Annotated in this window: 55 protein-coding genes and 2 pseudogenes (2 of these 57 only partly in view); 38 read left to right on the forward strand and 19 right to left on the reverse strand. The window is 63.7% G+C overall.

Annotated elements, in window-relative coordinates; genetic code table 11:
- Window positions 1-42, forward strand: the end of a protein-coding gene (locus tag L0V05_RS18000) for a BCD family MFS transporter (protein WP_234872864.1). It extends 1,257 nt beyond the left edge of the window; the window shows 42 of its 1,299 coding nt (coding positions 1,258-1,299); the start codon falls outside the window, past its left edge; its stop codon occupies window positions 40-42.
- Between the two features lies 1 nt (window position 43).
- Window positions 44-1,225: a geranylgeranyl diphosphate reductase gene (locus tag L0V05_RS18005; protein ID WP_234872865.1), complete on the forward strand. Its 1,182-nt coding sequence runs from the start codon at window positions 44-46 to the stop codon at window positions 1,223-1,225.
- A gap of 45 nt (window positions 1,226-1,270) precedes the next feature.
- On the opposite strand, the gene L0V05_RS18010 is transcribed toward L0V05_RS18005, so the two are convergent.
- Window positions 1,271-1,981 (reverse strand): GntR family transcriptional regulator, encoded by a 711-nt coding sequence (locus L0V05_RS18010; protein WP_234872866.1) that lies wholly within the window; start codon window positions 1,979-1,981, stop codon window positions 1,271-1,273.
- A gap of 174 nt (window positions 1,982-2,155) precedes the next feature.
- Between L0V05_RS18010 and L0V05_RS18015 the strand changes: the two genes are divergently transcribed.
- From L0V05_RS18015 to L0V05_RS18040, 6 genes are all read left to right on the forward strand, one after another.
- The gene (locus tag L0V05_RS18015) at window positions 2,156-3,343 is read left to right on the forward strand and encodes an ABC transporter substrate-binding protein (RefSeq protein WP_234872867.1); all 1,188 of its coding nucleotides are present in this window, start codon (window positions 2,156-2,158) and stop codon (window positions 3,341-3,343) included.
- 92 nt (window positions 3,344-3,435) lie between these two features.
- Window positions 3,436-4,305 carry a branched-chain amino acid ABC transporter permease gene (locus L0V05_RS18020; protein WP_234872868.1) on the forward strand — a complete coding sequence of 290 codons (870 nt, stop codon included), beginning with the start codon at window positions 3,436-3,438 and terminating at the stop codon, window positions 4,303-4,305.
- Between the two features lie 55 nt (window positions 4,306-4,360).
- Complete coding sequence (locus L0V05_RS18025) at window positions 4,361-5,332, forward strand: branched-chain amino acid ABC transporter permease (protein ID WP_234872869.1); 972 nt, start codon at window positions 4,361-4,363, stop codon at window positions 5,330-5,332.
- Entirely contained in the window at window positions 5,329-6,114 is a 786-nt protein-coding gene (locus L0V05_RS18030) for an ABC transporter ATP-binding protein (RefSeq protein ID WP_234872870.1), read from the forward strand. The genes L0V05_RS18025 and L0V05_RS18030 overlap by 4 nt, the downstream gene beginning before the upstream one ends.
- A 3-nt stretch (window positions 6,115-6,117) precedes the next feature.
- A complete protein-coding gene (locus L0V05_RS18035; RefSeq protein WP_432759347.1) occupies window positions 6,118-6,870 on the forward strand; it encodes an ABC transporter ATP-binding protein in 753 nt (250 codons plus the stop codon).
- A gap of 1 nt (window position 6,871) precedes the next feature.
- Window positions 6,872-7,582: an aspartate/glutamate racemase family protein gene (locus L0V05_RS18040; RefSeq protein ID WP_234872871.1), complete on the forward strand. Its 711-nt coding sequence runs from the start codon at window positions 6,872-6,874 to the stop codon at window positions 7,580-7,582.
- Window positions 7,583-7,683: 101 nt separating this feature from the next.
- Here the strand turns inward: L0V05_RS18040 and bhcD are convergent, their stop codons facing one another.
- From bhcD to bhcA, 4 genes are read right to left on the reverse strand one after another with little or no spacing between them, the layout of a single operon-like run.
- On the reverse strand, window positions 7,684-8,643 hold the full coding sequence (gene bhcD, locus L0V05_RS18045) for an iminosuccinate reductase BhcD (protein WP_234872872.1): 960 nt from the start codon (window positions 8,641-8,643) through the stop codon (window positions 7,684-7,686).
- A 33-nt stretch (window positions 8,644-8,676) separates the two neighbouring features.
- Complete coding sequence (gene bhcC, locus L0V05_RS18050) at window positions 8,677-9,846, reverse strand: 3-hydroxy-D-aspartate aldolase BhcC (protein WP_234872873.1); 1,170 nt, start codon at window positions 9,844-9,846, stop codon at window positions 8,677-8,679.
- Window positions 9,847-9,849: 3 nt separating this feature from the next.
- Complete coding sequence (gene bhcB, locus L0V05_RS18055) at window positions 9,850-10,803, reverse strand: beta-hydroxyaspartate dehydratase BhcB (protein WP_234872874.1); 954 nt, start codon at window positions 10,801-10,803, stop codon at window positions 9,850-9,852.
- Window positions 10,804-10,813: 10 nt separating this feature from the next.
- Window positions 10,814-12,004, reverse strand: coding sequence for an L-aspartate--glyoxylate aminotransferase BhcA (gene bhcA, locus L0V05_RS18060; protein WP_234872875.1), 1,191 nt, complete (start codon window positions 12,002-12,004; stop codon window positions 10,814-10,816).
- Window positions 12,005-12,179: 175 nt separating this feature from the next.
- Between bhcA and bhcR the strand changes: the two genes are divergently transcribed.
- The 7 genes from bhcR (at window position 12,180) to L0V05_RS18090 (ending at window position 21,243) form a co-directional block, all read left to right on the forward strand.
- Window positions 12,180-12,995, forward strand: a complete 816-nt coding sequence (bhcR, locus tag L0V05_RS18065) for an HTH-type transcriptional regulator BhcR (protein WP_234872876.1) — start codon at window positions 12,180-12,182, stop codon at window positions 12,993-12,995.
- Window positions 12,996-13,443: 448 nt separating this feature from the next.
- Window positions 13,444-13,530: a K(+)-transporting ATPase subunit F gene (gene kdpF / locus L0V05_RS20745; protein ID WP_406565991.1), complete on the forward strand. Its 87-nt coding sequence runs from the start codon at window positions 13,444-13,446 to the stop codon at window positions 13,528-13,530.
- 10 nt (window positions 13,531-13,540) lie between these two features.
- Entirely contained in the window at window positions 13,541-15,211 is a 1,671-nt protein-coding gene (gene kdpA, locus L0V05_RS18070; RefSeq protein ID WP_234872877.1) for a potassium-transporting ATPase subunit KdpA, read from the forward strand.
- A gap of 9 nt (window positions 15,212-15,220) precedes the next feature.
- Entirely contained in the window at window positions 15,221-17,260 is a 2,040-nt protein-coding gene (kdpB, locus tag L0V05_RS18075; RefSeq protein WP_234872878.1) for a potassium-transporting ATPase subunit KdpB, read from the forward strand.
- A 10-nt stretch (window positions 17,261-17,270) separates the two neighbouring features.
- A complete protein-coding gene (gene kdpC, locus L0V05_RS18080; RefSeq protein WP_234872879.1) occupies window positions 17,271-17,855 on the forward strand; it encodes a potassium-transporting ATPase subunit KdpC in 585 nt (194 codons plus the stop codon).
- An 8-nt stretch (window positions 17,856-17,863) separates the two neighbouring features.
- Window positions 17,864-20,542, forward strand: a complete 2,679-nt coding sequence (locus L0V05_RS18085; RefSeq protein WP_234872880.1) for a sensor histidine kinase — start codon at window positions 17,864-17,866, stop codon at window positions 20,540-20,542.
- Window positions 20,539-21,243 carry a response regulator gene (locus L0V05_RS18090; protein WP_234872881.1) on the forward strand — a complete coding sequence of 235 codons (705 nt, stop codon included), beginning with the start codon at window positions 20,539-20,541 and terminating at the stop codon, window positions 21,241-21,243. The genes L0V05_RS18085 and L0V05_RS18090 overlap by 4 nt, the downstream gene beginning before the upstream one ends.
- Before the next feature lie 242 nt (window positions 21,244-21,485).
- Here L0V05_RS18090 and L0V05_RS18095 read toward each other — a convergent pair whose 3' ends face one another.
- The 3 genes from L0V05_RS18095 to L0V05_RS18105 all read right to left on the reverse strand — a co-directional run bounded on the left by L0V05_RS18095 (window position 21,486) and on the right by L0V05_RS18105 (window position 23,371).
- On the reverse strand, window positions 21,486-22,223 hold the full coding sequence (locus L0V05_RS18095) for a type 1 glutamine amidotransferase domain-containing protein (RefSeq protein ID WP_234872882.1): 738 nt from the start codon (window positions 22,221-22,223) through the stop codon (window positions 21,486-21,488).
- A gap of 128 nt (window positions 22,224-22,351) precedes the next feature.
- Window positions 22,352-22,729, reverse strand: a complete 378-nt coding sequence (locus L0V05_RS18100) for a GFA family protein (RefSeq protein WP_234872883.1) — start codon at window positions 22,727-22,729, stop codon at window positions 22,352-22,354.
- 12 nt (window positions 22,730-22,741) lie between these two features.
- Complete coding sequence (locus tag L0V05_RS18105) at window positions 22,742-23,371, reverse strand: NADPH-dependent F420 reductase (protein WP_234872884.1); 630 nt, start codon at window positions 23,369-23,371, stop codon at window positions 22,742-22,744.
- Between the two features lie 105 nt (window positions 23,372-23,476).
- Between L0V05_RS18105 and L0V05_RS18110 the strand changes: the two genes are divergently transcribed.
- Complete coding sequence (locus L0V05_RS18110) at window positions 23,477-24,379, forward strand: LysR family transcriptional regulator (protein ID WP_234872885.1); 903 nt, start codon at window positions 23,477-23,479, stop codon at window positions 24,377-24,379.
- A 77-nt stretch (window positions 24,380-24,456) separates the two neighbouring features.
- Here L0V05_RS18110 and L0V05_RS18115 read toward each other — a convergent pair whose 3' ends face one another.
- Together L0V05_RS18115 and L0V05_RS18120 are read right to left on the reverse strand one after the other, a co-directional pair.
- Window positions 24,457-26,838, reverse strand: coding sequence for a YbcC family protein (locus tag L0V05_RS18115; RefSeq protein WP_406565985.1), 2,382 nt, complete (start codon window positions 26,836-26,838; stop codon window positions 24,457-24,459).
- A gap of 33 nt (window positions 26,839-26,871) precedes the next feature.
- Window positions 26,872-28,416 carry a proton-conducting transporter transmembrane domain-containing protein gene (locus L0V05_RS18120; RefSeq protein WP_234872887.1) on the reverse strand — a complete coding sequence of 515 codons (1,545 nt, stop codon included), beginning with the start codon at window positions 28,414-28,416 and terminating at the stop codon, window positions 26,872-26,874.
- Between the two features lie 97 nt (window positions 28,417-28,513).
- Between L0V05_RS18120 and L0V05_RS18125 the strand changes: the two genes are divergently transcribed.
- A complete protein-coding gene (locus L0V05_RS18125; protein WP_234872888.1) occupies window positions 28,514-29,386 on the forward strand; it encodes a LysR family transcriptional regulator in 873 nt (290 codons plus the stop codon).
- A gap of 133 nt (window positions 29,387-29,519) precedes the next feature.
- Window positions 29,520-29,642 (forward strand): annotated as a pseudogene (locus L0V05_RS18130) (IS3 family transposase); the annotation flags it as partial.
- 238 nt (window positions 29,643-29,880) lie between these two features.
- Here L0V05_RS18130 and L0V05_RS18135 read toward each other — a convergent pair.
- Window positions 29,881-30,894: a LacI family DNA-binding transcriptional regulator gene (locus tag L0V05_RS18135; protein WP_234872889.1), complete on the reverse strand. Its 1,014-nt coding sequence runs from the start codon at window positions 30,892-30,894 to the stop codon at window positions 29,881-29,883.
- Window positions 30,895-31,072: 178 nt separating this feature from the next.
- Between L0V05_RS18135 and iolG the strand changes: the two genes are divergently transcribed.
- From iolG to L0V05_RS20585, 12 genes and pseudogenes are all read left to right on the forward strand, one after another.
- Complete coding sequence (iolG, locus tag L0V05_RS18140; RefSeq protein WP_234872890.1) at window positions 31,073-32,077, forward strand: inositol 2-dehydrogenase; 1,005 nt, start codon at window positions 31,073-31,075, stop codon at window positions 32,075-32,077.
- Between the two features lie 86 nt (window positions 32,078-32,163).
- Entirely contained in the window at window positions 32,164-33,090 is a 927-nt protein-coding gene (locus tag L0V05_RS18145; protein ID WP_234872891.1) for a sugar ABC transporter substrate-binding protein, read from the forward strand.
- A gap of 62 nt (window positions 33,091-33,152) precedes the next feature.
- Window positions 33,153-34,262 (forward strand): ABC transporter permease, encoded by a 1,110-nt coding sequence (locus tag L0V05_RS18150; protein WP_234872892.1) that lies wholly within the window; start codon window positions 33,153-33,155, stop codon window positions 34,260-34,262.
- Between the two features lies 1 nt (window position 34,263).
- A complete protein-coding gene (locus L0V05_RS18155) occupies window positions 34,264-35,043 on the forward strand; it encodes an ATP-binding cassette domain-containing protein (RefSeq protein ID WP_234872893.1) in 780 nt (259 codons plus the stop codon).
- 99 nt (window positions 35,044-35,142) lie between these two features.
- Complete coding sequence (locus L0V05_RS18160) at window positions 35,143-35,916, forward strand: TIM barrel protein (RefSeq protein WP_234872894.1); 774 nt, start codon at window positions 35,143-35,145, stop codon at window positions 35,914-35,916.
- Between the two features lie 497 nt (window positions 35,917-36,413).
- Entirely contained in the window at window positions 36,414-37,718 is a 1,305-nt protein-coding gene (locus tag L0V05_RS18165) for an MFS transporter (protein ID WP_234872895.1), read from the forward strand.
- Entirely contained in the window at window positions 37,715-38,068 is a 354-nt protein-coding gene (locus L0V05_RS18170; protein WP_234872896.1) for a DsrE/DsrF/TusD sulfur relay family protein, read from the forward strand. The genes L0V05_RS18165 and L0V05_RS18170 overlap by 4 nt, the downstream gene beginning before the upstream one ends.
- The gene (locus tag L0V05_RS18175) at window positions 38,068-38,238 is read left to right on the forward strand and encodes a hypothetical protein (RefSeq protein WP_234872897.1); all 171 of its coding nucleotides are present in this window, start codon (window positions 38,068-38,070) and stop codon (window positions 38,236-38,238) included. The genes L0V05_RS18170 and L0V05_RS18175 overlap by 1 nt, the downstream gene beginning before the upstream one ends.
- The gene (locus tag L0V05_RS20580) at window positions 38,235-38,360 is read left to right on the forward strand and encodes a hypothetical protein (protein ID WP_255683832.1); all 126 of its coding nucleotides are present in this window, start codon (window positions 38,235-38,237) and stop codon (window positions 38,358-38,360) included. The genes L0V05_RS18175 and L0V05_RS20580 overlap by 4 nt, the downstream gene beginning before the upstream one ends.
- Before the next feature lie 181 nt (window positions 38,361-38,541).
- Window positions 38,542-38,763, forward strand: a complete 222-nt coding sequence (locus tag L0V05_RS18180) for a pyridoxamine 5'-phosphate oxidase family protein (protein ID WP_234872898.1) — start codon at window positions 38,542-38,544, stop codon at window positions 38,761-38,763.
- Between the two features lie 15 nt (window positions 38,764-38,778).
- Complete coding sequence (locus tag L0V05_RS18185; RefSeq protein ID WP_234872899.1) at window positions 38,779-39,336, forward strand: nucleoside phosphorylase; 558 nt, start codon at window positions 38,779-38,781, stop codon at window positions 39,334-39,336.
- A gap of 270 nt (window positions 39,337-39,606) precedes the next feature.
- A pseudogene (locus L0V05_RS20585) lies at window positions 39,607-39,888 on the forward strand (nitroreductase family protein); the annotation flags it as partial.
- 94 nt (window positions 39,889-39,982) lie between these two features.
- On the opposite strand, the gene L0V05_RS18200 reads toward L0V05_RS20585, so the two are convergent.
- From L0V05_RS18200 to L0V05_RS18230, 7 genes are read right to left on the reverse strand one after another with little or no spacing between them, the layout of a single operon-like run.
- Window positions 39,983-40,363: a hypothetical protein gene (locus tag L0V05_RS18200; protein WP_234872900.1), complete on the reverse strand. Its 381-nt coding sequence runs from the start codon at window positions 40,361-40,363 to the stop codon at window positions 39,983-39,985.
- A gap of 15 nt (window positions 40,364-40,378) precedes the next feature.
- The gene (locus L0V05_RS18205; RefSeq protein ID WP_234872901.1) at window positions 40,379-41,071 is read right to left on the reverse strand and encodes an ABC transporter ATP-binding protein; all 693 of its coding nucleotides are present in this window, start codon (window positions 41,069-41,071) and stop codon (window positions 40,379-40,381) included.
- A gap of 3 nt (window positions 41,072-41,074) precedes the next feature.
- Window positions 41,075-42,208, reverse strand: a complete 1,134-nt coding sequence (locus tag L0V05_RS18210; RefSeq protein WP_234872902.1) for an ABC transporter permease — start codon at window positions 42,206-42,208, stop codon at window positions 41,075-41,077.
- On the reverse strand, window positions 42,205-43,350 hold the full coding sequence (locus tag L0V05_RS18215; protein ID WP_234872903.1) for an efflux RND transporter periplasmic adaptor subunit: 1,146 nt from the start codon (window positions 43,348-43,350) through the stop codon (window positions 42,205-42,207). Before L0V05_RS18215 ends, L0V05_RS18210 begins: the two co-directional genes overlap by 4 nt.
- Window positions 43,351-43,353: 3 nt before the next feature.
- Window positions 43,354-43,950 (reverse strand): TetR/AcrR family transcriptional regulator, encoded by a 597-nt coding sequence (locus tag L0V05_RS18220; RefSeq protein ID WP_234872904.1) that lies wholly within the window; start codon window positions 43,948-43,950, stop codon window positions 43,354-43,356.
- Window positions 43,951-44,003: 53 nt separating this feature from the next.
- Window positions 44,004-44,279: a DUF6522 family protein gene (locus L0V05_RS18225; protein WP_234872905.1), complete on the reverse strand. Its 276-nt coding sequence runs from the start codon at window positions 44,277-44,279 to the stop codon at window positions 44,004-44,006.
- Window positions 44,276-44,707, reverse strand: a complete 432-nt coding sequence (locus L0V05_RS18230) for an RrF2 family transcriptional regulator (protein WP_234872906.1) — start codon at window positions 44,705-44,707, stop codon at window positions 44,276-44,278. The genes L0V05_RS18225 and L0V05_RS18230 overlap by 4 nt, the downstream gene beginning before the upstream one ends.
- A 123-nt stretch (window positions 44,708-44,830) precedes the next feature.
- Between L0V05_RS18230 and L0V05_RS18235 the strand changes: the two genes are divergently transcribed.
- From L0V05_RS18235 to L0V05_RS18255, 5 genes are read left to right on the forward strand one after another with little or no spacing between them, the layout of a single operon-like run.
- The gene (locus tag L0V05_RS18235) at window positions 44,831-45,241 is read left to right on the forward strand and encodes a group III truncated hemoglobin (protein ID WP_234872907.1); all 411 of its coding nucleotides are present in this window, start codon (window positions 44,831-44,833) and stop codon (window positions 45,239-45,241) included.
- Between the two features lie 13 nt (window positions 45,242-45,254).
- Window positions 45,255-45,743 (forward strand): hemerythrin domain-containing protein, encoded by a 489-nt coding sequence (locus L0V05_RS18240; RefSeq protein ID WP_234872908.1) that lies wholly within the window; start codon window positions 45,255-45,257, stop codon window positions 45,741-45,743.
- Window positions 45,736-46,419, forward strand: a complete 684-nt coding sequence (locus tag L0V05_RS18245; protein ID WP_234872909.1) for a 5-formyltetrahydrofolate cyclo-ligase — start codon at window positions 45,736-45,738, stop codon at window positions 46,417-46,419. Before L0V05_RS18240 ends, L0V05_RS18245 begins: the two co-directional genes overlap by 8 nt.
- A complete protein-coding gene (locus tag L0V05_RS18250; RefSeq protein WP_234872910.1) occupies window positions 46,419-47,624 on the forward strand; it encodes an NnrS family protein in 1,206 nt (401 codons plus the stop codon). Before L0V05_RS18245 ends, L0V05_RS18250 begins: the two co-directional genes overlap by 1 nt.
- Window positions 47,625-47,630: 6 nt before the next feature.
- Complete coding sequence (locus L0V05_RS18255) at window positions 47,631-48,293, forward strand: NnrU family protein (RefSeq protein WP_234872911.1); 663 nt, start codon at window positions 47,631-47,633, stop codon at window positions 48,291-48,293.
- A gap of 4 nt (window positions 48,294-48,297) precedes the next feature.
- Here L0V05_RS18255 and L0V05_RS18260 read toward each other — a convergent pair whose 3' ends face one another.
- Window positions 48,298-48,996: a cyclic nucleotide-binding domain-containing protein gene (locus L0V05_RS18260; RefSeq protein WP_234872912.1), complete on the reverse strand. Its 699-nt coding sequence runs from the start codon at window positions 48,994-48,996 to the stop codon at window positions 48,298-48,300.
- A 249-nt stretch (window positions 48,997-49,245) separates the two neighbouring features.
- Here L0V05_RS18260 and L0V05_RS18265 point away from each other — a divergent pair, with 249 nt between their 5' ends.
- The 3 genes in view from L0V05_RS18265 to narH are tightly spaced (at most 15 nt apart) and all read left to right on the forward strand, a layout consistent with a single transcriptional unit that may run on beyond the window.
- Complete coding sequence (locus L0V05_RS18265) at window positions 49,246-51,963, forward strand: nitrate/nitrite transporter (protein WP_234872913.1); 2,718 nt, start codon at window positions 49,246-49,248, stop codon at window positions 51,961-51,963.
- A gap of 15 nt (window positions 51,964-51,978) precedes the next feature.
- Window positions 51,979-55,725: a nitrate reductase subunit alpha gene (locus tag L0V05_RS18270; protein WP_234872914.1), complete on the forward strand. Its 3,747-nt coding sequence runs from the start codon at window positions 51,979-51,981 to the stop codon at window positions 55,723-55,725.
- A protein-coding gene (gene narH / locus L0V05_RS18275; protein ID WP_234872915.1) for a nitrate reductase subunit beta crosses the window boundary here: on the forward strand, window positions 55,722-56,112 show its 5' end (the start). Its footprint extends 1,136 nt past the window's final position; 391 of the gene's 1,527 nt are visible here — the first part of the coding sequence; it begins with the start codon at window positions 55,722-55,724; its stop codon lies beyond the right edge, outside the window. The genes L0V05_RS18270 and narH overlap by 4 nt, the downstream gene beginning before the upstream one ends.

Below are 56,112 nucleotides of genomic sequence, written 5' to 3' on the forward strand. Positions count from 1 at the left end.
CGCCGCAAGGCAGACTTCGGAACCGCAATTCCGGGAGAATGACATGAGCTACGATGTCGTGGTTGTCGGGGGCGGGCCGTCGGGATCGACCGCCGCAAACGATCTGGCGAGTGCTGGATACAAGGTGGCGCTCCTTGATCGCGCGGGGCGCATCAAGCCTTGCGGCGGGGCCATCCCGCCGCGGCTGATCGCGGACTTCGACATCCCCGACTCGCAGTTGGTGGCCAGGATCCAGACCGCCCGCATGATCTCTCCCACCGGCCGGGCCGTCGACATCCCGATCGAGAACGGCTTCGTCGGCATGGTGGACCGCGAGACCTTCGACGAGTTCCTGCGGGAACGGGCCGCAAGTAGCGGCGCCACCCGCCTGACCGGGACATTCCTGCGGATCGAGCGGGACGCGGCTGGCACGGAGGTCGTCTATCGCGACAAGTCCGGCGGCGAAGAGACACGACTGCGGACCAAGCTGGTCATCGGTGCAGACGGTGCTCGGTCGAACGTGGCCAAAGCCGAGGTGCCGGGCGGCGACCGCATCCCCTATGTCATAGCCTATCACGAGATCATCGAGGCACCCGCGGCCAGCAACAGCTATGACCCTCATCGCTGCGACGTGATTTACGACGGGCGGATCAGCCCGGACTTCTATGGCTGGGTCTTCCCGCACGGCGCTCAGGCCAGCGTCGGCATGGGCACCGGGATCGGCGGCGTGGACCTGAAGCGGGCCACGGCCGACCTGCGAGCCTCGGCGGGCCTCAGTGGCTGCGAGACGATCAGGCGTGAAGGCGCGCCAATCCCGCTGCGACCGCTGGACAGGTGGGACAACGGCCGCGACGTGGTTCTGGCGGGCGATGCGGCTGGCGTCGTGGCTCCGTCCTCGGGCGAAGGCATCTACTACGCCATGGTCGGCGGTCGAGTTGCGGCCAAAGCCGCCACAGCGGCGCTTGCCAGCGGCAATCCCGCGAAGCTGCGTCTGGCCCGCAAGACCTTCCTCAAGGAGCACGGCACCGTCTTCAAGGTGCTCCGCTCGATGCAGGACGCCTATTACAAGTCAGACGAACGGCGGGAACGGTTCGTCAGTCTTTGCCATGACATTGACGTGCAGAAGCTGACCTTCGAAGCCTACATGAACAAGAAACTGGTCCATGCCCGTCCGCTTGCACATCTCAAGATCGGCTTCAAGAACATCACCCATCTGCTTGGCCTGGTCAGACCCGAGCACGTATGACGCTTCAAGACTGGCCTGCACCCGGATGTGAACAGTGCCAGTCCTTCACTTGCGGAAGATCGCGACCAGATCGCTGGCGGATTCGTCGGCCGCGCCAAGTTCGAGATGCTCCTGAATATGCCTGAGGTGCTTTGACATCAGGGAGCTTGCAGCGTCGCAATCGCGGGTGCGGAAGGCGTCGAAGATTTCGTCATGATCTTCGTCACGGCAATTCGATACGCCGGGACTGCCGAAGATGCCGATTATGAGCGAGGTGCGCGTCACCAGTTCCTTGACCATGCGCAAGGCCACGGCATTGTCCGCGATCTCGGCCAGTAGCACATGGAAATGCCCCGAAAGACGGATGGACTCGCGCCGCTTGTTGCTGCGGTGGGCCTCGTGTTCCAGTTGAAGGTGCCGTTCAAGCGTCTTCAGGTCGTTGTCCGTCGCCCGCTCCGCGGCCAGACGGGCGACGTTCGGCTCGATCATCAGGCGCGCTTCGAACACCTCGCGCGCCTGCTCGGCCGAGGGAGAGGCAACGAAGGCACCCCGGTTCGGCAGCAGTTCCACCACTTCCCTGCTGGCGAGGAGCAGAAGGCTTTGACGGATCCGCATCCGACCGACGCCAAAGGCCTCGCACAGCGAAGCCTCGGACAGCTTCGTTCCGGGTGGAAGGCGCTGATCGATGATCGCCTCGAAGATTCGTTCGACGATCTCTTCCTCGCCGAGTTCCTCGTCCCGAATCTCCTGTTCGGCGGCATTGCCGACGCTGCTCATGACTCGTGCCCGTTCCAAACCTGACTGCAAGATAGGCTAAGGGGAACAATTTCAACCATCAAGGGGAGCCTCGTGAACACCGATAAACATTTTTGTTGACAATTTTGTTAGCAATACCGTCAATCATTATGTCGCGGACTCGAGATCCGCAGACCAACGACAGGGAGCACTACGATGAAGAGACGCGTTTTCCTTGCGACTACGGGCCTGACCCTTGCGCTGGCCTTCGCTACGAACACGGCAGCCTGGGCCGAGAATGCCAAGCTGAAGATTGGCTTCGTTGGGGTCACCTCGGGTCCCGCCGCAGCCTGGGGTATCTCCAACCAGCGCTCGATGGAAACCCGTGCGGCGTGGCTGAACGAACTCGGCGGCGTGAAGATCGGCGACACCACCTATGACGTCGAGATCGTCGCCTTCGACGACCAGAAAGACCCCAAGCGTGCCATCGCTGGCATGGAGAAGATGGCGCAGGACGGCGTCCACTATGTCGTCGGCCCGAACGTCGATGACGGCGCCGCCGCCGTACGCCCTGTCGCCGAACAGAACGGCATCATCTATTTCCCCTACGCCTTCCCGAAGGAGCTCTATACACCGCCAGCCTCGAACGCGATCCTGGGGATGGTGGCGAACTACCAGTCGGGTCCGGCGATCTACAAATATCTCATGGACAACAAGGGTGTGAAGAAGGTGGCCTTCGTTGCCGCCAATGAATCCGACCCGTTGAGCCAGCGGGACGGCGGCGTCGAGGCCGCAAAGGCGCTAGGCCTTGAAGTCGTGTCGGACAGCGTCACCTACCAGGTCGATACGACGGACTTCACCCCGGTCCTGCTGCCGGTGATCCAGACCGCACCCGACCTGCTGGTCCTGTCGGGCGTGTCGCCGGCCAATGCGCCGCAACTGATCCGCTCGGCCCGCGAGCTGGGCTATACCGGCCTGATCTCGACTGAGACCGCGCAGGATGCCACCGTGCTGATGGAAGGCGCGGGCGAACTGGCGAATGGCTTCATCTCGGTCGGCGGAGCCTCGACCCCGGAACTGGCCAGCGACGCGATGAAGGAATTCGTCGACCGCTACACCAAGATGTTCGGCGAATACAACGACGAGTCGAACACCAAGGTCTATGCGCTCGAATACATCATCGAGACGCTGAAGGCGAACCCGGCGGCGATCGACAATGTCGAAGAGTTCAAGAAGACGATAGATACGTTCAGCGCGCCCAACCCCTTCATGGTGGGCGATGCCAAGCTCAGCTATGTCGGCACGACCTCGTTCGGCCAGAAGCGCCAGGTTTCGGTGCCGCTGGTGGTGAACGAGTTCAAGGACGGCAAGTTCGAAACGCTGTTCGTTGCACAGGTCGACTGAGGCCAAAAGACCACGCAGAGTCAGATGCAGGATCCGGGCTGTTCGACTGCCCGGCCCGGGTTCTGCTGTCTTTTCCGCAAAGGACCTCACCGATGGAACAGATCCTTGCCAACGGTCTCTACCTGGGCGCGCAGTACGCGCTCATCGCGTTGGGACTGACGCTAATCTTCTCGCTGATGAACGTGCTGAACTTCGCCCACGGCCAGATGTACGTCTTTGGCGGCTTTGTTACGTACACAGTGGTTGCCCAATTCGGCTTGCCGTTCATCGTTGGCCTGCTCGCCTCCGCGGTGACGCTCGCCGTGATGGGCGCGCTGATCGAGCGATTTCTGTTCCGACCGGTCATTCGCAAGTCGAAGCGCGACGAATCCACGATGCTGCTTGCGGCGGGGATCGCCTTCTTCCTCGATGCGGTGATCCTGCTTCTCTTCGGCGAAAAGCAGCGCGGCGTGCCGAAGATCGTCAACGGCGTATTCAACTGGGACATGCGGCTGATCATGCCTTATGACCGCATCCTGATCGCCGCCCTGGCCGTTGCCCTGATCGTCTCCTTCATCCTCTTCATGCAGTATTCGCGCACCGGCCGCGCCATGCGCGCCCTCGCGCAGGATCGGATGGCGGCACAACTCATGGGGGTCGATGTCGATCGCTATTCGATGATCGGCTTCGCCATCGGTGCGATGCTTGCGGGCCTTGTGGGCGGGCTTCTGGTCACCATCACCGGCGTCAACCTCGGCATGGGCGGACCGACCTCGGTCAAGGCCTTCCTGATGATCATGATCGGCGGGGCCGGCGTGATCTCGGGCGCGATCGCAGGTGGCTTCATCCTGGGCATGATGGAATCCGTGGGCCTGACGGTCCTCGCTGCCTACGGCGACATCACCTACCTCGTGATCTTCATCACGCTGATGATTTTCCTCGCCATCCGGCCTCAGGGCCTGATGGGCAAGCCGTGGGGTTGATCCGATGAGCGACCCCACCCTGACCTCATCCGCCCCCGTTCCCCGGACCCAAGCCATGACACAATCCAGACTTCTTGGCGTTGGCGCCTTCCTTCTGGGCGTCTTCGTTCTGGTCCCCGCCTTCATTCATCTGACGGGCCGTTGGGACTTCTACTACACGCTCACCTCGGTGGCGCTGCTGTCCGTCTCGGCCGCGGGGGTCTGGCTGACCTTCTACATTGGCCGCATCAATATCGGACAAGGGGCCTATGCCCTGCTTGGCGGCTACGTCTCTGCCATCCTGATGACGCAGGGCGGCGTGAACTTCTGGCTCACGCTGCCGCTTGCCGGTCTGTTCTGCGCCGCCGTTTCGGTGCTCATCGGCGTGCCGATCCTGCGGCTGCGGGGGGTCTACTTCGCCATGGTGACGCTTGTCCTGACCGAGGTTGCCCGACTGACCGCCCTGGCCCTGCCGATCACCAACGGGGCGAAAGGCATAACGTCGATCCCTCTGCCCGGCGAACTGTCGATCTTCGGGCTGACCCTTATCCCCGACTTCGCCACGCTGGAGAACCCGAAACTCGCCTTCTACCTGATGGCAGCGGCGCTGATGGTTCTGACCTACCTCGTCCTGTGGCGCATCGTGAATTCACGCTTGGGTCACCTGTGCCGGTCGCTTCAGCAGAACGAGGAACTTTCGGCCTCGATTGGCGTCAACACGGCGATGCTGCGGGTATTGGCCTATGCCATCTCGTCCTTCTTCGGCGGTCTTGCAGGGGCGATCTTCGTCGCGATCTCGCAGTCGATCTATCCGTCGTCCTTCGTCGTGAGCGACAGTGTCAACTTCATGCTCTACTGCTTCCTCGGCGGGCTTGGATATGTCTTCGGACCGATGCTGGGCACCCTGCTCCTCTACTTTGGATGGGACCTTCTGTCGGTCGCCAGGGAATACCAGCTGCTGATCTACTCGGGCACGATGATCGCCCTGATGCTGATCCTGCCGAATGGTGTTCTCAGCCTCTTCGACCGCAAAGGGGGCAGCAAATGACCGCGCCGATCCTTCAAATCAAGGGCGTCACCAAACGCTATGGCGGGCTGACGGCCAACAGCGACATCACCTTCGACGTCGCACCGCGCGAGATCCTGTCGGTGATCGGTCCGAATGGTGCCGGCAAGTCGACGCTGTTCAAGCAGATCGCGGGCTTCGTGACGCCGACAACGGGCGAGGTCCTGTTCAAGGGCAACCGCATCTCGGGCATGCCGCCGCACAAGGTGGCCCGCCTCGGCGTGGTGCGCACCTTTCAGGAGACGACGATCTTCAAGTCGATGACCGTGCGCGAGAACGTCATCGTCGCCCATCACCTGCGGTCGAAGGCCTCGCTTCTGGGGTTCTTCTTCGGCTCCGGGCAGGCGCGGTCGGATGAAGAGGATTTCGCCCGCTCAGCCGACGACATCATCGATTTCCTCGGCCTCCAGGCGATCCGGAACGAGATGGCGTCGAACCTGCCGCAGGGCCACCTGCGGGCGCTCGGCATGGCCATCGGACTGGCCACGCATCCCGACGTCATCCTGCTGGACGAGCCCTTCGCAGGCATGAACCATGACGAGACGATGCGGATGGTGGGGCTTGTCCGCCGCCTGCGTGACGAGCGGGGCCTGACCGTCCTGCTGGTCGAGCATGACATGCCCGCGGTGATGAAGATCTCGGACCGGATCGTCTGCATCAATTTCGGCGAGAAGATCGCCGAAGGCACCCCCGCCGAAATCCAGGCCAACCCGCGCGTCATCGAGGCCTATCTGGGCAGCGAAGACGCCGCGATCGGGATGTGAACCATGACCATGACCGCCATGAAATCCGAACCGGCCCGCAAGATGCTGAGCTTCGAGAACGTCGAACTCTATTATGACCATGTCTATGCGCTGAAGGGCGTGTCGATCGAACTGTACGAAGGCGAGACTGTGGCGCTGATCGGCGCGAACGGCGCCGGGAAATCCTCGATCCTTCGGGCGATCACCGGCCTGCGCAAGATCAAGTCCGGCTCCATCAGCTACCTTGGCGACCGGATCGATGGCCGCCCCGCGGCCGAGATCGTGAAGCGCGGCATCGCCATGGTGCCCGAGGGGCGCCGGGTCTTTCCGCTGATGAGCGTCAAGGACAACCTGCTGATGGGCGCCTTTACCCGCACGGACAAGGACGGGATCGAAAAGACGCTGGAAAGCGTGCTGGCCCGCTTTCCGCGTCTGAAGGAGCGCTTCCATCAGCAGGCGAGCACCCTGTCGGGCGGCGAGCAGCAGATGATGGTGATTGGCCGCGCCCTGATGGCCAAGCCGAAGCTTCTGCTTCTCGACGAACCCAGCCTCGGCATCGCGCCGAAGCTGGTGCAGGACATCGCCCGCGCCATCGTGGCGATCAGCCGGGATGAAGGGGTCAGCGTGCTGCTGGTGGAACAGAACAGCCGCATGGCGCTGTCGATCTCGAACCGGGCCTATGCGCTGTCCACCGGCCAGATCGTGCTGTCCGGCGTCTCGAAGGACCTGATGCACGACGAGCGGATCAAGGCCGCCTACCTGGGCGGGGAGCTCTGACATGCGCCTGCTTGTCATCAACCCTAACTCCACGGCCTCGATGACCGAGAAGATCGGCAGGGCAGCCAAGGCGGCGGCGAGCGCAAGGACCGATGTCGTGGCGATCAACCCACCCGACGGACCGGTGTCGATCGAGGGATATTACGACGAGGCGCTGAGCGTTCCGGGCTTGCTGCGGACGATCCAGACCGCCGCGCCCTTCGATGCGGTCATCATCGCCTGCTTCGATGACACGGGCCTCGATGCGGCGCGCTGCCTGACGGACAAGCCGGTGATCGGCATTGGCGAGGCCGCCTATCACTTCGCGTCCATGCTCGCGAACAAGTTCTCGGTCGTGACAACCTTGGCCAGGTCGGTGCCCGCGCTGGAGCACAACCTTCACCGCTATGGCCTGTTCGCCCGCTGTGCGCGCGTCAGGTCATCCGAGGTCGCGGTGCTGGAACTTGAGCATCCGGGGTCGGATGCGTGCCTGCGGATCAGCGCGGAAATCGGCCGCGCTGTGGCCGAGGACCGGGCCGAGGCGATCGTCCTTGGCTGCGCGGGCATGGCCGACCTGGCCGGGCAACTCTCGGCCGAGCACGGGCTGCCGGTGCTGGATGGCGTGTCCTGCGCCGTCCGCATGGCAGAGGCAATGGTGGGGCTTGGCCTGCGCACCTCGCGCCTTGGCGGCTATGCGCCGCCCCCGGTGCAGAAGCTGCGGGCGAGCGCCTGAGCGACCAGACCTCTATCCCCGCGCGCCAAGACCGGCGCGCGGTCTATTCATGCGGTTGGGCTTGCAATTGAGCTTCCGTCACGTAGCCGGCTCGCCGTGATTCAGGCGTCGATCTCTGTGCCCAGTCCAAGCCTTTTGGCATTCGCCAGCGCGATGGCAGCCACGGCGAGATCCTGAAGCGCGACACCGGTTCCGTCGAACAGCGTGATCTCCGACGCGGACTGCCGGCCGGGGCTCTCCCCGGTCAGCACCGCGCCAAGCGGGACGATATCCTCGGCTTTCAGAAGCCCGCCTGACACGGCGTGCTGCGCTTCCCCGATCGTCACCGACTGTGCCATTTCGTCGGTGAAGACCCGCGCGCGTGCCAGAAGCGCGGGCTCGACTTCCTGCTTGCCCCGCGTATCCGTGCCCATGCAGGCAAGATGCGTGCCGTCGCTGACATGCGCACTCATCAAACTGGCCTCGGGGGCCGAGGTGATGGTGATGATGACATCCGCCTCGCGCATCCGGTCGAGCGGCACGGACTCGAATGGGAGCCCCAGCTCTGCCACCGCATCGCCGAGGCGCGGCAGCATCTCGGGGTGCAGGTTCCAGGCGATGACCCGCTCGAACTGACGCACCCGTGCCGCTGCCCGAAGCTGAAAGACCGACTGATGCCCCGCGCCGACGATCCCCAGAACGCGCGCCTCCGGCCGGGCTAGCCTGTCGATGGAGATCGCCGAAGCGGCGGCAGTGCGCAACGCAGTCAAAAGGTTGCCGCCCACCATTGCAACCGGGCGGCCGGTCTCCGGATCGAACAGGAATATGCTGGACTGGTGGTTGATGAGACCGCGTGCAGCATTCCCGGGGAAGTATCCGCCCGACTTGACCCCGAGCATCCCGGCAGACAGGTCGATCCCCGACTTGAAGCCGTACTGGCGGCCTTCGCCCAGCGCCTCCCGGACGACCGGGAAGTTCCGCGCCTCGCCCCGCGCCATGGCCGCCAGGCAATTGCTGACGGCCTCGAAGGCATCGTCGGCCGTGACGAGCCGGGGGATGAGGGCCTCTTGCACGACGAGCATTTCAGAGACCCCCAATCAAGTCTTTGCGTTTCATCAGTATGCCTTGCCGCGCGCGGAGATTGGCCAGACAACCTCGACCTTGCCGCCCCGGACACCAACGTACCAGTCGTGCACGTTGCAGGTCGGGTCGCAGTGCCCCGGAACGAGCCGCAGCTTGTCATTCACCTTGAGCACGCCGGACGGATCCTCGATTACACCGTGCTCATCCGAGCACTTCAAATATTTCACGTCACTCCGACCAAAGACGACAGGCAGGCCCGAGTCCACTGACTGCGCCTTGAGGCCGGCATCGACGATGGCCTTGTCGGCTTTCGCGTGGCTCATCACCGAGGTCAGGATGAAGAGCGCGTTCTCCCACTCTCCCTCGTCGATCCGCTTGCCGTCCTTGTCACGGATGCGGCCGTAGTCGGCGTCCATGAAGGCGTAGGAGCCGCATTGCAGCTCATTGTAGACGCCCGAAGCTCCTTCGAAATAGTAACTGCCGGTCCCGGCCCCGCCGACGATGTCGCAGGTCAGGCCCACCGCCTTGAGGCCTGCCACCGCGTCCTTCACCTGCGCGACGGCCGCGTCGATCTTGGCCTTCCGGTCCTCGTAAAGCTCCATGTGCTGCATCGCACCCTGATAGGCCTGGATGCCGCTGAACTTCAGCCCCGGCGCCGCAGCGATGGCCTGCGCGATGGCCACCACTTCGGGCGTGGTCTTGACACCGCAGCGCCCTGCGCCGCAGTCGATCTCGACGAGGCATTCGATGGTCGTGCCATGGCGAACGGCAGCCGCCGAAAGATCGGCGACATTCGCGAGGTCGTCGACGCAGACGATGGTGCGCGCGCCAAGTTTCGGCAGGCGGGCCAGGCGGTCGATCTTGGCAGGGTCGCGCACCTGGTTCGACACCAGCACGTCCTTGATGCCGCCGCGCACGAAGGCTTCGGCTTCCGACACCTTCTGGCAGCAGACGCCGCAGGATCCGCCAAGCCGTTCCTGCAACAGCGCCACATCGACCGACTTGTGCATCTTGCCGTGCACGCGGTGGCGCACGCCCATCGCCTTCGCCGCCTCGCCCATCTTGCGGATGTTGCGCTCGAGCGCATCGAGGTCGAGCACGAGGCAGGGCGTCTGGATATCGGCTTCGGCCATGCCCGGCAGGGCCGGAATGTCATAGCCGACTTCGAAGCCGGACAGGTTCTTTGGCGTGGTCACGTTCATGGGTCAGCCTTTCATCCAGGGCAGCTTGTCGAGATCGACATTTCCGCCAGTTATCACCACCCCGACCCGCTTGCCGCGGAACACGTCCGGGTTCCTAAGGATCGCCGCCAGCGGCACCGCGCTGGAGGGCTCCACGATGATCTTCATGCGCTTCCACATCAGCTTCATCGCCTCGACGATCTCCTCCTCCGAGACGGTAAGGATGTCGGTGACGTGGCGTTGCACGAAGTGCCAGGTCAGGTCCTTCAGAGGAACCTTCAGCCCATCCGCGACTGTCTCTGGCGCATCGTCGGCGATGATATGGCCGGCGCGGAACGACCGCGCGGCATCGTCTGCTTGCGCGGGCTCTGCCGCATAGATCTTCACCTTCGGCGCGATGTTCGACAGCGTCAGGCAGGTACCCGACACCATGCCGCCGCCGCCAATCGGCGCGATCACTGCGTCGAGATCCGGCACCTGGCTTGCCAATTCGCGGGAGCAGGTTCCCTGTCCGGCGATGACGCGGGGATCGTTGTAGGGATGAACGAACTCCGCCCCGCTTTCCGCGACCACCTCTGCGAAGACCGCCTCGCGCGATGAGGTCGAGGGCTCGCATTCCACCACGCGACCGCCATAGCCGCGGACGGCATCCTTCTTGGCCTGCGGCGCGGTGCGCGGCATGACGACGGTGCAGGGAATGCCCCGGCGCCCCGCGGCGTAGGAGAGGCAAAGACCGTGATTTCCCGAGCTGTGGGTGGCGACCCCGCGCGCAGCATCGGCATCGCTTAGGCCGAACACTGCGTTGGATGCCCCGCGCGCCTTGAAGGCGCCGGCTTTCTGCAGGTTCTCGCATTTGAAGAACAGCTTCGCCCCTGCCATGGCGTCGATGGTCGACGAGGTCAGGACGGGCGTCTTGTGGACGTATGGTGCGATCCGGTCATGGGCCGCGAGAACATCGTCGAAAGTCGGGATGTACATCGAATGCTCCTCAGGCGGCCGTAGTCAGTTCAACGGCGGCCGTGCGGCGGAAATGCTCCTGCGCCGCCGCAACACCAGACCCCAGGCGGACCGGCCAACCGAGATCGGCCATGCACATCTCGGCGGTCGAGAGACCCGCCAAGACCATCACGTCAGTCAGCATGCCAAGATGGCCGATCCGGAAGACCTTGCCCGCCACTTCGCCCAACCCCACGCCGAAGGCCACGCCATACTTGCGTGCGGCAAGCTGGACGAGGTCGGTTCCGTTGCAGCCCTCTGGCACCACCACCGCCGTGATCGTGTCGGAATAGAGATCGGGCGAGGCCGCGCAGGGGCGCATTCCCCAGGCGGCCACTGCCTGCCGCACACCTTCCGCCAGACGCTGATGGCGGGCAAAGACCCCGTCCAGACCCTCGTCCTCCAGAATCTCGACCGATCGGGCGAGACCGGCGATCAGACCCACGGCGGGGGTATAGGGATAACCGCCTGTCGCATAGCTTTTCAGCATGTCCCGGAAATCGAAGAAGGTGCGCGGCAGGCGCGCAGTTTCCATGGCCGCAAGGGCCTTGGGCGAGACGCCAAGGATGGCCAGACCAGCGGGCAGCATGAACCCCTTCTGGCTGCCCGCTACGGCGATATCGACCCCCCATCCGGCCATCTCGAACGGCATCGACGCGATCGAGGACACGCCGTCGACGAACAGGAGGGCCGGATGCGCGGCTGCATCCATGGCGCGACGCAGTCCGGCGATGTCGGATTTCACGCCGGTCGCCGTCTCGTTATGCGTGCCGAGCACGGCCTTGATGCGATGGTCGCGGTCGGCCCTTAGCGCCGTCTCGATCGCTTTCAGAGGGGCGCCCTGGCCCCACGGCGTTTCGATCACCTCGACATTCAGCCCATGCCGCCGGCAGAGGTCGATCCATCGATGTGAAAACATGCCGAACCGCGCGGCGAGTACGGTATCGCCGGGCGAAAGAGTGTTGGCGATCGCTGCCTCCCAGCCGCCGGTACCGGTGCTTGGAATGATAATGACTTCACCCTCACCCATGCGCAGAATGCGCCGCACGCCCGCTACCGCCGGGCGGAAAAGCCGGGCAAAGGCCGGCGAACGGTGATCCAGCGTTGGCATATCGCATGCCTTGCGGATCTCCTCGGGCATGTTGGTCGGGCCGGGAATGAAGATGGGGTTCTGCGCTGACACCGCTGCCTCCGTCTGGCTACGAGACGAATAGATCACGGACAGCACTATTCGCCAATTTTTTCGAAAAGATTTTTCATTTCGTAATCCATGCGCTAAAATCTATTGAAATCAACGTGTCGGCATTTTTCATGGGGAACGGCGCGTTCTTCGGAACACCGTGAAAAGGGGTGGAACCATGGCAGATTCTCCTCGCCCCAGGGGGCGACCCAAGGCCTTCAATGACAAGACGGACCAGAACACCGTGCAGACGCTGGACCGCGCCATTGACCTGCTGGAACGTCTGGCGGCGAGCGCCGGCATGACTCTCTCGGCTTTGGCAGAGGCATCTGGGCAGCCCGTGGCAACAGTCTATCGTGCTCTTGTCACGCTGCAGTTGCATGGCATGGTCGAGGTTGAGGGACCAAACCAGCTCTGGCACATCGGCGGGGGGGCGTTCCGGGTGGGATCTGCCTTCCTTCGACGCACAAAGGTGGTGGAACGCGCTCGGCAACCGATGGAAATGCTGATGCGCGAGACCGGCGAGACGGCCAATCTTGGGGTGGAGGTTGCGGATGAGGTCCTGTTTCTGGCGCAGGTCGAGACGCATCAGGTCATCAGGGCGTTCTTCCCACCGGGCACCAAGGGACCCATGCACGTCTCGGGAATCGGCAAGGCGCTGCTTGCGTGGTACAGCCCTAGCAGGATCGAAGGGATCATCGCTCGCCAGGGCTTGCGACGTTTCACCGACCGATCTCTGTCGACGGTGGAAGCTCTGGCGGAAAGCCTGACCCTGACCCGAAGTCGCGGCTTTGCCATCGACGATCAGGAGCGTGCCGAGGGCATGCGCTGCATCGCTGCGCCGATCTTCAATGGCTTGGGCGAACCGATAGCAGCGATTTCGGTGTCGGGTCCGACCTTCCGCCTGTCCAGCTCCGACGATGACCGTATCGGACGTCTGGTGCGGATGGCCGCTGACCAGGTTACTGATGCCGTTGGTGGACGTGCGACCTGAGGCTCGAACCTGATCGCGTTTGACCTGTCGCTTAGGGCTCTCGTGCAGAGAAACAGAGCCTGCCCTGGCATCTCGCGCGCGGCATGACGGAACACTCAATGGTGGCCTTCTGGCAGAGCAAGGTAGCCTGCGAAGCCCCCAACTCTCATCGCTCGGGAAGAGCCTGATGACGGAAATTGCGGGAGGTCAGGGCTTGATCTCCTGCGGCACACTGAGAGGTCCGCTTTCGCCCGAGTGCCGACATTGGATGCAGAAGGCGGCCCGCAGATTTATGCGCCCTTTATGCCATTCCGACCAAATCCGAATGGAGATTTTATCACCATTTCGGCCATTCCGGTCGGGCATATAAGGGGGCTTTCCCATGCTTGACCTTGTCTACCTCTCGCTCGCAGCCGGGGGTTTTGCTCTGGCCGCAGCAGCGATCCGGGCCATCGAAAGGCTTTGATCCATGTTTGACCTGATCCTTGGCCTCGCCACCGCGGCGGGGTTGTTTGGCTACCTTCTCGCGGCTCTGCTGCGCCCCGACTGGTTCTGAGGAGAGCGAGATGACCGATCTTCTTGGATACATGCTCTGGTTTGCGGTGCTGATCGGCCTCGCGGTTCCTGCCGCAGTGTGGATGAACCGCGTCTACGCCGGGGTTCCTGCATTTGCGCGAACCGAAAGGACAATCCTGCGGATGGCGGGCATAGACGGCTCGCGCGGAATGGGATGGGCGGAATACGCGATCGCAGTCCTGATCCTCAACGCCGTCGGCTTCTTCCTGCTTTACGCGATCCTGCGGCTTCAAGGCGTCCTACCCCAGAACCCTGACGGCATCGTCGGAATGTCGCCGGACCTCGCCTTCAACACCGCAATCAGCTTCATCACCAACACCAACTGGCAGGCCTATTCGGGCGAGGCGCAGCTGTCCTACTTCAGCCAGATGGCCGGACTGACCGTGCAGAACTTCCTGTCCGCCGCCACGGGCATGGCGGTAGGCGTCGCCGTGATCCGCGGTTTCACCGAGCCGAAGGGTGCCACGCTTGGTAACTTCTGGACCGACATGATCCGTTCGGTCCTGTGGATCCTCTTGCCGATGTCGGTCCTGCTGGCACTGTTTCTGGCACTTCAGGGGGTTCCGCAGACTTTGCTCGGCGCCATTCAGGCCACGGGCGTCGAAGGGCAGGAGCAGATCATCGCGCGCGGCCCCGCTGCCGCCCAGATCGCCATCAAGCAGCTTGGCACCAATGGCGGCGGCTTCTTTGGCGTGAACTCGGCCCATCCGTTCGAGAACCCGACGATTGCCTCGGATCTCGCCCAGACCTGGGCGATCCTGCTGATCCCGGTCGCATTCTGCTTCCTGTTCGGGATCATGGCCAAGGACCGCCGGCAGGGCGTGGCGATCTTTGCCTCGATGGCGGTGATGTTCGTGATCGGCCTTGCCACGATCCACCTCTACGAAACCTGGGGCAACCCGCTGCTCGGCTCTGGCGCGAACATGGAAGGGAAGGAACAGCGCTTCGGCGCAATGCTGTCCTCGCTCTGGGCCGCCTCGACAACCGCGGCCTCGAACGGTTCGGTCAACGCGATGCATGACAGCTTCATGCCGCTGTCCGGCCTGGTGATGATGGTCTTCATGCAGATCGGCGAGGTGATCTTCGGCGGAGTCGGCGCAGGCCTCTACGGGATGCTTCTCTACGTCGTGCTCGCCGTCTTCCTTGCCGGGCTGATGGTCGGGCGGACACCCGAATATCTGGGCCGCAAGATCGAGGCCCGCGAGGTCACACTCGCGATGCTGGCCTTCCTGTCGATGCCGCTTGGTATCCTTGTCTTCGCGGCGCTGGCCGTGACGGTTCCTGCGGCAACGGCCGCGATCCAGGATGCCGGGCCGCATGGCCTGTCCGAGGCGCTTTACGCCTATTCCTCGGCAACCGGTAACAACGGGTCGGCGTTCGCGGGCTGGGGCGCGGCGCTGCCCTGGCACACGACGGCGATTGGCCTTGTCATGCTGCTGGGCCGTTACGCCATCATCCTTCCGATGCTGGCCATCGCGGGCAGTCTGATCCGCAAGCAGCCCGCCCCGGAAAGCGCCGGGACCTTCCCGACCCACGGACCGCTCTTCGTGACGCTGCTTGTCCTGACTGTCGTGATCCTGGGCGCCTTGACCTTCTTCCCTGTCCTTGCCCTTGGCCCCATCGCGGAAGAAACCGCGCGTTTGGCTGGCCAGACCTTCTGAGAGACGATCATGTCAAAACATCCAATCCTCCGAACTCCGGCAGGTCAGCTTCAGCGCGCCGCGATCCGCGATGCCTTCGTAAAGCTTGACCCGCGGCGGCTGAAATCAAACCCGGTCATGTTCGCAACAGCCGTGACCGCCCTGCTGACGACCGTCCTCGGCCTGCGCGACCTCGTCTCGGGAACTGGTGGCGCGGGAGCCACCCTCCATATTTCGGCTTGGCTCTGGATCGCGGTTCTCTTCGCGAACTACGCCGAGGCACTGGCGGAAGGGCGTGGCCGGGCTCGGGCCGACAGCCTGCGCGCCACCAAGGCCGATACCATGGTTCGCCTGCTCGCCGAGGCGAATACCCCACCCGAGGAAGCGACGATGGTGGCATCTTCGGGCCTTCGAGAAGGTCAGTATGTGCTCGTCACGGCGGGCGACATCATTCCGACCGATGCCGAGGTCGTCCATGGCGTGGCGTCGGTCGATGAAAGCGCGATCACCGGTGAAAGCGCGCCGGTTATACGCGAAAGCGGCGGAGACCGCAGTTCGGTCACGGGGGGGACGCGCATCGTCTCTGACAGCCTTGTGCTGCGCGTGACAGCCGAGCCAGGCAAGAGCTTCCTCGATCGCATGATCGCCCTTGTCGAAGGCGCCGAGCGGCAGAGGACACCAAATGAGATTGCGCTCAACATTCTTCTGGCAGGGCTGACGCTGATCTTCCTGTTCGTGGTCGTGACCCTCGAGCCCTTCGCCAGCTTCTCGGGAGCACAAATTCCCGTCGTCGCGCTGGCCGCGCTGTTCGTGACGCTGATCCCCACGACGATCGGGGCGCTTCTTTCAGCGATCGGTATTGCCGGCATGGATCGGCTCGTGCGGGCCAACGTGATCGCGAAGTCGGGCCGTGCTGTCGAAGCGGCGGGAGATGTCGATACGCTGCTGCTGGACAAGACGGGAACGATCACCTTCGGCAACCGTATGGCGGACGATCTTTTTCCGGCCCCCGGCGTGACACGCGAGGCGCTTGCGGTGGCGGCGGGACTGGCCTCGCTGGCCGACGAGACGCCCGAAGGTAAGTCGGTGACCGAGAAGGCGCGCGAGATCCTTGGCCGCGGGCTTCCCGAAGCACCGGGGGCCGAGGCGGTTCCCTTCACCGCCCAGACCCGCCTGTCTGGCGTGGACCTTCCAGACGGCAGGCGCCTGCGCAAGGGGGCGGTCGATGCGATCATGCGGCTGACCGGGCAAAGCCTTCCAGCGGCGCTTGCCCATTCGGTCGAGACGATTGCCCGCTCGGGTGGCACACCGCTGCTGGTGGCAGAGGATCGCGCCATCCTTGGGGTGATCCATCTGAAGGACATCATCAAGCCCGGCGTTCGCGAACGCTTCGCCGACCTGCGCGCCATGGGCATCCGCACGGTGATGATCACGGGGGACAACCCGCTGACGGCAGCGGCCATCGCGGCCGAGGCCGGGGTGGACGACTTCCTTGCCGAGGCGACGCCGGAGATGAAGCTCGACTACATCCGCAAGGCACAGGCCGGCGGACGGCTGGTGGCGATGTGCGGCGACGGGTCGAACGACGCACCTGCTCTGGCCCAGGCTGATGTCGGGGTGGCGATGAACTCGGGCACGCCAGCGGCAAAAGAGGCCGCGAACCTGATCGACCTCGACAGCGATCCGACAAAGCTGATCGAGGTGGTGATGGTGGGCAAAGGGCTGCTCATCAGCCGCGGGTCGCTTACGACCTTTTCGATCGCGAATGACGTGGCCAAGTACTTCGCCATCCTGCCCGCGATCTTCGTGACTGCCTATCCCGGCCTCTCGGTCCTGAACGTGATGCAGCTCGCTTCGCCCACTTCGGCGATCCTGTCTGCGGTGATCTTCAATGCCCTCATCATCGTGGCGCTGATCCCGCTGGCCCTGCGCGGCGTCAAATATGCCCCGAGCTCGGCGGCGGCCCTCCTGCGGCGCAACCTTCTGGTCTACGGCGCAGGCGGTCTGATCGTGCCCTTCCTCGGCATCAAGGCCGTGGACATGGCGCTGGCAGCGCTGAACCTCGCTTAAGGAGAAAATCATGTTTCTTCAGCAGTTTCGCCCCGCGCTGGTCCTGACCCTGGGATTCACCTTCCTGACCGGCCTCGCCTATCCCCTTGCCATAACCGGGTTCGCGGGACTGGCCTCACCAGAGGCGAGCGAAGGCAGCCTCATCATCTCTGGCAACGAAGTGATCGGCTCGCGACTGATTGCTCAGCCGTTCTCCGGCGCAGGGTATCTGCATCCCCGGCCGTCCGCATCTGGCTGGAATGCAGCGGGGACCTCGGCATCCAACCTGGGTCCGACCTCGGCCAAGCTGATCGCCGATGTGGCGCAACGGCGCGCGGCCTATGAGACCGAGAACGGCCAGCCCGCGCCGATCGACGCGGTTACCGGATCGGCGAGTGGCCTCGATCCCGACATTTCGCCCGAAAACGCGCTTGCGCAGGCAGAGCGCATTGCAAAGGCGCGTGGCGTAGAGGCAGGCGCGGTGCTGGACCTGATCGAGACGCATGTCGAGAGCCCGCTCCTCGGCCTTTACGGCCTGCCGCGCATCAATGTGCTTGAAACCAACCTCGCCCTTGACGCGACCTTCCCCTTGCCCACCCAATCGCCGGGCAACTGAGGAAGCCCATGCCGGAGACCGAGCTGCGCCCCGAGCCGGAGGCCCTGCTGCGTGAAGTCGCTCGCGACGGCCGCGGTCGGCTCAAGGTGTTTCTGGGCGCAGCGCCCGGCGTCGGCAAGACCTATGCCATGCTCGAAGCGGCACGAGCGCGGCGCAACGATGGGGTCGATGTCGTCGCCGCCGTGATCGAGACCCATGGAAGATTGGAGACAGATGCACTGCTGCGCGGCTTCGAGATCATGCCGCGCCGCCCAGTCTATTACCGGGACCGCATCCTGTCGGAGATGGACCTTGACGCCCTTCTTGCCCGCAAGCCCGCCCTCGCCCTGATAGACGAACTCGCCCATACGAATGCGCCGGAGAGCCGCCACGAGAAGCGCTGGCAGGATGTCGAAGAGGTGCTGGACGCCGGGATCGACGTCTATACCACGTTGAATGTCCAGCATATCGAGACGCTGAACGACACCGTCGCCCGCATCACCGGCATCCGCGTCCGTGAGACGGTTCCGGACGCCGTCCTTCAGGCGGCCGACGAGATCGAGCTGGTCGACCTGACGCCCGACGAGTTGATCGGAAGGCTCAAGGCAGGCAAGGTCTATGTCCCGGAACAGGCCGCCCGTGCGACCCAGAACTTCTTTGCAAAAGGCAACCTTACGGCGCTTCGCGAACTTGCCATGCGGGCTGCCGCTGACCGGGTCGACGCCGACCTGCGCGCCCATATGGCCGCGAATGCCATACCCGGCCCTTGGCCGGCACAGGAGCGGATCCTTGTCTGCGTGACGGAAGACCCCTCGACCCGCGACGCGATCCGCATCGCGAAGCGCGCGGCGGACCGGGCGCGGGCAGAATGGATAGTGCTGTCCGTCAGCTCCTCTCACAGCGAAACGATGACCGATGCGGCCAAGGATGCGGTGGCGGCATCCCTGCGGTTGGCACAGAGACTCGGCGCCGAGGTCGCGACGCTTTCCGCCGAGCATGACCGGGCCGAGGAAATCCTCAACTTCGCCCGCCGCCAGAATGTCCGCAGGATCGTGATAGGCCGCCCGCCTGCGCGCGCTTTCTGGCGGGCCGGAAGAAGCCTTGCCGCGACATTGCTTCGCAAGGGCGAGGCATTCGAGATTACACTGACGCCAGCATCAGACGGCACCCGCGCGGCGGGCGGGCTTCGCTGGTCAATCCTGCCTCGTAATCTTGATCTGGCCGGCTATCTGGGCGCGGTGGTAGCAGTGTCGGTCGCCGTTGGTTGCTCTTTTCTCGCCGAGCGTCTGTTTCCCGTTGCGAGCCTGTCGCTGATCTTCATGACGGCGGTCATCACGGTAGCCAGTCGCAGCGGCATGGGTCCAGCCGTACTTGCCTCACTGCTTGGCTTTCTGTGCTACGATTTCTTCTTCGTTGAACCGCGGCTGACCTTCACCATCTACGACCGCAGCGAGCTTCTCACGCTCGGCCTTTTCCTTGCCTCTTCTCTGGTCACCGGAAATCTGGCAGCGCGGCTACGTGCCCGTGGCGCGGCCCAGGGTGCGATAGCGGACCGGACTAACAAGCTCTTCAACTTCGCTGGACGGGCGGCTGCAGCGGCAGGTTTTGACGACGTGGTCTGGGCCTCGGTCAGCCATGTTGCAAGCACATTGGAGGCGGAGTCGATCCTGCTGGCGCCAGACGTAAATGGGGAACTGGTGGTGGTGGGCGGCTTCCCTCCCGAAGACCATATTGAACTGCGGGACCTGTCTGCGGCCCGCTACGCCTGGCAAACTGGCGAGCCAACGGGGCACGGTTCGGACACCTTGCCGGCAGCCCGATGGCTGTTTCTGCCAGTGTCGACCGGCAACCGGACCTTGGCCGTTCTTGGGGTCGCGTTTGCCAATGAACATCGCTTTGCAAGCTTTGACCGACGCTTGCTTGACGCCCTGATCGATCAGATCGCCCTGGCGCTGGAGCGCACCCTGCTGACGGAGGAACTCTCCCAGTCCCGCCTCGCATCGGAGACGGAACGCCTGCGCACCGCGCTGTTGTCATCGGTGAGCCATGATCTGCGAACACCATTGGTTACCATCATCGGGGCAGCCGAGAGCCTGGCCGAGACCCCCTCCCTTGGCGAAACAGCGCGTCACGACCTTGCCGTCAACATCCGCGAAGAGGGAGAGCGGCTGGATCGCTATGTCCAGAACCTGCTCGACATGACCCGACTTGGTCATGGCGCGCTGAGTCCCCGGACCATACCGATAGAGGTCGCGGATGTGATCGGGGCGGCAAGACACCGGTTACGTGGCGTGTTGCGGGATCACCCGGTCGATGTCGAAGTTCCGGAGACCTTGCCGTCGGTCCTGGCTGATCCGGTGCTTACCGAACAGGTCCTCGTCAACGTGCTCGACAACGCGGCAAAGTATGCGCCGACCGGAACGCCGGTGCGCATTTCAGCACGACAGGTCGGAAAGTCGGTAGAGTTGCGGATAGCGGATGGCGGGCGGGGCATTCCCGAAGAAGACCGCGACAAGATCTTCGAAATGTTCTATCGGGTCGAAACCGGCGACCGCCAGCGGGCAGGAACGGGTCTAGGTCTGGCCATATCGCGCGGACTGATCGAGGCACAGAGCGGTTCAATCCGGGCCGAACCGGCCTTGCCCGACGGATCGGGAACGGCGATCCTGATCCGGTTGCCACTTGCTCCACCGGAAGTACTGCCGTGACCGCCCGCATCCTGATTGTCGAGGATGAAGCTCCGATCCGCCGCTTGCTGCGCATCGCCCTCGAGGCCGAGGGGCATCTGGTGGTAGAAGCCTCAACAGCGCGGGAAGGGATTGCCGGTGCCGCCCGCGAGACTCCCTCAGCCATCATCCTCGATCTTGGTCTGCCCGATGCCGACGGCATCACCGTTCTTCAGGCTATCCGCGAATGGTCGACGGTTCCGGTGCTGGTCCTGTCGGTCCGCGCCGACGAAGCCGACAAGGTTGCCGCGCTCGACGCGGGCGCACAGGACTACGTGGTCAAGCCATTTGGCGTGAAGGAGCTGTTGGCGCGGCTTCGTGCCCTGCTCCGCGACCGGTCGGACGAAAACATGGGCAGGTCGGTCATCGAGATCGGCGAGATCCGCATGGACGCAGCGGCGCATACAGCCCATCGAGGTGATGAGGACCTGAAGCTGACTCGTCGGGAGTTCGACCTGCTCTGGATGCTGATGTCGAATGCGGGACGGCTCCTGCCGCAGAATTTGATCCTTCATACAATCTGGGGCCCGGCGCATACGGGGGATGCCCAGTATCTGCGGGTCTATATCCGCCAGCTCCGCGCCAAGATCGGAGACGATGCCAGCAACCCGAGATACATCTTTACCGAGGCTGGCGTGGGCTATCGCTTCGCTGATGCCGATACGGTTCGTGTCAGCCGCTGAGCCGGCACTTCGGCAAGGTCGTAGTCGCAAAAGCGCGCATGAAGGCAGCTTTCCAAGAACGACGCGTTCAGAGGCACCATCTCCCACCGGCCGATGATGCCTGGGGCGATCCTTCCAGATCGATCCGGGAACGGACGGCTTCCAGACTTGTTGGCAAAGCTGGCGGATACCGGAACGAACTGGCTCGGACGGCGACTGGTCAGACAAAAGGGTGCCGTTCGCAAGAAGGCCGGCGATATGGATCAGCGGCCGAGCGTCTGAACCACCAGTTCTGCCGCCGCTGCGCCCGAGAACTGCTGCTGGCCGGTGATCAGGTTGCCGTCGCGGATGGCGAAAGGCTTGAACATCCCGTTCACGACGAAGTTGGTATCGGGGATTTTCCGCGCCTCGTCCTCGATCCAGAAGGGCTGGATCTTCTTCCCGACCCAGGCATCGGCATATGCCTCTTCGGCGTTGGCAAAGCCCGTCCAGGTCTTGCCCTTGACCAGGAGATCTCCATTCGAGAGCCGCGTCTTCAGCAGGATGCAGGTGCCGTGGCAGACGATCGAAACCACCTTGCCCGCCTCGAAGGCGCGCGCGACGAAGCTGTGCAGCGCGACGTCGTCGATCATTGTGACCATGGGTGACTGGCCACCGGCGAGAAAGATTGCGTCATAGGCCGAGAGCTCGACCCCCGCTATCGACCTGGTGCCCTTCAGCAGTGCGGCGTGGGCCGCGGATTTCTTGAAACCAAGCGACAGGATGTCATGCGCGGAGTAGCCGCTTGCATCTTCGGGGTCTGAAAAGCCATCGGCCACCAGATCGCCGCCTTTGGGGCTGACGATCTCGACCTCATATCCTGCCTCGGTGAAGGTCCAGTAGGGATGGGTCAGTTCCGCCCACCAGAAGCCGATCGGCCAGCCCGTTGTGGGAGATGTGCCGGGATTGGCGGCAATCATGAGGATCTTCTTCTTGCCGTGTGTGTCAATGGATGCCGACATTCTTCATTCCTTTTATTGCAATGCTGATTTCGGATCGATGAGTCAGGCCGTTGGTGACGCCGGGCACTTCGGCGGAGCCTCTTGCCCCGGCCGGGCCTGCCAGTGCGGGATGACTGTGGCCGGATCGCTCATGTCTCGATCGCAGGCAGGTCGTACCAGTCGGGCTTCGACTGTTCCCAAAGGTTCTTGATGATCCGCCTGCCCGTCGGCCCGTCGACTAGGCCGGCCGAGATCAGCCAGCGCCCCGCTGCCGTGATTTCCTTTGTCACGCGCGACCCGCAGGTGCCGCAGAAAGCGCGGCGCGAAGCCTCCGAGGATTGGTACCAGACGAGGGCATCTTCGCCGGTGACCTGCATGTCTGAGCGCGGCGCGGCGAGGAAGGCATTGAAGTTGCCGTGCATCTTCTGACAGTCGCCGCAATGGCAGGCCAGGACCCCGGCCGCGCTGGCCGGAACAGCGATCCGTACCTTGCCGCAATGGCAGCTTGCGTGAAGCATCTCGGTCATTTGTCTCTCCTTTCACGACACCGCGGCGAAGGCCCACAGACGGCCCTTGCCGCGCAAGATCGACTGGTTGATCCAGACCATGCCGAAGGGTTCCAGAAGCCGCGATTTCGCAATGTCCCCCGCGTCGAGCGCTTCGAACCCAAGGTCCATCAAGACCCTGCCGACCGCCGCCTTGGCCGCGTTGCTGTTGCCGGCCATGAACATGACTGGGCGGTGCGACAAGTGATCGTTCCTGGCCATGATCTCGGCGCCGACCTGATTGAGGGTCTTGACCACATGCGCACCCGGCAGCCAGCCCTGAACGACCTCGCCGCCGCTCGTTGTGTGCCCGATCGTCAGGCCCAGGGCACCTTCGACCATTCCCAGCGGATTCATGCAGTCGATCACGATCTTGCCCGATAAATCCCCGAGCGCCCTGACCGCCGCCTCTGCGACGTTCCACGGCAGTGCCAGCACGACCAGGTCGGCACCGGCGGCAGCTTCGGCAGGTTCGGCGACGGTAGCGCCCGCTGCCTGGGCGAGTTCCTTAACCTCGGCTCCATGAGGGTCGCGCGCGCCAAGCGCAACCGCGTGCCCCTTGCCCTTCAGCCCCCGCGCAATGGCGCTGCCGACATTGCCCGTCCCGATGATGGCGACCCGCATGGCTTTCCCCTTGCATCGTTCCCTGGGGCAGGGATATGCGGACCATGACTGAAACCAAAACGAATATCGGTCATGTCAGATTTAAGCAAAGCACAACTCAGAAGGTTGGACCTGACCCTGCTTCTGGTGTTTCTCGGGCTGGTGCAGCACCGGAAGGCTGCGACTGTAGCGGCCGAACTTGGTCTGACGCAGTCGGCAATCAGTCAGGCCGTGAAGCGCCTGCGCGATATCTTCGAGGACGATCTGTTCCTGCGCCGGCCACATGGCATGGATCCCACCACGACGGCACTCGCCCTGGAAGCACCGTTGCGGCAGGCGGTCGAAACCCTGCGCGGAGCGCTTGGCACGGCACGTGCCTTTGATCCGACCGAGGCAGAAGGTGTGGTGCGCATTGCTGCAATCGATGCTGAACAGGCGGTGCTGATCCCACCCTTGGCAGCTCGGCTGCGTCAGACGGCACCCGGCCTGCGCCTTTCGGTCCTGCCGCTTGGTCGCACCGACGCAGTCGAGGCGCTGACAGATGGCCGCGCCGATCTGGCGCTCGGATTCATGTGGGACCTGCCCGATGCTATCCTTGGTCAGGTACTCTATCAGGAAGGCTTCCTGGTCGTCGGTCTGCCTCGGTTGTTGCGATCGGCACCGATCATCAGCATAGACGCGTATTGCGCCGCGGATCATGTGCTGGTTTCACCCGCCGGCGACTTGCGCGGCGTGGTCGATCGGCGGCTGGAGGAGATGGGCCGCAGCCGCCGCATCGTGCTTGGCCTTCCAGCCTTCCTGCCGGCGCTCGCCGCCGCAGCGGATTCCGGCGCGCTGCTGACCTTGCCATCTAGGCTCGCCCGCCGGTTTGCACCGGCCTTCGGCCTTGTTACCGCTGAACCACCGATCGCGGTGCGCAGCTTTCCAGTCTCCGTCTTTCGCCACCGCCGCAACGAACGCGACCCAAGGACAGGCTGGATGATGCACCAGTTGGTTGCAGCGATGGCGCAGCAGGCCGCAGAAACCTAGGGGCGGCGTGCCAGCGGCGGCGAAAACGCGCCCCGGCATTGCCGCCATCCTGTCAGACGCGGCCTGCTTGGGCAGGGTCATGCGGCCAAACCTGTGACCGTCCGGCCCTTCTCCCAGGTGAGGTGCCGGATGTAGCGGTCGCAGATGCGGCCATCCTTTAGTGCGAAGAGGTGCAGCCAACCGTTGTCGAACAGCTGGCGCACGCCTTCATGCTTCCGCAGGATGTCGGTCATCGCTTCGACGGGAGCTTCGACCATGACGGAAAGGCGCAGCGCCTCGTGCGCTGGGCGCTCGCCGTCGTTGATCGTCTGGAACGGCAGTCCGGGGCGCAGGCGACCGCCATTGCCTTCGACCACTCCGATTCCGCCCACGACGTTGTGGATGAGCTTGTTGCCGCCGCCAAAGACCTGCGGGGCGACGGTAGAGCCATAGTATTGCAGGCTGATCCAGCTTGCGACGACGACGGGGGCGGTCAGGATCAGTTCGAGCGTCGCAAAGCCCTTGTCCTGACTCCAGTTGTAGCTGTGCAGGAAGGCGCGGCCCTGCAGGTTGCGGCCCGCAGTCGCGCCGCGAGGCGCGGCGATGAATGCCCCGCAACCGGCAAGGCCCCATTCCGGCCGAACCTCGGCCCAGTCCACAGCTCGCTTTGCCAGATCCTCGCCCGTGGCTCCCGGCAGCCGTAGGGCGCGCTCGGCGCGGGCGATCCTGGCGGCAGCACCGAGCCAGACCTCGGCCTGGGCGAAGTCGTCGGAATGGTCCGGGGCGGACGTATCGCGGTAAAGCATGACCTTGTCCGTCACCGTGTCGTGCAGGCCCGCGACGAAGAGGGTGTCTTCGGGCAGGTTCAGACCGAGAGCAGGCAGGCCGGCACGGGTTTCGGTATCGTTCAGAAGCGCCGCAAGCAGGCGGGAGGAGACCTCGCCGGTCTGGCCACAGCAGGCACCGCACTGGTAGGCGCTTTCATGCGGATTGTTCGCGACCTGCGCACCGTGACCGATCAACAGGACCAACCGGGCGTGGCCCTCTGTCAGGCTCATCGCCCGAAGCACTGCGGCCGCCGTCTTTACCTTCTGTTCGGCGGTCAGCCCGCCCTCGAACCGCGGCAGCGGTGCGGGCGTCAGTTGCTCGCCCCCAAGACCAAGGGCATCGCGGATCAGCTTTCCGCCGTAGGTCGGCCCGGCCGCCTCTACAAAGGCGAAGGAGGATACGGCCGCCTGCCGGAACCGCCCCCAGGCGCGCTTGGCGCGAGCCTTGATGCGGATCTCGGTTTCGCGGGTGTCGTCGCCGTGGCTGGTCGAGGTGAGGGTAGGATTCAGCAGCGCGGGCAGATGCGCCTGAAGCTCGTCCGTCCCCGCCGGTCGGTGGGCGACAGGCAGGCCGAAGAAGCCGGCGAAGCCGAGGGTCTCGATCCCTTGGTCCTGATCTTCCAGCGCCCGCCGCAGCACCTCAGAGCGGACGTCGATGCAGAACGCGGCTTGCAGTTTGGCTCGACCCGTCCGCGCGGCAGGACCGGAGAGAAGCATGTCGAGCTTGCGCTGGTGTGCACGTTCGGCGGCGTCCTGCAGCACTGCGTCAAGCGCCTGGTCCGGCGAGGGCATCAAGGGTGCGGCATGGGCCGTGACGGTCTCCTGCCAAGCGGCCTGGACGTCGGGGCAATGGGCCAAGAGCGCCTCTTCCCAGACCATGCGGATCGCCAGAAGGTCTGTCAGCGTGGTGTCGGTCCTGCCGTTCAGTTCCGCCTGCCACAGCAGCCACCGCGCATGCATCGGCCAGCCGCCAAGATCGACAAGCAGCCGGTGGAAGGCGGTCTCCGACGCCTGGGCCGTGAGGCCCAGCCTCTCCGACGCCCGCAGAACGGCGCGGTCGGCGGTATCCGGCGCCTCGGCCACATGGGCGCAGAAGCCGGTCAGGCCGGCGATTTCGGGGGTCAGATCATGCGTCGCCCATTCCCGCCAGGCCGTGAAGGCGCCGTAACCGGGGCGCGGCGTCCAGAGCGCCTGGCCCCGGTCGAAATACCCGGCGGCCCAAAGGCCGAAACTGCGGCTGATAACGGCAGGCCAGTCGGTGCCGGTGGCGCGGGCAACTAGCTCGGCCACCGTCGGCAGCGCCCGAGGCTCTGGCGCAGGGTTGTGCATCCGGGCCTTGAGCCACGCGAGGTCGCGCGGCTTGACTGGCGACGACGAGGCAATCAGAGCGGCGGCAAGGTCATCGTCGGTGATCTCGCCTGCGCTTGCCTTCGCGGCCAGGTCTGCCCGCGGCTGGGTCAGCGCGACGCCCGCGACGCGTGCCAGGCGAGCGGAGGCCTGGGTCAGGTCTTCGCCCGTCTGGCCGAGGAAGGGGTTGACCGCCACGGTCGCATCCAGCGGAAAGGCCGGCGGAATGGCCCGCGCGGCTGCTTCGGCCGCCTGCAGCAATTGCGACGCAAGTGAGGGGGCAGTCTGCGTGTGCTTCATGAACATCTTGGCCTCGTGGGGTCAGAATTTCGGGTGGGTTCAGGGCTTCGCGGCCGTCCGGAAGCCGCCGATCATGCGGTCCAGGAGCGCGTTGAGGTACAGGCCATTGGCAAGATGGACGCGCAGACCGGCGGTCGAGGGGTGGTGCGCCCATAGCGGGAAGAGCGCCTGGGCGAAGGCGACGAGGCCAAAGGAGAGGACAGCAAGGACGATCAGCGCCCATTCCAGCGGACCCGCGACGGGGGCCGCGGGCAGCGACGGCCCCCAGATGGCTTGGGCCACGACCTGGAAGAAGAAGTAAGCCAGCGTGGCGAGCAGCGACGCCGCAGCCGTGCGCCGCGTCAATGCACCCGGGGCGGCATCGGCCAACCCCTGAGCGATGAGGTAAGAGACGCCGAAGATCATCATCGTCCCCAGGGCCAGCGCCTGCGGTGATTTCTCGCCCAGAGTGACCGTGAAGCCTGCCGCGACCGCGACATAGAGGACAAGCGCCAAGGCAAAGGACCGGGCTACAGCGGACAGCCCCGGCACGGCCACCGGTCCGGGTTTGCGGACGCGGTTCACCTCGCGCACCGCCCCACCCGAGGACAGGAACGCGTGTGCCTTGTAGAGCGAGTGGGCGACGATGTGCAGGAGAGCAAGTGCCCAGAGGCCCAGTCCGCACTGCAGCAGCATGAAGCCCATTTGCGCAACTGTCGACCAGGCCAGCGCCGTCTTCACCGCGCTTTGCGTCAGCATCACCAGCGCACCGAACAACGCCGTGAACCCGCCAATGATGACCAAAGCCGCCATCGCACCAGCGCTCTGCTGCAAAAGGCCAGCCAAGGTAATGAGAAGCACCCCGCCCGAGTTGATGATGCCGGCGTGAAGGAGGGCCGAGACTGGGGTTGGCGCCTCCATCACCTCGGTCAGCCAACCATGAAGCGGGAAGGCAGCGGTCTTCAGCGCGGCTGCGAGAACGAGCAGGGCGACGGCCGCTTGAGCCAATGCTGGCAGGCTCGGAGCTGCCGTCAATTCGGCGATCTCGATCGTTCCGAGGCTACGCCACAGCAAGAGAGAGGCAAGGATCAGCGCGATGTCCCCCGCGCCCCAGACGCGGATGAACTTCGTCGCCGCCCGCTGCGCCTCGGGGCGCTCGGGGTAGAAGAGCAGGAGCTGGCGCAGGATGAGCCCAGTCGCAACGAAGCCTATGGTCAGGACCGGCAGGCTGGCCGCCTGAACCAGCAGCAGAACGCAGGCAACGGCTGCGAGCGTCAGGCCGTGAAACCGCCCCTCCCGCGCCTCCCCGTCCAGGTAACGGCGGGCATAACGCACGACAACCCAACCGACGAACGCTACCAGCAGAGCGAGCGTTGCACTGATCGCGTCCAGCCGGAGTAGCCCCAGCCCCGCCAGAGACAGCGTCTTCGGGCCTGACAACCATACCTGCAAGACACTGCCGAGCCCAAGCGCGAGGGCGATCAGGCTGGCGGCCTCCGCCATGGCCGGCAGGCGCCCCGGGCGACGGCCCGAATGGAGGGCAAAGGGCAGGGCAGCGGCCAACAGCACAAGCGGTGCCAGAGAGATCATTGGCAGGGCGATCATGGCATTCTCCGGAATCAGGACCTGACCGGCGATGTAGCGCTTGCCCGACTTCCAGAAAATTACATATAATGAACATAATCGTTCGTTTCTATGGAATATGGCTCAGCTTAACCTCCATCACCTTCGCCTGTTTCGGGCAGTCGCAACCGACGGCACACTGACAGGTGCGGCACGGACGCTGAACCTTTCGCAGTCGGCACTTTCGACGCAACTCAAGGCGCTTGAGGCCTCGTTGGGTCAGGACCTGTTCGAACGTCGTGGCAGGGGCCTGGTGCTGACCGAGGCCGGCCGCATTGCCCTCGACCATGCCGAGGCGATCTTCCGGACCGCCGACGATCTTGCAGCGACCTTGCACGAAACCGGGCGGGCGCGGCGCGCGCTTAGAGTAGGGGCGCTCGCGACCCTGTCGCGCAACTTCCAGATGCAGTTCCTGCGGCCGCTGATCGGTCGGTCAGATGTCGAAGTGGTGCTTCGGTCCGGCTCGCAGGAAGAGCTTCAGCGCGGCCTCGAAGGATTGGCACTCGACGTCATCCTGACCAACGCTGCTCCGGCGCGAGATGCCTCGAGCCATTGGCTTGTCCACCGATTGGACGAACAACCGGTGAGCCTGATCGGGACGCGCGCGCGCGTGGGCTCGGTACCACCGTCTTTGCGCGAACTGCTTGCCTCGCAGCCGTTGATCGCTCCAACGCGCGAAACCGGACTGCGCGCCGCATTCGATGCGCTGGTTGCCCGACTGCAGGTGACACCGATCTATGCGGCCGAAGTAGATGACATGGCAATGATCCGGCTACTGGCACGCGCTGACGCGGGCCTTGCGATCATCCCGCCGATCGTCGTGCGCGACGAACTCTCCTCCGGAATGTTGGTAGAGGCCAGCCGGCTGGATGGAATCGGAGAAACCTTCTTCGCCGTGACAAGGGAACGGCGATTTCCGAATCCGCTGCTGGCGGATGTTTTGCCGGGCTGAGCAGCACTCCATCAACCGCGCACGCCCGATCCGTCTCTTCATGACCGCAGGCCGGGTCAGCGACTACACGGGTGCGGCGGTGAACCGCACCGGGTTTGCTGGAGGCTCCAACTCCTGAGTAGGATGGAGCATCATGAGCAAGACCACGAACAAGTTTTCCCCTGAAGCGCGTGAACGGGCGGTGCGGCGGGCCTTCGACAACGAGGCGCAGCATGGCTCGCGGTGGCAGCCGATCCTGTCGATTGGGGCTGCTTTGACGGCAATCAGCCTTTTGTGGCTTTGGACGGCGCCCTGGCGTCGCTCATCTCATTGGCACAAAGCGACAAAAGCCCGGGCGGAGCCGGGCTTGATGCGGAGGTTTTGTCGCGTTCGGCGAAAGTGGTTGCGGGGGCGCGCAACCGCCGTAAGTTACCCAGTCTTCGGTGCATTTCTTGAAGTCCGATATCGGTCCTTAGCGGACATCCAATACGAAGACGCGAAGGTCGGCTATCCGTTCAGGAAGATCCACGCTGAATGAAGCGACCCGACAGAAAGACGTCGGTCGCATCGCGGCCGCCGTTGTCCAGCACCCGAACAAGGGCGCGCGCCATTTCGGTCACGGGCTGACGATAGGTCGTCAGATCGTATGCGGGTGAGGCTGCAAGGGGCACGTCGTCAAAGCCGGTGACCGCAACATCGGCAGGGACTGAGAGGCCGAGCCGGTGGCGGAGGGCGTCGATTGCGCCAAGCGCTAGAACGTCGTTTTCGCAAACGATGACGTCAGGCCGGACCTGTGAAGGCAAATCCGAAAGGCGTGTGGTCACGGCCTCGCAGGCGAGGGCCATACTGTATTCTGGGACGTGGATCACTGACGGCGGTGGATCGCTGCCCTCCTCGGACCAGACATTTATGAACGTGTCCTTGCGCATCAGTCGCGTTGACTCGGTGTCAGGGCCTGCAAGAAACAGCGGGCGCTTGAAGCCTTTTTCCAAGAGATGCCGCGTAATCTCGGTCATGGCGGCCACGTCATCGCAGCTTATCGAAATGGTTCCGGGCGCGGTGCTCGCGCGCGCGAAGATGATGAGTTGTTTCACGCGCTTCGCACCAAGTGCAGTGCGACGGATACCTTCGTCGAACTGGGTGCCAATGACCACCGCGGCATCGACCCTGCGCTGGCTTGCGGTCAGCAGAGCCTCGGGACCATCACTCTCGCCGAGCATGTTTACGAGGAGGGTTCCGTAGCCTGCCTCGCGCAGGATGCGCGTCAGCCGTTCGAGCATAACCAGCTTGTGCGGGTTGTCGAAATCGTCAACGAGCAGGGCCACAAGGTTTGAGCGGTCCGAGGCCAAGGATGCCGCCAAAAGGTCGGGGACATAACCGAGCTCTGTCGCCGCGGCCATTACTTTTGCGCGGGCCTTGTCCGAGATCACTCCGTCCTTCTTGAAGGCGCGCGCCACCGTCCAGCGCGACACGCCTGCGAGGATGGCGACGTCATCCGCCGTCACGGTTTCAAGGGATTGCTCGGCCATGTTGCTGTCTCCTCCGGTCTGAGACCTTACCGACGAGCATCCCTGAGGCAAGCGGTTCATGACGGCCTGCACACAAAATGCACGCGCGAGCAGAAATTAGTTGCACGCGCGTGCATTCATATGGAATGAATATTCCACGGACCGAAGAATCGGAACGGCATCTACGGGAGGATCACTGATGTTGAAGGTAGGCCTGCTTGGGGCGGGGCGGATTGCTGGTGTCCATGCCACTGCCATTTCCACCAATCCTGGCTCCACCCTCGTTGCGGTGTCGGATATCAACGGGGATGCCGCCGCGAAGCTTGCCGAGCAATACGGGGCCGAGGCGCTGACGACGGATGCGATCCTGAATGATCCCGCCATCGACGCGGTTCTTATCGCCACCTCGACCGACACTCATTCCGACCTGATCGAGCGGTCCACGGCGGCGGGAAAGGCAGTCCTGTGCGAAAAGCCTGTCGATCTGAGCCTCGCCCGCGCGCAGGCCTGCCAAAAGCTGGCGGCCAAGAACGGCAAGCCAGTCATGATCGGCTTCAACCGCCGCTTCGATCCCAACTTCTCGGCCCTGAAAGCTGCCGCCGACAAGGGCGAGATCGGCAAGACCGAACTTCTGTCGATCACCTCGTTCGACCCTGCGCCGCCGCCGGTGGCCTATATCAAGGTGTCGGGCGGTCTTTTCCGCGACATGATGATCCATGATTTCGACATGGCGAATTTCATCATGGGCGCGGCCCCTATCACGGTTTCGGCAGTCGGGACCAGCATCATCGATCCGGCGATTGGCGAGGCGGGCGATGTCGATACGGCAGTCGTCACACTGACCTATGCCGATGGCCGCATCGCGGTAATCAAGAACAGCCGCCGCGCGGTTTATGGCTATGACCAGCGGGTTGAACTTCTGGGATCTGAGGGCCTTCTGCAGGCGCAGAACATGCTGGAAAACACCGTGGTGAAGTCCACGACGGAGGGCGTCACCGGCGCGAAACCCACTTACTTCTTCCTCGAACGCTACATGCCCGCCTACGCAGCGGAGTGGGCGGCCTTCGTGGCGGCGGTGAACGCAGGATCAGCCCTGCCTGTGACGCTGGATGACGGTGTGGCCGCACTGGCGATGGCCGAGGCGGCGACGCAATCGGCAAAGACAGGCAAGCCAGTCGCCCTTTCCGAAGTTCTCGGGGCCTGACCGCCCCTTTCCGTAATCCGGCACTGCCGGACCACGGGCGGCACGGAGAGGCCGCCCCCACCACCAACCTTCCAGGGAGGAAGATCATGAAGAAGCTGATCGCCGGTCTCATGACCGCAACCGCACTGACCGTCGCCGCACCGGTTTTGGCGGCTGACATCATCGTCGTCGCCCATGGCCAGGCCAACGACCCGTTCTGGTCGGTCGTCAAGAACGGCGTCGAGAAGGCTGCCAAGGATACCGGCTCGAATGTAGAGTTCCGCTCGCCCGAAACCTTCGACATGGTCGCCATGTCCCAGATGATCGACGCCGCCGTGAACCAGTCGCCTGACGGGATCGTGGTGTCGATCCCCGATCCTGATGCCCTCGGCCCGTCGATCCAGCGCGCGGTTGCGGCTGGCATCCCCGTCATCTCGATGAACTCGGGTTCGGATGTTTCGAAGTCGCTCGGCGCGCTTCTGCATGTCGGGCAGGATGAGGAATCCGCAGGCCGCGCCGCCGGCGAGAAGTTGGCCGAGATGGGTGGCAAGAAGGGCATCTGCGTCAACCAGGAAGTGGGCAACGTCGCCCTCGATCTGCGCTGCAAGGGCTTCGCGGAAGGCTTCGGTGGCGAAGTGACCGTCCTGCCGACCTCGAATGACCCGACCGAAATCGAAGCCAAGGTCCGCGCAGCGCTGGAATCCGATCCGGCTGTGGACACCGTCATGGCTCTTGGCGCGGGCACTGCGGGTGAGCCGTCCGTTGCCGCCGTTAAGGCGCTTGGCAAGTCGGACGCGATCCGCGTCGCGACCTTCGACCTGTCTGCCAGCTTCCTTGAGTCGGTCAAGGCAGGCGATGCGGCCTTCGCGATCGACCAGCAGCAGTTCCTGCAGGGCTACCTGCCGGTGGTCTTCCTGTCGCTCTATGCCGATTACGGCCTCATGCCGGGCGGCAATGTTCCCTCGGGTCCGAACCTGATCACCGCCGACAAGGCCGGTCAGGTCGTCGAACTGTCCGCTCAGGGTATCCGCTGAACGGCGGAAAAGACTGGGGGCGGCGATCATCGCCGTCCCTTCTACGACGGGGAGGAAAGACCATGACTGACACATCCGGCAGCCCGTCTGCCGACGAACGCATCAAGGCCGAACCGCTGTTTGCGCGGCTGATGAAGCGGCCCGAGCTGGGGGCGATTGCGGGACTGGTCCTCGTCACCGTGTTCTTTCTTGCCACGGCAAGCGACGCGATGTTCTCTCTCTCGGGGATCCTGAACTTCCTGAGCCCAGCCGCGCAACTTGGCATCCTGGCAATCGCGGCAGCGCTTCTGATGATTGGGGGCGAGTTTGATCTGTCGATCGGCTCCATGGTCGCATTTGCGGGGATGATCTTCGGGGCGCTGGTGGTGAACCTTGGTTTGCCGTTAATCGTGGCAGTCCCCCTAACCCTGCTCTTCGCCGCCGGGATCGGTGCGGCCAACGGGGCAATCGTCCTGCGCACTGGATTGCCCTCCTTTATCGTCACGCTGGCGGGGCTTTTCATGCTGCGCGGCCTGTCCTTGGTCGGGCTGAAATGGCTGACGGGAGGATCCACCCAATTGCGCGGTATCCGGGAAGCAGTGGGTGACGATTTTCTTGCGCCGCTCTTTTCTGGCGACGCTTTTGGCGGTCTGTTTGCCTGGCTCGCGGCTTCAGGGCTTATTGAAAGCTTCGACAACGGCGCAGCCAAGGTGCCCGGTATTCCGGTTGAAATCCTCTGGTTTATCGGACTGGCGCTCGCCGCCACTTGGGTGCTGCTCCGCACGCCTGCCGGCAACTGGATTTTCGCCGCCGGAGGTGATGCGAACGCCGCGTCCAATTCGGGCGTGCCCGTCCGCAAGGTCAAGATCGCTCTGTTCATGCTGACCGCGGCCTGCGCTGCTCTTCTGGCTATCATGCAGGTGATGGACGCGGGTTCGACCGATGCACGGCGCGGGTTCCAGAAGGAGTTCGAGGCGATCATTGCGGCGGTGATCGGGGGGTGCCTGCTGACCGGCGGATACGGGTCCGCCATTGGTGCCTTCTTCGGGTCGGTCATCTTCGGAATGGTCGTGATTGGGCTGACCTACACGGACTTTGATCAGGATTGGTTCCAGGTTTTTCTCGGTGGGATGCTGCTTCTGGCCGTGATCTTCAACAACGCCATCCGCAAGCGTGTCACGGGAGAGCGCTGAGATGTCTGAACCCATCATCCGACTCGAAAACATCGAAAAACACTTCGGCAATGTCATAGCTCTGAACGGCGTAAGCTTTGATGTTCGACCGGGCGAATGCCACTGCCTGCTCGGCGACAACGGTGCGGGGAAATCGACCTTCATCAAGACGATGTCGGGCGTCCACCGTCCCACCAGAGGAACAATCACGTTTGAAGGCCGCCCGATGTCGTTTGCCAGCCCACGCGAGGCGATGGAGGCGGGGATCGCGACCGTGTTCCAAGATCTTGCAATGATCCCGCTGATGAGCGTTGCGCGGAACTTCTTCATGGGTCGTGAACCGACGCTGGGTTGGGGACCAACCAAGCGTTTCGATGTCGAGAAGGCCAACGCAATAACGATGGCGGAGATGCGCAGGATGGGCATCAACCTGCGTGGCCCGGATCAGGCCGTCGGCACCCTATCGGGCGGCGAACGCCAGACGGTAGCCATAGCCCGCGCTGTCCATTTCGGCGCGAAGGTTCTAATACTCGACGAGCCGACATCGGCTCTGGGCGTGCGCCAGACGGCAAATGTGCTCGCCACGATCGACAAAGTGCGGTCGCAGGGTGTGGGCGTCGTCTTTATTAGCCACAATGTCCGCCATGCCCTTGCCGTCGGTGACCGCTTCACTGTTCTGAACCGTGGCAAGACGCTGGGAACCGCCAAGCGCGGCGAGATCACCTCGGAGCAGCTTCAGGATCTCATGGCCGGTGGTCAGGAACTCGCCCAGTTGGAATCCACGCTCGGCGGCACCGTCTGACGTTCTCCCTGCTGGAACTTCTCCACGGTTCTGGCCTCGGGTGGTCCGGTTTCACGCCGGACCACCCACCAATTCTTTTTCTCCTGAGGAACTGCTGCGATGACCTTCCAACTTGCCGCCTGCGCTGAAATGCTGTGGCGCGACCGCCCGATCGACTGGCGGGCGAGCCGCCTAAAAGAGATGGGTTTCGGCGTGGGCCTGTGGAACTGGCCTGCCCATGATCTGGACGCATTGGAGCGGACGGGGGCGACCTTCACGATCATGAACGGCTATCTGGAGGGGCGTCTTGCCGATGCCGAAGGCGCGAAAGCGCTGTTGCGGTCGGCGCGCGAAACTGCGGCGGTCGGCAAACGCCTTGGCGTCCACCGCCTGAACCTTCATGGAACGGGTCTGGGCGACATGGGCATTCCGATTCCGCAAATGGGGTCGCACGCACCCGGCGCAGCACAGCGCGCGCAGGACACACTCCACCGTATCTGCGATCTGGGAGAAGAGATGGGTGTGGTGTTCACGCTGGAAAACCTGAACCCCATCGACCATCCAGGCTGCCCCTTCGGATCGACCGAGGCCGTCCTGTCGCTGGTCGCCGCCGTCGACCGTCCACAACTGCGCATCAATCTCGATTTATACCACACCCAGATCGGGGAAGGTGATCTGATCCGCTGGTGCAAGGCCTGCTTGCCGTGGATCGGCGAGGTTCAGGTGGCCGATAATCCTGGCCGCTGCGAGCCGGGGACAGGCGAGATCAACTACCGTGGCGTGGCAACCGCCTTGAAAGCGATTGGATACTCGGGTCCTGTCGGCATGGAGGCCTTTGCCGCAGGCGAAGAGGACATTGCGCTGGAGGCTTTCAGGAACGCATTTTCAGTATGACAGAATGAAGCGGCCGTTCGCCAGATTTGCCCAATGGCCGCTTCCCGCCCTAACCAGACACCGTGCTACATCGCTAAGCAAACCGGATCGAGCGGGCCATGCTCGGCAAATGAAGCGCAAATCCTGCCCCCTCAACCAAAATTATGCCAATATATCATATATTTGAACGGAGCCCCTCGGAACGATTCATGCGCTCAGAAATCCCTGTCAGTGTGATTAGCCGTTCGACAAGTCATCTCCGCAGAGATTGCGTCGTCCAGCTCGCCCTAACTATTCCAAGGCGCTCCAGCCAAACAGTTAGCATTCGGAAGCCTCATTGACGCCTACGGCCCTTAGCGTTGCTGTGTCGCCCCGGATGCTGATTACCGCATTCTCCGAGGCGGCCGAACGACTAGCACGGCGGCGAACTTCCGGAGATGATGGTAAGTTAAGGGCACAGACAAACGCCATTCGCACAGGCTAGTTTCAACACGCCAACTCCAAGGGGGGCCCGGCAAATGACCGCCGCCAGCCTGCAACGCGGAATCCGCGAGAACCGCGGCCAGGTCGCCCACCAACTGATTCAAGTAATGCTGGTGGGCTTTGCCCTCGGCATGACGCGTACGGTCGTGCCGGCGCTCGCAGAAACCGAGTTCGGGCTGGCGCGCGGATCGTTCCTGCTGCTCGCGTCCTTCGTCGTGGCCTTTGGCGCGGTGAAGGCGGTGATGAACTTCGTGGCCGGGCGTTGGTCAGAGCGGATCGGGCGCAAACGGGTGCTGGCTGTGGGCTGGGTCGTGGCGCTGCCGATCCCGGTGATGATCTGGGCCGCCCCAGACTGGAACTGGATCGTCTCGGCGACCGTGCTGCTGGGTGTCAATCAAGGGCTCTGCTGGTCGATGACGCAGACCGCGAAGCTCGACATCACCAAGGCCGAGGAACGCGGGCTCACCATGGGGCTGAACGAATTCTCCGGCTATGTCGGCGTGGCGATCGCGGGCATCCTGACCGCCTATGCCGCCGAGGCCTTGGGCGCGCGGACGGGGCTTCTGGTCTTTGGTATGGCCGTGATCCTGCTGGCGCTGGTGCTGACGGTTGTCTGGGTCAAGGACACGCTGCCATGGGCGAAGGCAGAAACTGCCGCGCACAAGGCCGCGCCGCCGAAATCCCTGCCGCGTTATCCGAAGGGCTTCTCGGAACACCCGACGACCCGCGAGGTTTTCGCACTGATGAGCTGGCGCGACCGGCGGCTCTTCGCGATCTCCCAGGCCGGGCTGGTCGAGAAGTTCGTCGATGCGCTGGTCTGGGCGCTGTTCCCGGTCTTCCTTGTGACCCAAGGCGCGACCATGACCGAGGTCGGCTGGATCGTCGGCACCTACGGTTTTGTCTGGGGCGGCTCGCAGCTCTTCACCGGGCGGCTGTCGGACCATGTTGGCCGGTTCTGGCCAAACGTGCTCGGCATGTGGATCTGTGGCGCGGGCGTGGCGATGGTGGTCATGGGCACGGGCGCGCTCTGGTGGTCGGTCTCGGCCGGAGTTGCGGGCTTTGGCATGGCGCTCCTCTATCCGAACCTCTCGGCGGCGGTGGCCGACATCACCCCGCCCGCCTGGCGCGGCTCGGCCATCGGCATCTACCGTTTCTGGCGCGACCTCGGCTACGCTATCGGCGCGCTCGGCCTCGGGCTTGCGGCCAACCTGACCGGCGCTGCGGAAGCCGCCTTCTGGTTCGTCGCGATCTCCATGTTCGTCTCCGGCGGCCTGCTGTTCTGGCTGTCTGAGGAGACGCATCCGCGCCTGAACCCCGCGACTGACGGAGCAACCCCATGAAACACCTGATCCTTCTGAACGACCCGCCCTATGGCACCGAGCGCAGCTTCAACGGCTTGCGCATGGCCCACGCTCTGGCCAAGAACGACCCTGAGGCCGAGATCACCGTCTTCCTCATGGCCGACGCGGTGCTCTGCGCCAAGGCGGGGCAGAAGACGCCGGACGCCTACTACAACCTCGAACGGATGCTCCGCCGTGTCCTCACCGCTAAGGGACGTGTCTTGATGTGCGGCACCTGCATGGATGCGCGCGGCCTCGCCGAGGGCGACATCATGGAAGGCGCGACTCGCTCAACCATGGACGAACTCGCCCAGGCGACGCTCGCCGCCGACAAGGTTCTGATGTTCTGATGGCCGGGATGCTGACGCTCGCCGCCCTCGCGGACGACCCGGAACGCTTCCACCTGATCGACGTCGGCGATGCCGAAGACTACGTCGCCACCCAGGTGACGGGCGGCATACCCCGCTGGCCGAACTCGAAGACCGGGCGAGTGAAATCCCTGCCGACAAGACGTCCATGATCATCTGCGGCAAGGGTGGCGGGCGGTTGGCAGAGGGCGCGGCGATCCTGAACAGGCTCAGCCACCCGGACGCCCTCTGGCTCGAAGGCTGCACGACCGGCTGGCTCGCGAGGGACACCTGAATACCAAGAGGCCCGAGTGAAGGAGACCCAGAATGCTTCTGCAACGACCTTTGGCGGCAGCGACTGTCGCGTTTGGCCTGCAAACAGCGTTGGCGCTGACAAAGATCACCGCCTACAAGCCTTAAGCTCTCAATCCAACGGTTGAGTGTTGCCCCGTCAGACTGACCCGACAGGAAGAGCTATGCCTGATGCCACACTGCCGCTACCGCCGATCTTGTCAGAAAAAGGTCACGACGCCCCATCGGCCTTCACACCCGAAAGCCTGCTGCGCGAGGCGCGCCGTCAGAAGGGCGCGGAGGCCGTCGCGGTGCCGAAGGTCTGTTTGCTTGACCCCGACGGCGACATCGTGCGTCAACTCCGCGCAGAGGGTCGTGTGCGACGGCACGAAGGATGGGTCTGCTAACACACGGACATGTGGGTGTTCGATCTGAAGGGCCACGAGATCGGCGTCGTGGGCTGCGCTGTCGGCGCTTCCTTCGCTGTGCTCGTCGCCGAGGAGATGTTCGCCTCGGGATGCGACCTCCTGATCAGCTTCATCTCCTCGGGACAGATCACGCCGCAGGGCGCACCGCCGTATTTTATCCTGATCGACCGGGCGCTGCGCGACGAGGGCACAAGCTATCACTACCTTCCGCCCTCGGACTGGAGCACCGCGCCCGAGCATCTTCTTTCGCGGCTGGATGGCGCGTTCGAGGGCGGTCCCCGCGTACTCACCGGCGCGACGTGGACGACCGATGCACCCTTCCGCGAGACGGAGGCCGCCATCGCTGCGGCGCGATCACGAGACATTCTGGCGGTCGAGATGGAAGCGGCCGGACTCTATGCATTCGCTCGGGCCCGGGATCGGGACGTCATATGCCTCGCCCATGTGACGAACCAGATGGGTACCATCGAAGGCGACTTCGAGAAGGGCGAGGCGAACGGCACGGCCGATGCCTTGGCGGTGGTGTCGCGGATTCCCGGCAGAGTCGGCTGACCGGCTTATCCCACCCGCGCCAAGTCGATCCCGCTGAGTGCCGCAACGATCACAACGCCCCAGGGCTGCATCTTCCAAGCCATCAGCAGCACAAAGCAAGCCAAGGCCAACGTGAAATTGCTCATGTCGCCAATAGCGCTGGTGAAGACCGGCGAATATCAGCCGCCAATTCAACCAGGGCAGACCCCCATTTCGCCTTTCGTGCCGGTCCCGCGCTTTCAGCGTGCCGCATGACCCCAGGTAGTTGAACGGTTCCATGCGACAGCTGTTCAGAACCTTTGGCTGACGGCTCGGTCTGAAGGGATTGGTATGGATTGGGTCAGTATCTTTCGGTCGGGGGCGTTAAGCGATATCCTTAGCTTGCCAGAAAGCGTTGTTGCCGTGGCTTGGCTTTGCCTTGGATACGTCGAAAAGCTTTACGACCAGCCCGAATTGGCGGCGAAGGGTTGGGCAAGCCGCCTGCCGCTTGAGCAGTTGATCTATCACGACGCCTGGGGTCAGTGCGAGGGGGCACGGGACGTCACGTCAGACGTGACGCCGCCTGCTTGGTAGGATCGCGGCAGGGAGCGCCCCTGCGCCCGTCTGTCAGACGTAAAACAATGGCGTGGCCAGGCCGCATGGCACCCTGTGAAAGGATTGCCTTCTGTCATGCGCGACTGGCCTTTTCCCTTGCCGCCACGAAGCTGATCGCCACCCAGATCGCAAGGCGCAGTGCCATCGCACCCATCGTCCGCGCCTCGTATGCTGTCCCGCGCCAGACCTCCCAGAGAAACACCGCAAAGATCGCTCCTGTCGCGAGGGTGATGGCGATGGCGAGGCCGGTTGCCCAGCCGGTCCGATACCAAAGCCCCAGACCCGCGATGATGTAGGCAAACCCTGCCAGGAAGTTGAACCACAGAACGAACAGGACGACGGCCCCCATGTCGGCGCCACCAAAAAGGGCGCGGCCTCCAGAAACGATGGTCAGGAGACCGAAGACGATTGCGAAAACGGCGACGGCCGTCAGGGGCTTGCTGCGGGCGGGCATGGCCTTCTCCTTGGTTCAGCTGTCCACGAGACGACCATCGCGCAGGTGGATCAGTCGGTCGAAACGGTCGAAGATCTTTTCATCATGCGTAACAGCGATAATGCAGGCCTTCTGTTCGCTGGCGAGTTTACGCAGAAGGTCCATCACAAGCTGCGCCCGACCACTGTCCAACGCAGCCGTGGGTTCATCGGCCAGGATGATCCGGGGGCGGTTCGCCAGCGCGCGGGCAATGGCGACGCGTTGCGCTTCGCCCCCGGAAAGCAGGGCCGGCTTCACCTTGGCCCGATACCCGACTTCAAGGTAATCAAGCAATTCGCGTGCCCGTTCGCGGCCTTTTTCGGAAGGCCAGCCCGCAAGGTCCAGCACGACCGAGACGTTCTCTTCGGCGGTCAGGAAGGGCAACAGGTTGTGCGCCTGAAAGATGAAGCCGATCTTGTCCAGGCGCAGCCGTCGCAGATCGCTGCGGAGCCATTTGCCGTCGAACACCGCATCGCCATCCAGTTCGACCCGGCCCGCTGTCGGGGCAAGAATGCAGCCGATCACGTTCAGCAGCGTCGTCTTGCCCGAACCGGACGGGCCCAGCAGCGCGATGACTTCGCCGACATGCACCCGCAGATCCACGGACCGCAAGGCATCGACCCGGGTCTCGCCCTCGCCATAATGTTTGGCAACGCCCCGCACATCGACCAGAATGTCGCCCGGCACCATGAGTCAGCCCCCGAGCGCTGTGGCTGGGTCAACCTTCAGCGCCGCGCGGACGCCAAGACCCGAGGCAACAAGGCAGACTATCAGGATGATGCCGGTCAGCACCAGCGCGTTGAACGGCTCAAGCAAAACGCGGCGGGGAAAGCTGTCCTTGACCAGAAGGATCAGGGCCAGCCCGATCCCGAGGCCGGAGATGCCAAGGATCAGCGCCTGTTGCACGATCAGGCCCACGATGGTTCGATCCGGAGCGCCGATCAGCTTCAGGGTAGCGATCTGCTTCAGCTTCTCCATGGTCATCGTGTAGATGATGAGCGCAATCATCACGGCGCTGACAGACAGCAGGATCCCCAGGAACAGACCGATCTGGCGCCGCGCCCGGTCCACCACCGAGGCAAGCAGAAGCTGCTCCTGTTCACCTTGGCTGAGGGCGGAGAGGTGTTTCCATTGGCGAACCGTCGCGGTCAGAAGCGCCACATCCGCACCGGGCTCCAGCCGGGCAATAACGGCGGCCACCGTGGGGGCGCGCAGGCCGCCATCGCCCCGGGCCGCCTGCACCCGAGCAGCGGCTGGGTCCATCGTCGTCTGTAACGTCATGGTATCAGCCAAAGTCACATAGACCGCCGGATCGCCGCCCGAGTTCATCGCATCCTCGACCAATCCCACGACGGTAAAGCGGTCGCGTCCCAGCCGGATGGTCTCTCCGGGCACCAGACCGGTCTTGCGGTCTGCCACCAGTTCAAAGTGGCTTCTGCCCAGCCCCCGCCCTTCGGCAATGCGCTGCGGTCCGCCGGGACGACCGGGTTCAAAGCCGATTACATAGAGCCGCAAGGTCTTGCCGGCATGGCTGGCCTCGATCGTCTGGTAGGTGATGGCCCCGGCCTCGGCCACTCCGGGCATGCGGGCCACGGCGTCCCGGGTCGTGGCCGGGATGCTTGACGCTTCGGCAAAGGGGCCTTGTGTGCCAGCCTCGACCACCCAGACATCAGCGGCAGGGGCCTTCACGACGGCCAGGGCATCGGCGACAAGGCCGTTGTAGATGCCGATCATCGCCAGCACGACCGTCATCAGAAGCCCAAGTCCCAAACAGGTCAGGACAAAGCGGAAGAGGCCATGGCGGATATCCTTGATGGCAAGGTTCATGGCGCAGCTCCGATGCGGGCAAGCCGACCTTCATCCACGCCTTGCAGCGGGACGGCCACGACCTGCGCAGCATCGGGCAACGCGCCCGTCACTTCCACCCGGCCACGGTCGTCACGCGCACCGAATGTCAGGTCGGCGCGCGAAAGCCTCCCGTCCTCGACGATCCAGACCGTGCCGCGATACCCGTCGAAGCCGAAAATCGCCACTTCAGGCACCATCAGGGCCGTGGCGCGTGTGGCAGTCAGGATGCGCACCTCGGCTTGTTCGCCCAGAAACATTTGCGGCGGGCAATCCGAGCAGGTCAGCCAGACGCGGCGTTCCTCGTTCACCCGGTCGCTTTCCACTCCGATGCGGGCGATCGTGCCCGTGAATTCGCTGGCAGGCTGAGACCGCAGACGGATGGTGCCGGGCTGGCCAAGGGCCAGCTGACCAGCGCGTTCTTCGTCGATATAGGCCTGAATCCAGATCGTATCGGGGTCGATCAAGGTAAAGATCGGATCGCCCGCGCGAACCACGGCTCCGGTTTCGGCCAAGCGTGTCACAACCAGCGCATCAAAGGGCGCGGTCAAGCGGTGACGGTCCAGCAGCGTCTGTTCAAGTTGCAGGGCAGCGACTGCATCCTGCCCCTGAGCGCGAATGACGGCGAGTTCCGCTTCTGCAACTTTCACGTCAGCACGAGCGACGTCTTCATCTCGCTGCGCCTCCTCCGCGCGCTGAATGGATGCGGCTTCCTGTCGGGTCAACTCGGCCTGCCGGCGGTTGGCCGCCTCGCGCTGCGCCAGGATTGCCGTGGCGCGGAGGACTGCGGCTTCGGCCTTGGCCTGATTGGCAGCGTTCGCCGCCACGGCGGCTTGGGCACGGGCGAGCCGCGCTTCCTGCTCATCCTGATTCAGCGCGGCCAGCGCTTGCCCCTGTGCCACGCGGTCACCTGCATCGACCGTAAGCGACATCAGTGTTCCGCTGGACTCAAACCCCACGCGCGCCAGCACCCTCGCCTCGACGGTTCCGAGGCCGTAGATCCGAAGCGCCACATCCGTTTCGGGCTGCACGACCGCCACCGTCAACGGACGCTCGGTCAGGAACATCGCTGCTGCACCGATGCTCAGGGTCGCAACCGTCGCAAAGATCCAGATAGTTCGCATCGATCAGCCCTCTTTCGCACAAAGCAGGTGCAGCTGGACATCCAGAAGGCGAGATCCTTCGGCCTGCAGGCCAAAGTCGCGCGCGCCAAGTGACCAGCGGATCGCCAGCCCCTGCACTAGGGATGTCAGCAAGACCGCCACATCCGCTGCTGCAACGTCATCGCGCAGGGTGCGGCATTGCTGGCCCTGCGCGACTTCGCGCATAAGATGGCCATGGAAAGCGGTCAGCCGCCCGCGGAATGCTGTGCGCAGGGCCGAGTTCTCGACATTCAGTTCGCGGGAAAACAGCAGCATGGGCATCGCGGGTGTTGCTGCGATCTGGTCCAGTTGCGCCCGGATCAGCGCCCGGATCCTGTCAACCGGCAGGTCAGCCTGAGCCACAGCCGCATTCCAGGCATTGGTCAGCGTTTCGGCCACCTGGTCGGCCACGGCACTCCACATTGCAGCCTTTGTTGGAAAATGCCTGAACAAGGCAGCCTGCGTCACGCCGACTTCGTTGGCTACGGCGCCTGTCGTCACCCGGTCCGGGCCGATCTGGTCGGCCAAGGCAAGGATCGTTGCCACGATTTCAGCCTTGCGGAGATCTGACGTCTTGCGCATCGATTCATCCAAGAAAGTAAGTGATTAATCACTTACATAATCGAATGAAGGAGTCAACTTTCCAAGTCAGACGATCGGTCTCGCACCGGAAAGCGAGAGCTCGACAGGATCGTTCCTGCCTCGTCCACCGTGAACCGGCAGGCGCGATTGGTGTGGCGGAACGTCAGGCGCCAGCGTCCCGCGTCCGTCCCCACCCCGGCCTCGCAGATCGATGTCAGGGCACCGATGCGCATCGACTCGCGAACGTCGGACTCGGTCATTCCGAATGCTTCGGCGAGCAAGATTGCCGGAACGACAAAGCCTGCACCGTCACGTTCCACCTGCGTCATTGCGACACCACGAGGTTCTTTGGCAGCGGGGGCAGGGCGATATCGGCCAGTGTGGATCGGTCGAGATCCATGAGAAAAGCTGCTTCAGCGGAACGCAGACGCGCCTTAAGCCGACAGCGCGTGTCTATCGAACAGGCACCCCCATCGGCCCCGAAACATTCGACCAAGGGCTGCCCTTCTTCCAACAACCGGATGACTTGGCCAAGCCGGATCTCGGCCGCCGGTCGGGCCAGCACGGCGCCACCGCCGCCGCCGCGCCGGGTTTCGATCAGGCCTGCGCGCGCCAGATGCTGGATGATCTTGGCCAGATGATTGCGGGACAGGCACAAGGCTTCGGCCAGTTCGGCCGTGGAGATGGCGCGCGACGGATCGGCGGCCATCCGCATCAGCATCCGTAGCCCGAAGTCGGTGAAGGAGGTCAGCCGCATGAGGTCGGTTTCCTTGAATAGGTATTTACAATACCCATTAGCAGGCCTAAGCCGAAGCGCAAGACGGAGACTCAGATGTCCAGCGCAGCTGTCAGCTTGTCCATCCCGACAACCAGGCCGGAAGTGACGGCCGCCCTAATGGCAGAAACGGGTCTTAGCCCCGATGTTCTGCGCGATCTGGTGCACCGCTTTTACGGCTGTGTACGTGCAGATTCCGTTCTGGGGCCGATCTTTGCGGCCCGCATCACCGATTGGGCTATGCATCTTGAGCGGATGGTGACGTTCTGGTCCTCGGTCGCCTTGATGACCGGGCAGTATCATGGCCGGCCGGTGCCCGCGCATACTCCGTTGCCGATCAATGCGGCACATTTCGACCGCTGGCTTGCGCTGTTCCGCGCGACAGCTATCGATACCTGCGCGCCTGCGGGAGCCTTGCACCTGATCGAACGCGCCGAGCGGATCGCCCATTCCCTGCACATCGCCGTTCAGTCAGCCCAAAGCGACCCCGTCGCCCCACCCAAACTGTTCACCTGACAGGAGACCTCACATGACCGAAGCTGCAGCGCCGTCTGAGCCGACCGCCCTGACCCGGCACATCGAGGCGCGCTACCATTCCCGCCACAGGGAGCAGCTGCCGCAACTGGTGGCAATGGCCGAGCGTGTCGAGGACGTGCACTTCGGCGACGTGGGCGTGCCGGACGGACTGTCGGCCCTGCTGCACCAGATGATCGGCGAGTTGGAGGTGCATATGAAGAAAGAGGAACTGATCCTGTTTCCTGCGATCCGCAAGGGAGGGATGCCCGGCATCGAGACTCCGATCGCGGTGATGCGCGCCGATCATGCCGGGTATGACCTCGAGCTGGCCGAGATCTTCCGACTGACCGCAAACCAGACCTTGCCCGACGGGGCCTGCGGCACCTGGACCGGGCTTTACCGTGGACTGGATGAGTTCACCCGTGACCTGACCGAGCACATGCGGTTGGAGAACGACGTGCTGTTCCCGCAGTTCGAGGCGGAGCGGCGCGCCGATGTCTGAGCCGGGCCGATTCGCCTCGTCCCCCTGCATGGCTTGCGAGATCGCCCCGGACTACTTCGATCCGCTGGCTGTGGACCCAGAGCAGGCGCGCGACGTCGCCCGCTGGCGCAAGGCCGAGCGCGCGCGATTGCTGGCAGACCGTCAGGCCCTGTTCGTGTCGCAGCGTCATGCAGCGGCAGACATGATTGCCACGCGTCTCGATACCCTGCTGGCCGAACGTTTCCCGAGCGTCGACGGGCTGACGCTCTCGGCTTGGTGGCCGATCAAGGCGGAACTGAACTTGCGGCCCTGGCTGGAAAGCCTGCTCGCACGCGGCGCGCGCGTCACATTGCCCGTGGTCACAGCGCCCGCTGCACCACTGGCGTTCCGCCCTTGGACGCCAGATTGCAAGATGATGCAGGGCTTCTGGAAGATCCCGGTCCCGGCTGACGGGCCAGAGGTTGTGCCTGACCTGACCCTTGCCCCCTTGGTGGGCTGGGACCCGGCAGGGTTTCGGCTGGGCTACGGCGGGGGCTACTTTGACCGCACGCTCGCTGTGTTGTCGCCTCGCCCGATGACCATCGGCATCGGTCTGCAATCTGCCCGGCTTGCCACCATCTTTCCCCAACCCCACGACATCGCACTGGACATCATCCTGACCGAGGCCGGGGTCCAGTTCGATCAGAAGGACGCATGATGACCACCACTGCCGAACAGATGCGCGCCTGGACCGGCCCTGCGATCCTGACCTACGGGTTCCGGCCATTCTTCTTCGGGGCCGCGACCTGGGCTGCGCTGGCCATGACGATATGGGTGCCGATGCTGTCTGGTCATCTGACGCTGCCCACCGCCTTCGACCCAGTTAGCTGGCACGCGCACGAATTCCTGTTCGGCTACCTGGGCGCGGTGATTGCGGGGTTTCTCTTGACCGCTGTGCCAAACTGGACAGGCCGGTTGCCCATTGTGGGCTGGCGGCTTGGCGGGCTGTTCTTCCTGTGGCTGGCCGGGCGCGTGGCGGTTGCGGTGTCGGGCGCCCTGCCCGCCGGAATGGCGGCAGCGGTCGATCTGGCCTTTCCGCTGGTTCTGGCCGTTGCCATTGGGCGCGAGATCGTGGCGGGCAAGAACTGGCGCAATCTGATCGTGCTGGCGATGCTGGCGGTCTTTGCCCTTGGCAACGGCCTTTATCACTGGGAGGCGGCGCGAGGCGACTATGCCGCCCAGGGCTATGGCCTGCGGCTGGGGCTGGCGGCGGGAGTGATGATGATCGCGGTCATCGGCGGGCGGATCGTGCCCAGCTTTACCCGCAACTGGCTGGTCCGGCGGGGGCCCGGGCGGCTGCCTGCCCCGCCGATGCAGGGGTTCGACAAGCTGGCCTTGTTGTCGCTTCTGGTGGCGCTGGTGCTGTGGGTCGCCCTGCCCCTGTGGCCTGGCACAGGGGCCGCCCTGGGACTGGCGGGGCTGCTGCACGCCATTCGTCTTGCACGTTGGGCGGGGTACCGCACGGGGGCCGAGCCTTTGGTGACGGTGCTGCATGTGGGCTATGCCTTCCTGCCGCTTGGGGCATTGGCGCTGGCCGTCGGGATCCTGATGCCAGAGGTCTTCGCCATGGCCGCCGCGCAGCATCTGTGGATGGGCGGTGCCGTCGGGCTGATGACCCTTGCGGTGATGACGCGGGCGACCCTGGGCCATACCGGGCAGGACCTGCACGCGGGCCCCGGCACGATCGCCATCTATGCGGCGCTGGTCATCGCAGTCATGGCGCGGGTCGCGGGGGGGGTCTGGCCTGCGGAGGCGACCGGCTTGCACAGCCTTGCCGGGCTGGCGTGGATCGGGGCCTTTGGCGGCTATGCCGTTCTGTACGGGCGATTTCTGCAGCGCCTGCCGCCTACGAAACGGATCTGACCGGGCATGGGCTGGAACGAATTCGCCTTTGCCTTCGCGGCCTTCTTCCTGACCCACTCCATTCCGATCCGCCCTCCGCTGCGGCCCTGGGCGGTGGCACGGCTGGGGTATGCTGGCTTTGGCATCGCCTATTCGGCTCTCTCACTGGCCGTGCTGGTTTGGTTGATCGCGGCAGCGAGTCGGGCACCCTATGTGCCGCTTTGGGACTGGGCACCGTGGCAGAACCATGTCGTGCTGACCGTAATGCTCCCCGTCTGCTTGGTGCTGACTGCGGCGATGGCCCGACCGAACCCCTTTTCCTTCGGCGGCGCGCAGAATGACCGGTTCGACCCGGCGAGCCCCGGCATCATCCGCCTGACGCGGCATCCCCTGCTTCTGGCGCTCGGGATATGGTCAGCGGCGCATATCCTGCCGAACGGGGATTTGACGCATGTTATCCTGTTCGGCACTTTCGCCGGTTTCGCGATGCTTGGCGGCCGCCTAGTCGACCGGCGGCGACAGCGAGAGATGGGGCAGCGCTGGCACGACCTGCGCGCGGCCATTTCGGAAAGCCCCGCAATGCCATCCCTGACTGGCCACACCCTTCTGCGCCTGCTTGCCGGGCTGCTGCTCTATGCGGGGCTGATCTGGCTGCACCCCCTGGTGATCGGGGTGGACCCTCTGGTCTGATGCCTCAGGTGGACCCGTCGTCGATCAGCGGGTTCGGCCTGGCAAACCGCTCGAACTCGGCCTGGTTGGTGATGGTGATGCGCGTTCCGTCAACCTCCAGACCATAGGGTTGCAACCCCTTGAAGGCGCGGCTCAGGTTTTCGGCAGTCATCCCTAGCACCGAAGCGAGGCGGCGCTTTTCATAGTCAAGCACGAACGAAGCCGCCCCTCCGGTCCGCCGCTGCTGGCGGAGCAGATAGTTCGCGAGCCGCTCCAGCGACGTCCGCAGCTTTAGATCCTTCTGCGCCTTGATGACCGAGCGGTAGCACTGCGCCAGTTCCGTCACTACGGCGCGGGCAAAGTTACCGTCTATGTCGAAGACGGCGCGCACGTCCTGACTTGGGATCAGGGCGATCCGGCTTTTCTCCAATGTGCGGGCAGACATCAGGTAAGGTGCATCCTTGATCGTGGCCGCCAGGATGAAGGTCGAGATGGGCCGAACAGTCGCAAGGCTGGTCTCACGGCCATTCCAGGCCGAGACGAGGTCAACCGAACCGGACAGCACAACATGCAGGAAGTCGCTCGGGTCGCCCTCGGTGATAAGCTCGATCTGCGCCGGGAAGTTCTGGACATAGGCGCCGCGCATCAAGGCCGAGAAATTCTCGTCCGCCATCTGTGAAAACAGCGTGAGGTCGCGAATCTCCTTGAATGATGAATCGGGCATCCTGTTGTCCTTCAAGGTGCTTTACCAGAGTGCATTTCCCCTGTTGATAATTGTCAAGACTTCAATTGATCACCGCCGGGCTTGCCTTGATGCACCCAGCGCGAGAGCCTGACAAATCTTGATACCCCATTTATTTCAATAAGAAATCCGCAACAGATGATCTAGATCAACCTCTTTGGCCTGCGTGGATCTCAGGACTGGCATCAATCCCACTGGGGAAACTGCCTCCCTCTTGCCGGAGATCCCGCCATGCAGACCGCAACGACAGCCTCGCGCGCCGACCAGACCCGCGCCCTGACGCTGAGCACGATCGCCTTCACCGCCTGTTTCGCCGTCTGGACGATCTTTTCGATCATCGGCGTCGCCATCAAGGGCGAGCTGGGGCTCAACGATACGCAGTTCGGCCTCTTGGTCGCTACCCCGATCCTGACCGGTTCGCTGACCCGCATCTTCCTTGGGGTCTGGACCGAGAAGTATGGCGGACGTTTGGTGTTCTCCACGCAAATGCTGCTGGCGGCCCTGGCGACCTGGGCGCTGACCTTTGCCGACAGCTATCCGATGTATCTGTTGGCCGCATTGGGAGTCGGTCTGGCGGGTGGGTCGTTCATCATCGGCGTGGCCTATGTCAGCCGCTGGTATGATGCAGGCCATCAGGGCACTGCGCTTGGGATCTTTGGCGCGGGCAATATCGGGGCGGCGGTGACCAAGTTCGTCGCGCCCTTCGTGATGGTGGGATTTGGCTGGCAAGGGGTAGCGAATGTCTGGGCCGCGGGCCTGGCGCTGATGGCGGTGATCTTCTTTGTTTTCGCCAAGGACGATCCCTCGCTCGTTGAACGTCGCCGGACCGGGGCAAAGCCCCCGAGTTTCGCCCAGCAGTTCGCGCCCCTGAAGAACCTGCAGGTTTGGCGCTTCTCGCTCTACTACTTCTTCGTCTTCGGCGCCTTCGTCGCGCTGGCGCTTTGGTTGCCGCACTACCTGATCGACGTCTACGGCGTCGATGTGCGCACTGCAGGCATGGCGGCCGCCTCGTTCAGCCTGTCGGCCAGCCTATTCCGGGCCTATGGCGGACACCTTTCCGACAAGTTCGGCGCGCGGTCGGTCATGTACTGGACCTTCGGCTTTTCGATGCTGTTCCTGTTCATGCTGTCCTACCCGCCGACCGACTATGTCATCCAGGGCAAGGATGGCGTCATCGCCTTCTCCACCAGCATGGGGCTGTGGCCCTTCATCGCCACGCTCTTCGCGCTTGGCTTCTTCATGAGCCTTGGCAAGGCGGCGGTGTTTAAGCATATCCCCGTCTACTACCCCAACAACGTGGGCGCCGTCGGTGGTCTGGTCGGCATGATCGGCGGGCTTGGTGGGTTCGTCCTGCCTATCGCATTTGGCGCTCTGCTGGATCTCACCGGCATTTACACGTCCTGCTTTGCGCTTCTGTTCGTGCTGGTCGGGATCGCGCTGACTTGGATGCATCTGTCGATCCGCGCGATGGAACGCGCCGCGCATGGTGAGGCGCTGGACCGCCTGCCGCAGCTGCCCGAGATGCAGCCGATCCACCACCCCGAGCGCACCGCCATGCCGCGTGTGCTCGAGGATTGGCGGCCCGAGGATGCGGCTTTCTGGGCCGACAAGGGCCGTGCCATCGCACGCCGCAACCTATGGCTGTCGATCCCGGCGCTGCTTCTGGCCTTCTCGGTCTGGATGGTCTGGTCGATGGTGGTGGCGAAGCTTCCGCTGATCGGATTTGCCTTCACGCCCGAGCAGCTGTTCTGGCTGGCCGCACTGCCTGCGCTGTCGGGGGCAACGCTGCGCATCTTCTACGGCTTCATGGTGCCGATCTTTGGCGGGCGGCTCTGGACGACGATTTCCACCGCCTCGTTGATGCTGCCCGCCATCGGCATCGGCTATGCCGTGCAGAATCCGGAAACCCCCTACTTCATCTTCCTGGTTCTGGCGCTTCTTTGCGGGCTTGGCGGGGCCAACTTCGCCTCCTCCATGGCCAACATCGGCTACTTCTTCCCTAGGGCGGAAAAGGGCAATGCGCTGGCCTTGAATGCGGGCCTCGGCAACCTGGGCGTCAGTGTCATGCAGTTCCTGGTGCCGCTGGTCATCACCGCCGGAGTCTTCGGGGCAATGGGTGGCGAGGGCGTGGCGCTGAAGGATGGCGGCACGCTCTGGCTTCAGAACGCAGGCTTCATCTGGGTGCCGTTCATCCTGGCCTCGACCATCGCGGCCTGGGTGGGGATGAACGACATCGCCGATGCCAAGGCAAGTTTTGCCCAGCAATCGGTGATCTTCGGCCGCACGCACAACTGGCTGATGTGCGTCCTTTACATCGGCACCTTCGGCAGCTTCATCGGCTATTCGGCGGGTTTCCCGCTTCTGTCGAAGATCGCCTTCCCCGATGTGAACGCGCTGCAATACGTCTTCCTCGGGCCGTTGGTCGGCGCGCTGAGCCGTGCCGGCACGGGCTGGGTTGCGGATCGGTTCGGCGGCGGCCGCGTCACCTTCTGGGTCTTTGCCGGAATGATCGTGTCGGTTCTGGCCGTGATCTTCTCGCTGCAGGCCGGCAGTTTCCCTGGGTTCTTCGCAGGCTTCATCGCGCTGTTCTTCTTCACGGGGGTCGGCAATGCGTCCACCTTCCAGATGATCCCGGTCATCATGGGCAAGGAAGTGCCGCGCCTTATGCCGCAGTTGGCCGGTGCTGACCGCGCCCGCCAGATCGCGATGGAGTCGAGCGGCATCGTCGCCTTCACCAGCGCCATCGGCGCCTATGGCGGATTCTTCATCCCCAAGGCCTATGGCTCTTCCATCGCGATGACCGGCTCACCCGTCGGCGCGCTGTGGCTGTTCCTGGCCTTCTACGTGATCTGCCTGGTCCTGACCTGGGTCGTCTACACCCGGCCCGGCGGACTTCTTCATGACATCGAGCGTGGTCGCGCATTTGCAGCCTCCCACCCTGCCGAATAACGAAAGGACGCCAAGATGAGCCACCTGCTCGACAGACTGAACTTCTTCCAGAAGAAGACGCTGGAAACCTTCTCGGACGGCTGGGGCGAAACCACGCGCGAGGATCGGGGTTGGGAGGATACCTACCGGAACCGTTGGCGGCACGACAAGATCGTGCGCTCGACCCACGGGGTGAACTGCACCGGGTCCTGCTCGTGGAAGATCTACGTCAAGTCCGGCATCGTGACCTGGGAGACGCAGCAGACCGACTATCCGCGCACCCGCGCAGGCCTGCCCAACCATGAACCGCGCGGCTGTGCACGCGGGGCGTCCTACAGCTGGTATCTCTACAGCGCGAACAGGGTGAAGAACCCGCTGATCCGGGGCAGCCTGATGCGCGCATGGCGCAAACTGCGGGCGACGATGCCGCCCGTGGCTGCCTGGGCCGCGATCCAGAGCGATCCCGCCCTGCGCGCCAGCTACACCAAGACCCGCGGCAAGGGTGGTTTCGTACGCGCCACCTGGGACGAGGCGACCGAGATCGTCGCCGCCGCCAACGCGCATACCGCCAAGGTCTGGGGACCGGACCGGGTGTTCGGCTTCTCGCCCATCCCGGCGATGTCCATGGTCAGCTATGCGGCGGGGTCACGCTACCTTTCGCTTCTGGGCGGCACCTGCATGTCTTTCTACGACTGGTACTGCGATCTGCCGCCCGCCTCGCCGCAAACCTGGGGCGAACAGACCGACGTGCCGGAATCAGCCGACTGGTACAACGCGGGCTTCCTGATGCTTTGGGGGTCGAACGTGCCGCAGACGCGCACGCCGGACGCCCATTTCTACACCGAGGTCCGCTATCGCGGCACCAAGTCCGCCGTGGTCAGCCCCGACTATTCCGAAGCCGCCAAGTTCGGCGACATCTGGCTTAACCCGCAGGCGGGCACCGACGCGGCGCTGGCTATGGCCATGGGCCATGTGATCCTGCGTGAATTCCACCTCGACCGGCAGGCCGAGTACTTCGAGGATTACGCCCGCAAATACACCGACATGCCAATGCTGGTGGTGCTGGACGAACAGGACGGCCGCCTTGTTCCAGGACGGATGCTGCGGGCCGAGGATTTCGACGACAAGCTGGGCGAGGCGAACAACCCCGACTGGAAGACCGTCGCCTTCGATGAGGCGACGGGCCGCTTCGTTGCCCCCAACGGCTCCATCGGCTTCCGCTGGGGTGAGGAAGGCAAATGGAATCTGGTCGAGGAGGCTGGCAATGCCGAGACGCGGTTGCGCCTGAGCCAGATCCTTGATGAACACCACGACAGCATCGTCGGTGTGGACTTTCCCTATTTCGGCGGCACGGCGACGGGTGACTTCGTCAAATGCGACGCGCCCGAGGTGCTGACCCGGAATATCCCCGCACGGAAAGTGAAATTGCCTGATGGGCGTGAGGCGCTGGTGGCCACGGTCTTTGACCTTTTCTGCGCCAACTACGGGCTGGATCGGGGGCTGGGCGACGACTGGGTGTCGAAAAACTTTGACGACGACACACCCTACACCCCCGCCTGGGCGGAGAAGATCACAGGTGTCGCACGGGAAAAGATCATCGCGGTGGCCCGTGAATTCGCAGGCAACGCCGAAAAGACCCGGGGCAAGTCCATGGTCATCCTCGGGGCCGGTCTGAACCACTGGTACCACATGGACATGAACTATCGCGGCATCATCAACATGCTGGTGATGTGTGGTTGCATTGGTCAAGAAGGTGGCGGCTGGTCACATTACGTCGGGCAGGAAAAGTTGCGTCCTCAGACCGGCTGGGCGCCGCTGGCCTTCGCGCTCGACTGGAACCGCCCGCCGCGGCACATGAATTCGACCTCTGCCTGGTATGCCCATACCGACCAGTGGCGCTATGAAACTCTGCGCGCGGGCGAAATCTTGTCGCCCACAGCCCCAAAGGGCGACTGGGACATCAGCCTCATTGACTACAACATCCGGGCGGAACGGATGGGCTGGCTGCCATCGGCCCCGCAGCTCAAGACCAACCCGCTGGAGGTGTCGAAGGCCGCCAAGGCGGCGGGCAAGGACATTAAGGAGTTCGTCGCCGCTGAACTGAAATCCGGCAAGCTGGAAATGTCCTGCGAGGATCCGGATGCGCCGGAAAACTGGCCGCGTAACCTGTTTGTCTGGCGGTCCAACCTGCTGGGCTCGTCCGGCAAGGGGCATGAGTATTTCCTCAAGCACCTTCTGGGAACCGACCACGGCGTCATGGGCAAGGACCTGGGCGAGGAAGGTCATGCCAAGCCGAAAGAGGCCGTTTGGCATGACGAGGCACCGAAGGGCAAGCTGGACCTGCTGGTCTGCATCGACTTCCGCATGTCGACGACGGCCGTCTATTCCGACATCGTGCTGCCGACGGCGTCCTGGTATGAAAAGGACGACCTGAACACGTCCGACATGCACCCGTTCATCCACCCGCTGCAGGCGGCGGTGGACCCGGCCTATGAATCGAAGTCGGACTGGGAAATATTCAAATCCATCGCGAAGAAGTTCAGCGAAGTGGCGCCCGAAGTGCTGGGGGTGGAAACAGACATCGTCCAGCTTCCGCTGCTGCACGACACCGCCGCCGAACTTGCGCAGGCCCATGTGAAGGATTGGAAGAAGGGCGAATGTGACCTGATCCCCGGCAAGACCGCGCCGAACTACATCGCGGTCGAGCGGGACTATCCCAACCTCTACAAGAAGTTCACCTCGGTCGGCCCACTGCTGGAAAAGCTCGGCAACGGTGGCAAGGGGATCAACTGGGACACCAAGGTCGAGGTCGGCCACTTGCGCGACCTGAACGGGGTGGTGCAGGACGAGGGCGTGTCGAAGGGCCTTGCAAAACTGAACACCGCCATCGACGCGGCTGAAATGATCCTGATGCTTGCGCCGGAGACGAATGGTGAGGTCGCGGTCAAGGCTTGGGAGGAACTGGAGAAGCCCACAGGCCAGCACCACACCCATCTCGCCGAGGGCGCGCATCACACCAAGATCCGCTTCCGCGACATCGCGGCGCAACCGCGCAAGATCATCTCGTCCCCGACTTGGTCGGGGATCGAATCCGAGACGGTTTGCTACAATGCGGGCTACACGAACGTCCACGAGCTGATCCCGTGGCGGACGCTGACGGGACGGCAGCAGCTCTATCAGGATCACCTCTGGATGCGGGCCTTCGGCGAAGGCTTCGTCAGCTACCGCCCGCCGGTGGACCTGAAGACCATCACCAAGGCCGTCAACAACGACGCGGCTGAGGGCAACCCGCATGTCGTGCTGAATTTCATCACGCCGCACCAGAAATGGGGCATCCATTCCACCTACACCGACAACCTGCTGATGTTGACGCTGAACCGCGGCGGGCCTGTCGTCTGGATGTCCGAGGTGGATGCGAAGAAGGCGGGCCTTGTCGATAACGACTGGGTCGAGGCCTACAACGTCAACGGCGCGCTGACCGCGCGGGTGGTGGTGTCCCAGCGGATCAAGCAGGGCACGCTGTTCATGTATCACGCGCAGGAAAAGATCGTGAACACGCCCGGGTCGGAAAAGACCGGCAATCGGGGCGGCATCCACAATTCGGTCACCCGCGCCACGCTGAAACCCACTCACATGATCGGCGGCTACGCGCAACTGTCCTACGGGTTCAACTACTACGGGACCGTCGGCTCGAACCGGGACGAATTCGTGATCGTCCGCAAGATGAAGAAGGTCGATTGGCTCGACCGTCCCGCAACCAAAGGTCTGGAGGCAGCGGAATGAAAGTTCGTGCGCAAATCGGCAAAGTCCTGAACCTGGACAAGTGCATCGGCTGTCACACCTGTTCCGTCACCTGCAAGAACGTCTGGACCACGCGGGAAGGCGTTGAATACGCTTGGTTCAACAACGTCGAAACCAAGCCCGGCACTGGCTATCCCACCGACTGGGAGAACCAGAAGCGGTGGAATGGCGGCTGGGTCCGCAACGCCTCGGGCAAGCTGCAGCCAAAGCAGGGGGCCAAATGGCGGATATTGGCGAATATCTTCGCCAACCCCTCGATGCCGGAAATCGATGACTACTACGAGCCGTTCGATTTCGACTATGACCACCTGAAATCCGCCCCCGAAATGCGGGCCTTCCCCACCGCACGCCCCCGGTCGAAAATCACCG

This window comes from Alitabrizicola rongguiensis (assembly GCF_021491355.1).
GTDB lineage: Bacteria > Pseudomonadota > Alphaproteobacteria > Rhodobacterales > Rhodobacteraceae > Aliitabrizicola > Aliitabrizicola rongguiensis.

Bases quoted from the DNA above. Each gene is read 5' to 3' on its own strand.
- L0V05_RS18210 (WP_234872902.1), bottom strand. From the start codon at position 42,208: ATGAACCTTGCCATCAAGGATATCCGCCATGGCCTCTTCCGCTTTGTC.
- L0V05_RS18105 (WP_234872884.1), bottom strand. From the start codon at position 23,371: ATGCGGGTCGCCATCATCGGGACGGGCAATGTCGGCAGCGCCATTGCG.
- L0V05_RS18260 (WP_234872912.1), bottom strand. From the start codon at position 48,996: ATGCCCGATTCATCATTCAAGGAGATTCGCGACCTCACGCTGTTTTCA.
- L0V05_RS18180 (WP_234872898.1), top strand. From the start codon at position 38,542: ATGCCTGATGCCACACTGCCGCTACCGCCGATCTTGTCAGAAAAAGGT.
- L0V05_RS18155 (WP_234872893.1), top strand. From the start codon at position 34,264: ATGTCTGAACCCATCATCCGACTCGAAAACATCGAAAAACACTTCGGC.
- L0V05_RS18120 (WP_234872887.1), bottom strand. From the start codon at position 28,416: ATGATCGCCCTGCCAATGATCTCTCTGGCACCGCTTGTGCTGTTGGCC.
- L0V05_RS18095 (WP_234872882.1), bottom strand. From the start codon at position 22,223: ATGTCGGCATCCATTGACACACACGGCAAGAAGAAGATCCTCATGATT.
- kdpF (WP_406565991.1), top strand. From the start codon at position 13,444: ATGTTTGACCTGATCCTTGGCCTCGCCACCGCGGCGGGGTTGTTTGGC.
- L0V05_RS18240 (WP_234872908.1), top strand. From the start codon at position 45,255: ATGACCGAAGCTGCAGCGCCGTCTGAGCCGACCGCCCTGACCCGGCAC.
- L0V05_RS18220 (WP_234872904.1), bottom strand. From the start codon at position 43,950: ATGCGCAAGACGTCAGATCTCCGCAAGGCTGAAATCGTGGCAACGATC.
- L0V05_RS18010 (WP_234872866.1), bottom strand. From the start codon at position 1,981: ATGAGCAGCGTCGGCAATGCCGCCGAACAGGAGATTCGGGACGAGGAA.
- L0V05_RS18265 (WP_234872913.1), top strand. From the start codon at position 49,246: ATGCAGACCGCAACGACAGCCTCGCGCGCCGACCAGACCCGCGCCCTG.
- L0V05_RS18160 (WP_234872894.1), top strand. From the start codon at position 35,143: ATGACCTTCCAACTTGCCGCCTGCGCTGAAATGCTGTGGCGCGACCGC.
- L0V05_RS18230 (WP_234872906.1), bottom strand. From the start codon at position 44,707: ATGCGGCTGACCTCCTTCACCGACTTCGGGCTACGGATGCTGATGCGG.
- L0V05_RS18085 (WP_234872880.1), top strand. From the start codon at position 17,864: ATGCCGGAGACCGAGCTGCGCCCCGAGCCGGAGGCCCTGCTGCGTGAA.
- L0V05_RS18205 (WP_234872901.1), bottom strand. From the start codon at position 41,071: ATGGTGCCGGGCGACATTCTGGTCGATGTGCGGGGCGTTGCCAAACAT.
- L0V05_RS18175 (WP_234872897.1), top strand. From the start codon at position 38,068: ATGGCCGGGATGCTGACGCTCGCCGCCCTCGCGGACGACCCGGAACGC.
- L0V05_RS18035 (WP_432759347.1), top strand. From the start codon at position 6,118: ATGACCATGACCGCCATGAAATCCGAACCGGCCCGCAAGATGCTGAGC.
- L0V05_RS18200 (WP_234872900.1), bottom strand. From the start codon at position 40,363: ATGCCCGCCCGCAGCAAGCCCCTGACGGCCGTCGCCGTTTTCGCAATC.
- L0V05_RS18125 (WP_234872888.1), top strand. From the start codon at position 28,514: ATGGCTCAGCTTAACCTCCATCACCTTCGCCTGTTTCGGGCAGTCGCA.
- bhcD (WP_234872872.1), bottom strand. From the start codon at position 8,643: ATGCTCGTCGTGCAAGAGGCCCTCATCCCCCGGCTCGTCACGGCCGAC.
- kdpA (WP_234872877.1), top strand. From the start codon at position 13,541: ATGACCGATCTTCTTGGATACATGCTCTGGTTTGCGGTGCTGATCGGC.
- L0V05_RS18225 (WP_234872905.1), bottom strand. From the start codon at position 44,279: ATGACGCAGGTGGAACGTGACGGTGCAGGCTTTGTCGTTCCGGCAATC.
- L0V05_RS18250 (WP_234872910.1), top strand. From the start codon at position 46,419: ATGACCACCACTGCCGAACAGATGCGCGCCTGGACCGGCCCTGCGATC.
- L0V05_RS18020 (WP_234872868.1), top strand. From the start codon at position 3,436: ATGGAACAGATCCTTGCCAACGGTCTCTACCTGGGCGCGCAGTACGCG.
- bhcR (WP_234872876.1), top strand. From the start codon at position 12,180: ATGGCAGATTCTCCTCGCCCCAGGGGGCGACCCAAGGCCTTCAATGAC.
- L0V05_RS18040 (WP_234872871.1), top strand. From the start codon at position 6,872: ATGCGCCTGCTTGTCATCAACCCTAACTCCACGGCCTCGATGACCGAG.
- L0V05_RS18270 (WP_234872914.1), top strand. From the start codon at position 51,979: ATGAGCCACCTGCTCGACAGACTGAACTTCTTCCAGAAGAAGACGCTG.
- L0V05_RS18165 (WP_234872895.1), top strand. From the start codon at position 36,414: ATGACCGCCGCCAGCCTGCAACGCGGAATCCGCGAGAACCGCGGCCAG.
- L0V05_RS18145 (WP_234872891.1), top strand. From the start codon at position 32,164: ATGAAGAAGCTGATCGCCGGTCTCATGACCGCAACCGCACTGACCGTC.
- L0V05_RS18100 (WP_234872883.1), bottom strand. From the start codon at position 22,729: ATGACCGAGATGCTTCACGCAAGCTGCCATTGCGGCAAGGTACGGATC.
- L0V05_RS18030 (WP_234872870.1), top strand. From the start codon at position 5,329: ATGACCGCGCCGATCCTTCAAATCAAGGGCGTCACCAAACGCTATGGC.
- L0V05_RS18150 (WP_234872892.1), top strand. From the start codon at position 33,153: ATGACTGACACATCCGGCAGCCCGTCTGCCGACGAACGCATCAAGGCC.
- L0V05_RS18255 (WP_234872911.1), top strand. From the start codon at position 47,631: ATGGGCTGGAACGAATTCGCCTTTGCCTTCGCGGCCTTCTTCCTGACC.
- bhcB (WP_234872874.1), bottom strand. From the start codon at position 10,803: ATGTACATCCCGACTTTCGACGATGTTCTCGCGGCCCATGACCGGATC.
- L0V05_RS18170 (WP_234872896.1), top strand. From the start codon at position 37,715: ATGAAACACCTGATCCTTCTGAACGACCCGCCCTATGGCACCGAGCGC.
- kdpB (WP_234872878.1), top strand. From the start codon at position 15,221: ATGTCAAAACATCCAATCCTCCGAACTCCGGCAGGTCAGCTTCAGCGC.
- L0V05_RS18005 (WP_234872865.1), top strand. From the start codon at position 44: ATGAGCTACGATGTCGTGGTTGTCGGGGGCGGGCCGTCGGGATCGACC.
- L0V05_RS18115 (WP_406565985.1), bottom strand. From the start codon at position 26,838: ATGTTCATGAAGCACACGCAGACTGCCCCCTCACTTGCGTCGCAATTG.
- iolG (WP_234872890.1), top strand. From the start codon at position 31,073: ATGTTGAAGGTAGGCCTGCTTGGGGCGGGGCGGATTGCTGGTGTCCAT.
- L0V05_RS18015 (WP_234872867.1), top strand. From the start codon at position 2,156: ATGAAGAGACGCGTTTTCCTTGCGACTACGGGCCTGACCCTTGCGCTG.
- L0V05_RS18215 (WP_234872903.1), bottom strand. From the start codon at position 43,350: ATGCGAACTATCTGGATCTTTGCGACGGTTGCGACCCTGAGCATCGGT.
- L0V05_RS18025 (WP_234872869.1), top strand. From the start codon at position 4,361: ATGACACAATCCAGACTTCTTGGCGTTGGCGCCTTCCTTCTGGGCGTC.
- bhcC (WP_234872873.1), bottom strand. From the start codon at position 9,846: ATGAACGTGACCACGCCAAAGAACCTGTCCGGCTTCGAAGTCGGCTAT.
- L0V05_RS18135 (WP_234872889.1), bottom strand. From the start codon at position 30,894: ATGGCCGAGCAATCCCTTGAAACCGTGACGGCGGATGACGTCGCCATC.
- L0V05_RS18245 (WP_234872909.1), top strand. From the start codon at position 45,736: ATGTCTGAGCCGGGCCGATTCGCCTCGTCCCCCTGCATGGCTTGCGAG.
- L0V05_RS20580 (WP_255683832.1), top strand. From the start codon at position 38,235: ATGATCATCTGCGGCAAGGGTGGCGGGCGGTTGGCAGAGGGCGCGGCG.
- kdpC (WP_234872879.1), top strand. From the start codon at position 17,271: ATGTTTCTTCAGCAGTTTCGCCCCGCGCTGGTCCTGACCCTGGGATTC.